General features: G+C 71.3%; 36 protein-coding genes (1 of these 36 running past the window's edge). 15 read left to right on the plus strand and 21 right to left on the minus strand.

Going from position 1 to position 42700, the window contains the following annotated elements; translation table 11 throughout:
* The 8 genes from siaD to CKO43_RS01690 form a co-directional block, all read right to left on the minus strand.
* Window positions 1-476, minus strand: the 5' portion of a protein-coding gene (gene siaD, locus CKO43_RS01655) for a biofilm regulation diguanylate cyclase SiaD (RefSeq protein WP_200226757.1). Its footprint begins 322 nt before the window's first position; only the first 476 of its 798 coding nucleotides appear in the window; the start codon lies at window positions 474-476; its stop codon lies beyond the left edge, outside the window.
* Window positions 463-846 carry a biofilm regulation phosphoprotein SiaC gene (gene siaC / locus CKO43_RS01660; protein ID WP_200226758.1) on the minus strand — a complete coding sequence of 128 codons (384 nt, stop codon included), beginning with the start codon at window positions 844-846 and terminating at the stop codon, window positions 463-465. Before siaC ends, siaD begins: the two co-directional genes overlap by 14 nt.
* 17 nt (window positions 847-863) lie before the next feature.
* Window positions 864-1406, minus strand: a complete 543-nt coding sequence (gene siaB / locus CKO43_RS01665) for a biofilm regulation protein kinase SiaB (protein WP_200226760.1) — start codon at window positions 1404-1406, stop codon at window positions 864-866.
* A 12-nt stretch (window positions 1407-1418) separates the two neighbouring features.
* Window positions 1419-3410, minus strand: coding sequence for a biofilm regulation protein phosphatase SiaA (gene siaA, locus CKO43_RS01670; RefSeq protein ID WP_200377673.1), 1992 nt, complete (start codon window positions 3408-3410; stop codon window positions 1419-1421).
* A gap of 269 nt (window positions 3411-3679) precedes the next feature.
* Window positions 3680-6106 (minus strand): TonB-dependent receptor, encoded by a 2427-nt coding sequence (locus tag CKO43_RS01675; protein ID WP_200377674.1) that lies wholly within the window; start codon window positions 6104-6106, stop codon window positions 3680-3682.
* Window positions 6107-6686: 580 nt separating this feature from the next.
* Window positions 6687-8645 (minus strand): alpha/beta hydrolase family protein, encoded by a 1959-nt coding sequence (locus tag CKO43_RS01680; RefSeq protein ID WP_242481024.1) that lies wholly within the window; start codon window positions 8643-8645, stop codon window positions 6687-6689.
* 111 nt (window positions 8646-8756) lie between these two features.
* Window positions 8757-9218: an SRPBCC domain-containing protein gene (locus tag CKO43_RS01685; protein ID WP_200377675.1), complete on the minus strand. Its 462-nt coding sequence runs from the start codon at window positions 9216-9218 to the stop codon at window positions 8757-8759.
* A gap of 10 nt (window positions 9219-9228) precedes the next feature.
* Window positions 9229-9657 (minus strand): CBS domain-containing protein, encoded by a 429-nt coding sequence (locus tag CKO43_RS01690; protein WP_200226764.1) that lies wholly within the window; start codon window positions 9655-9657, stop codon window positions 9229-9231.
* A gap of 130 nt (window positions 9658-9787) precedes the next feature.
* Between CKO43_RS01690 and CKO43_RS01695 the strand changes: the two genes are divergently transcribed.
* Genes CKO43_RS01695 through CKO43_RS01720 form a run of 6 tightly spaced genes read left to right on the plus strand, consistent with a single transcriptional unit; the run spans window position 9788 to window position 16962 of the window.
* Window positions 9788-10555: a pseudouridine synthase gene (locus tag CKO43_RS01695; protein WP_200226766.1), complete on the plus strand. Its 768-nt coding sequence runs from the start codon at window positions 9788-9790 to the stop codon at window positions 10553-10555.
* Window positions 10552-11781, plus strand: coding sequence for a multidrug effflux MFS transporter (locus tag CKO43_RS01700; protein ID WP_431191955.1), 1230 nt, complete (start codon window positions 10552-10554; stop codon window positions 11779-11781). Before CKO43_RS01695 ends, CKO43_RS01700 begins: the two co-directional genes overlap by 4 nt.
* On the plus strand, window positions 11778-12707 hold the full coding sequence (gene miaA / locus CKO43_RS01705; RefSeq protein ID WP_200377677.1) for a tRNA (adenosine(37)-N6)-dimethylallyltransferase MiaA: 930 nt from the start codon (window positions 11778-11780) through the stop codon (window positions 12705-12707). Before CKO43_RS01700 ends, miaA begins: the two co-directional genes overlap by 4 nt.
* Window positions 12708-12752: 45 nt before the next feature.
* Window positions 12753-13400, plus strand: a complete 648-nt coding sequence (locus CKO43_RS01710; protein WP_200226769.1) for an ABC transporter ATP-binding protein — start codon at window positions 12753-12755, stop codon at window positions 13398-13400.
* Entirely contained in the window at window positions 13397-15901 is a 2505-nt protein-coding gene (locus CKO43_RS01715) for an FtsX-like permease family protein (protein WP_200377678.1), read from the plus strand. The genes CKO43_RS01710 and CKO43_RS01715 overlap by 4 nt, the downstream gene beginning before the upstream one ends.
* Window positions 15898-16962 (plus strand): lipocalin-like domain-containing protein, encoded by a 1065-nt coding sequence (locus CKO43_RS01720; protein ID WP_200377679.1) that lies wholly within the window; start codon window positions 15898-15900, stop codon window positions 16960-16962. The genes CKO43_RS01715 and CKO43_RS01720 overlap by 4 nt, the downstream gene beginning before the upstream one ends.
* Here CKO43_RS01720 and CKO43_RS01725 read toward each other — a convergent pair whose 3' ends face one another.
* Window positions 16963-17766 carry a GGDEF domain-containing protein gene (locus CKO43_RS01725; protein WP_242481025.1) on the minus strand — a complete coding sequence of 268 codons (804 nt, stop codon included), beginning with the start codon at window positions 17764-17766 and terminating at the stop codon, window positions 16963-16965.
* Between the two features lie 153 nt (window positions 17767-17919).
* On the opposite strand from CKO43_RS01725, the gene CKO43_RS01730 reads away from it, so the two are divergent.
* The 6 genes from CKO43_RS01730 to CKO43_RS01755 all read left to right on the plus strand — a co-directional run bounded on the left by CKO43_RS01730 (window position 17920) and on the right by CKO43_RS01755 (window position 28456).
* Entirely contained in the window at window positions 17920-20040 is a 2121-nt protein-coding gene (locus tag CKO43_RS01730) for an acetyl-CoA hydrolase/transferase C-terminal domain-containing protein (RefSeq protein ID WP_200377680.1), read from the plus strand.
* Window positions 20041-20098: 58 nt separating this feature from the next.
* Complete coding sequence (locus tag CKO43_RS01735) at window positions 20099-21937, plus strand: ABC transporter transmembrane domain-containing protein (RefSeq protein ID WP_200377681.1); 1839 nt, start codon at window positions 20099-20101, stop codon at window positions 21935-21937.
* A 160-nt stretch (window positions 21938-22097) separates the two neighbouring features.
* Entirely contained in the window at window positions 22098-23282 is a 1185-nt protein-coding gene (locus CKO43_RS01740; protein WP_242477824.1) for a response regulator, read from the plus strand.
* Window positions 23272-26997, plus strand: a complete 3726-nt coding sequence (locus CKO43_RS01745; protein ID WP_346728193.1) for a PAS domain-containing hybrid sensor histidine kinase/response regulator — start codon at window positions 23272-23274, stop codon at window positions 26995-26997. Before CKO43_RS01740 ends, CKO43_RS01745 begins: the two co-directional genes overlap by 11 nt.
* 46 nt (window positions 26998-27043) lie before the next feature.
* Window positions 27044-27865, plus strand: coding sequence for a thymidylate synthase (locus CKO43_RS01750; protein ID WP_200226773.1), 822 nt, complete (start codon window positions 27044-27046; stop codon window positions 27863-27865).
* Window positions 27866-27952: 87 nt separating this feature from the next.
* A complete protein-coding gene (locus CKO43_RS01755) occupies window positions 27953-28456 on the plus strand; it encodes a dihydrofolate reductase (RefSeq protein ID WP_200377682.1) in 504 nt (167 codons plus the stop codon).
* A gap of 1 nt (window position 28457) precedes the next feature.
* On the opposite strand, the gene xth is transcribed toward CKO43_RS01755, so the two are convergent.
* Entirely contained in the window at window positions 28458-29234 is a 777-nt protein-coding gene (gene xth, locus CKO43_RS01760) for an exodeoxyribonuclease III (RefSeq protein ID WP_200377683.1), read from the minus strand.
* Window positions 29235-29468: 234 nt separating this feature from the next.
* Here xth and CKO43_RS01765 point away from each other — a divergent pair, with 234 nt between their 5' ends.
* Complete coding sequence (locus CKO43_RS01765; protein ID WP_200226776.1) at window positions 29469-29753, plus strand: hypothetical protein; 285 nt, start codon at window positions 29469-29471, stop codon at window positions 29751-29753.
* Window positions 29754-29904: 151 nt separating this feature from the next.
* Here CKO43_RS01765 and CKO43_RS01770 read toward each other — a convergent pair whose 3' ends face one another.
* From CKO43_RS01770 to CKO43_RS01810, 9 genes are all read right to left on the minus strand, one after another.
* A complete protein-coding gene (locus CKO43_RS01770; protein WP_200377684.1) occupies window positions 29905-31116 on the minus strand; it encodes a trans-sulfuration enzyme family protein in 1212 nt (403 codons plus the stop codon).
* Between the two features lie 70 nt (window positions 31117-31186).
* The gene (locus CKO43_RS01775; protein ID WP_200226779.1) at window positions 31187-31657 is read right to left on the minus strand and encodes a hypothetical protein; all 471 of its coding nucleotides are present in this window, start codon (window positions 31655-31657) and stop codon (window positions 31187-31189) included.
* 264 nt (window positions 31658-31921) lie between these two features.
* Window positions 31922-33403, minus strand: coding sequence for a nitrogen regulation protein NR(I) (gene ntrC / locus CKO43_RS01780; protein ID WP_200377685.1), 1482 nt, complete (start codon window positions 33401-33403; stop codon window positions 31922-31924).
* Window positions 33404-33502: 99 nt separating this feature from the next.
* Window positions 33503-34528 carry a nitrogen regulation protein NR(II) gene (gene glnL / locus CKO43_RS01785; RefSeq protein WP_200226836.1) on the minus strand — a complete coding sequence of 342 codons (1026 nt, stop codon included), beginning with the start codon at window positions 34526-34528 and terminating at the stop codon, window positions 33503-33505.
* 50 nt (window positions 34529-34578) lie between these two features.
* Window positions 34579-35073, minus strand: coding sequence for a hypothetical protein (locus tag CKO43_RS01790; RefSeq protein ID WP_200226781.1), 495 nt, complete (start codon window positions 35071-35073; stop codon window positions 34579-34581).
* A 97-nt stretch (window positions 35074-35170) separates the two neighbouring features.
* The gene (gene glnA, locus CKO43_RS01795; protein ID WP_200226782.1) at window positions 35171-36586 is read right to left on the minus strand and encodes a type I glutamate--ammonia ligase; all 1416 of its coding nucleotides are present in this window, start codon (window positions 36584-36586) and stop codon (window positions 35171-35173) included.
* A gap of 225 nt (window positions 36587-36811) precedes the next feature.
* Complete coding sequence (locus CKO43_RS01800) at window positions 36812-37606, minus strand: competence/damage-inducible protein A (RefSeq protein WP_200226783.1); 795 nt, start codon at window positions 37604-37606, stop codon at window positions 36812-36814.
* On the minus strand, window positions 37603-38490 hold the full coding sequence (locus tag CKO43_RS01805; protein WP_200377686.1) for an EI24 domain-containing protein: 888 nt from the start codon (window positions 38488-38490) through the stop codon (window positions 37603-37605). The genes CKO43_RS01800 and CKO43_RS01805 overlap by 4 nt, the downstream gene beginning before the upstream one ends.
* Before the next feature lie 64 nt (window positions 38491-38554).
* Window positions 38555-39370, minus strand: a complete 816-nt coding sequence (locus CKO43_RS01810; RefSeq protein ID WP_200226786.1) for a TIGR00266 family protein — start codon at window positions 39368-39370, stop codon at window positions 38555-38557.
* Window positions 39371-39525: 155 nt separating this feature from the next.
* Here CKO43_RS01810 and crcB point away from each other — a divergent pair, with 155 nt between their 5' ends.
* Window positions 39526-39909, plus strand: a complete 384-nt coding sequence (gene crcB, locus CKO43_RS01815) for a fluoride efflux transporter CrcB (protein ID WP_200377687.1) — start codon at window positions 39526-39528, stop codon at window positions 39907-39909.
* 9 nt (window positions 39910-39918) lie between these two features.
* Here the strand turns inward: crcB and gshA are convergent, their stop codons facing one another.
* Together gshA and aroQ are read right to left on the minus strand one after the other, a co-directional pair.
* Window positions 39919-41430 carry a glutamate--cysteine ligase gene (gene gshA / locus CKO43_RS01820; protein ID WP_200226788.1) on the minus strand — a complete coding sequence of 504 codons (1512 nt, stop codon included), beginning with the start codon at window positions 41428-41430 and terminating at the stop codon, window positions 39919-39921.
* A 121-nt stretch (window positions 41431-41551) separates the two neighbouring features.
* Complete coding sequence (aroQ, locus tag CKO43_RS01825) at window positions 41552-42004, minus strand: type II 3-dehydroquinate dehydratase (RefSeq protein ID WP_200226789.1); 453 nt, start codon at window positions 42002-42004, stop codon at window positions 41552-41554.
* A gap of 141 nt (window positions 42005-42145) precedes the next feature.
* Between aroQ and CKO43_RS01830 the strand changes: the two genes are divergently transcribed.
* Window positions 42146-42667 carry a hypothetical protein gene (locus CKO43_RS01830; RefSeq protein WP_200226791.1) on the plus strand — a complete coding sequence of 174 codons (522 nt, stop codon included), beginning with the start codon at window positions 42146-42148 and terminating at the stop codon, window positions 42665-42667.
* The last annotated feature ends 33 nt before the right edge of the window (window positions 42668-42700 follow it).

The raw sequence follows: 42700 nt of genomic DNA on the forward strand, positions 1-42700 counted from the left end.
ACCTCGTGCCCGTGTTCGTCGTTGACGAGCTTGAAGTGGTCGACGTCCATGATGGCGACGGCGAAACCGCGGCCCAGGCGCAGCGTGCGGTCGTTCTCCTCGCGCAGCCGCTCCATCAGGTAGCGGCGGTTGCCCAGGCCGGTCAGCGAGTCGTGCATCGCCGCGTCGCGCAGCGCCAGGCTCAGCTCGCGCAGACTGTTCTGGTAGCGGTCGGAGATGCGCACCAGCTTCTCCAGCCGGCGCACCTGCTTGTCGTACTGCTCCACCAGGCTCAGCCGCTGCTCGCGCGCGACGTGGTGGTAGCCGTCGGAGATGCGCACCAGGCGCTCGAGGCGCTCGCGCTGGCCCTGGAAGTGGCCCAGCAGCTGCTCCAGCGGCTCACGCAGCGGGCTGTCGCGCTGCGCCGGGTCGGCCAGCAGCGCCTGGATCGTGGCGACGAGCTCGAGGTCGTCGCCGTAGGTCTTAGGCGGCGCCATCGGCCAGGATCTCGAACGGGAAGCTGCAGTCTTCCTTGAACTCGCTGGCGAGGTCGAAGACGCGGTCGTTGCGCGGGTCGTAGTACCACTGCACCTCGAGCGCACGGCCTTTGGCGAAGGCCTCTTCGCAGATGTCGAAGATGTCCATCATCGCCTTGACCGAGCTGGTGTTCATGTAGACCAGGCGCAGCTCCAGCCGCAGCGGCCGGGTCTCGGTGCCGAGGAAGTCCTCGAGCCAGCGGATGACATCGCCGAAGAACTCGAAGGAGTTCTCCGGATACGAGTCGCCGCGCATCGCCAGCACGCCCTGCTGCCAGCTCGCCTGGATCTCGGGCGTCGACTGCCCGCCTTGGATTTGCAGATCGTTCATCGTGCCACCACCGTCGTTCAGATCACCGCCCGCAGGCTGAAGAAGGCCCGGCCGTCGCCGGCCGGCCGCAGGTCGGCGAGCAAGGGCGCCGCCGACTTGCGCGCCACGTCGATCAGCCCCAGCCCGGCCCCCGAGGCCGCGTCGCCGCTGCGCGGCCGGCGCAGCTGTTCCTTGTAGGCGGCCTTCAGCTGCGCCTTGTCCAGCCCCGCCAGCTCGCGCACACGCTCGAGCAGTGCGCGGCCGTCGTCCTGCTCGACCAGGTTGCCGGCCTGGACGATGTAGCTGCCGCTGTCGTCGCGCGCGACCACCACCGTCGCCGCGCCGTCGAGCTCGCCGTAGTTGCGGCTGACGGCGTAGTGGCGGATGTTCTGCGTCAGCTCGATGTAGACGCCGAACACGTCCATCGCCGACGACGGATGCGCGTGGTCGGCCTGCAGGTAGTTCTTCAGCGCGTTGCCGATCTCCTCGATCAGGCTGCGCGAGATCGGCCCGTTGAAACACAGCAGGATGCGCCCGCGATTGAAGTGCTCTCTCAGACCGAACAAATCGATGGTGTCCATGGATGCTCCGACTCAGTCAAAACGGAACGACAGGATCGTGATGTCGTCGCGCTGGGAACGTTCGCCCTGGTATGCGCGCAGGGCCTGGTCCAGTGCCTCGGCCTGCTCGCGCAGCGGCTTGCGGGCCACGGTGCGCAGCAGCTCGGCGAAGCGGCCGTTGCCGAAACCGTAACCCAGTTCGCCGCCGGCCTGGTCGAGAAAGCCGTCGGTGACGAGGTAGTAGGTCCGACCGGGCACGAGCTCGACGCCCTGGTCGGCGTACTCGCCCTGGCGCCGGTCGCCGATGGCGCGGCGGTCGCCCGGGGCGCTGCCGACGCTGTCGCCGTCGCTCCAGTACAGCGGGATCTTGGCGCCGGCGTAGACCATGCGCCGGTTCTCCAGGTCGACGTAGGCCAGGCCGGCGTCCATGTTGGTGGCCAGGGCACGCGGCATCTCGCGGTCTTGCAGCATCGCGCGCACCGCGGCGTCGGTCTGGCGCAGCACCTCGGCCGGCGAGGCGATGCCGGCCCGGTTCATCGCGTGGTCCAGCGCCGAGCGCGCCAGCATCGTCATCAGCGCACCGGGCACGCCGTGGCCGGCGCAGTCGACGACGCCGATCAGGTAGCGCGTGCCCTCGGCGCGGAAGACGTAGAAGTCGCCGCCGACGACGTCGCGCGGGCGCCAGAGCACGAAGTGGTGCTCGCCGAGCTGCTGCGTCAGCTGCTGGCTGGGCAGGATGGCGCGCTGGATCAGGCTGGCGTAGTCGATCGAGTCGCTGATCTTCTGGTGCGCCAGGCGCATGTCGCGGTTGGCCGCTTCCAGCGCTTCGGTGCGCTGACGCACCTCGGCTTCCAGGTTGCCGGTGTAGGCGCGCACCTTCTCCGCCATCGTCGCGAAGGCGCGGCCAAGGTCGGCGATCTCGTCACGGCCGTCGACCGGCACGCTGACCTGGAAGTCGCCGTGCGAGATCGCGGTGGCCGACTTGTGCAGCCGGCGCAGCGGCCTGATGACGAGCCGGTTGACCGCCAGCACGAAGGCGGCGAGCAGCAGCGCCAGCGTGCCGGCAGCCACCGCCGCGGCGGTGTTCAGCCAGTCGCCGTCGACGACATGCGCGGCCTGCAGATCGACCGCGGTGACGACGTGCCACTTCAGCTCGGGCACGTAGGACAGCGCGAGCAGCTGGCGGCGCCCGTCCAGCGTCGCCCAGAGCGTGGCCACCTGGCCCGGGCGCGCGACGGCGGCGTCCATCGCGCCGGCCAGCGCGGCACGTTCGGCCTCGGGCAGCTGGCCGGCAAGCGTCTGCTCGGCGCGCGCGCTGCTGCCGGCCTGGTTGGTCGAGATCAGGCTCGTGTCGCGGTGCGCCTGGATGGCGCCGTTGCGCGACAGGATGATCGGCGTGACGCCGGCCTCGGCGGTGTTGATGAACTCGGCCAGGAACTGCCGCAGGTCCAGCGCCGCGCCGGCCACGCCCAGGGTGCGGGCGCGGTCGCGGATCGCGACGTTGAACCAGACCATCGTGACCTGCAGCGGCACGTCGACGTTGACGTTGATGTTGTAGTCCTCGGGGCGGCGCAGCGTGGCGTAGAACCAGGAGTCGTCCGCCTTGGCCGCATCCAGCGTGTAGCGCGGCTCGGGGCTGAAGGGCTTGCTCTCGTCGTTGAAGTAGAAGTGGCCGCTGAAGGCGCTGGCGATGAAGTAGGCGTGGTCGCGCAGGTCCAGCCGAAAGGCCTCGGCCTCGCGCAGCGCCATCGCCTTCTTGGCCGGGTCGCCCTCGTCGAGCAGCCACTGGCGCGTGAGCTGCGAGCTGGCCAGGCGCCGCGCCAGCGCGAGTTCGCGGTTGAGCAGGCCCAGGACCTGCTCGCGCTTCAACTGCGTGTAGTTGCGCGCAAAAGCCTCGCCGAAGTGGTCGCGCACGCCCTCCACGAGCTGCCAGCCCAACAGCCCGGCCGGCAGCAGCGCCAGCAGGCAGGCTGCGATGAGGGCGAATATCGATTTGGCGCGCAGGCCGAAACCCCAGGTGGCCATCAGCGCGCTCGCTTTCCCGTCGTCTCTTCTTGATCTCTCACGTCTCACCCGGCGCCCGTGTCAGCGAGCCTGTCCGCGGCGCGGGGCTGCGCCTGCGGCGCCGATTGTCCAGGCAATCGAGGTCGGATCGGAACGTTGGGGCGTCTGGCGATGCGGGCGCGTGAGAGGAGCACGATGCGCGCGCATGAAAAAGCCCCGGGAAGCGGTGGCGTCCCGGGGGTAAAAGGGACGTCCGGACGCGGCGGCGACCGGGCGTCCCGTGCCTTCGGTCAGAAGCGCGTTTCCAGCGTCGCGAAGACGTTGCGGCCCTTGCCCACGCGGGTCGTCGTCTCGACGTCGCGCGCATTCAGGTAGGAGGCGTCGAACAGGTTGTCGACACCGACGCGCACGCTCAGGTCGCGGCCGAAGAAGCCGCTGCCCTGGGCGTTGGGACGCCAGCGGGCGTAAACGTTGGTGATGGTGTAGTCGTCGCGCACGTTCCAGTAGGTCTGGCCGCCGCTGACGAAGGAGGCGGGGTTCGGCGAGGGCTTGAACCAGTGGGTGACGCTGCCGCCCAGGCGCAGGCCCGGCGTCGCGTTGAAGAAGGCGCCGATGTTCAGCTTGTCGGCGAAGGCCTGGGGCGTGTCCTGGTCGTTCGCCTCGTTCTTCTGGCTCAGCGTCGAGTAGGCCAGCGAGAGACCCCCGAGCGCATGCTCGTAGCTGGCCTGCCATTCGACGCCGTGGCGTTTCACGCGGTCGACGTTGCGGTACATGCCATAGGGCGAGCCCTCGGGCGAGGCCTCGTCCGGGCGCACGAGCGCCAGCGCGATCATGTCCTGGATGCGGCCGTCGAAGTACATCAGCTTGGTGTCGAAGCTGTCGGACGCGGCGAACACGCCCTTCTTCTCGTAGGAGAAGCCCAGCTCGTACTCGCGGATGGTCTCCGGCTTCAGGTTGGGATTGGGCAGGTACCAGTAATGCGGGTTCAGCGGGCCTTCGGACGAGGTCTCGTGCGGCGTCGGCGCGCGGAAGGCTTCGGACCAGTTGGCCAGCATGTGCAGGCCGGTCGCGACCTGCAGGCTCGCACCCAGGCGCGGCGAGAAATGGTCGCCGTCGTAGCTGCCTTCGTTGGCGTCGACGCGGCGGTCGAAGCGGTCGTAGCGGCCACTGAGCTGGGTCACCAGCCTGCCGTCCCAGAAGGTCGACTCCAGGTGGCCGTAGGCGCCGGAGTCCTTGTAGGTGTTGGGCAGCGAGCCGAAGTCGCTGTAGACGCCGTTGAACAGGTAGGTCGCGTCCTCCTTGCGCTTCTCGTAGTCCACGCCGGCGACGAAGCGGTGCAGCACCGAGCCGGTCTCGAAGTGGGCCTCGTTGCTCAGGCGCATGCCGTAGCGCTTGTCGGCGTTTTCGTAGTCCAGGTCGTTCGTGGCGCCGGTGTTGATGTCGACGTAGGCGTAGCCGCGGTCGTAGCTGGCACGCGAGTGATAGACGGTGCCGGTGACGTTCAGCCAGGCCCGCACGGGGTCGATGTAGCGGTATTTGGCGACGATGTCGCGCTGCTGCAGCTCACCGATCACCGGCCCCGTCGTCGTCGAGTAGTTGGTGTGGTAGAGCGTCTGCCAGGTCGTCTCGTTGTCGATCTTGTAGTCGTAGTACGACAGCGACAAGCGGTGACCGGGCGCGAGCTTGATGCCGCCTTGCAGGTACAGCACGCGCAGGTCCTCGTCGTTGTCGACGGTGTCGACGCCCTTGCCCTGGGAGTCGACGCTGAACTGCCTCGACAGTTCCAGGTCGCCGGCCTGGCCCTTCTTGGCGTAGGCCAGCAGCTCGTAAGGCTTGTCCTCGGGCGCGTAGGCCGCCGCCACGTAGCCCTCGCGGTAGTTGTTCGACTCGTAGCGCGTCTTGACGGCGAACCCGGCGTCCTGGCCGGTCGGCACGAAGTCCTTGGCGTCCTTGGTCGTCATCGAGACGACGCCGCCGATCGCGCCGCCGCCGTTCTGCACCGACGAAGCGCCCTTGACCACCTCGACCTGCTTGAGCAGGTCGTTGTCGGAGCGGAAGCTCGAGATGTGGTTGGAATACAGCGACGCCGAGCGCCGCACACCGTCCTGCAGCACGATGACCCGATCCTCGGACTGATACCCGAAGCCGCGGATGTTGAACTGCTCGCCGGTCAGGCGGCCGCTGTCGCCGCCGGTGGTGACGCCGGGCAGCTCGCTCATCGCGGAAATGACGCTGCCGTGGTTCTCCAGCGCCTCGCGGCCGAGCAGGGAAACCGAGCCCGGGTAGACCCGGGAGTCGGTCTCCAGGCTCGTGCCGACGACGGTGATGGTGGGCAAGCTGCCGACCTGCCGCGGTGCGGCACCCGGCTGCAATGTCCAGCGGCCGTCGGCGCCGCGCGCGGCGGACAGGCCGGTGCCCTGCAGCAGGCCGGTCAGCGCCGCCTCGGCGCCGTATTCACCGCTCACGCCCGCGGACCGACGGCCCGCGAGCAGCGCAGGAGCTGCTTCGACCGTGATGCCGCTGACCACCTTGAACTGCTCGAGCGCTGCGGCCAGCGGCCCCGCATCGATCCGGTACTGGCGGACGGCCTCGACCGCCGCGACGGCGCCTTCCTGGGCATTTGCCGCGGTGGCCAGCGTCATGGCCGACAGCGCGGCGAAGACCGCGCGCGCCACCACCCGCTGGGCCGGCTGACGGGCCTTCTGAAGTCTGCTCATCTCTTTTTCCTCAAGTTTGTTGGAGTTGTCTACGGGGACGTGCCGGTTCCGCCGGCACCGCGGTCATGCGAGGGCTGGCGCGAGCGCTCGAGGCATGCCGGTACGGCAGCGCTGGCGCAGAGACGTCCCGCAGCCCGACCGCCGCCCTGGAACACGAGGGCGAGGCACTGCGGGGCGCTGGCCCGGCGGACGGGATTCCGAGCCGCAGGGCGAAGGACCGGTGGTCCGGGAGTCGAGACAGGGCAAAGCGAGAGAAGCCGCGGACTTCGCAAAATCAGTGCGAACTCCGCATTTGAATACGAATGATTCGCATTCTAGACACAGAAAAGGCGCATGGACGCCGCTTGCGCGTGGCACGTGGCCCCGCGAGCGCGGGTCATGTCGAGGATCAAGATCCCGCGGCGTGCAGCGCCGGGCCGGGTATTACGGAATCCGGCGCAAGAACTGCAGCTCGGAGGGGCGCGCGGGGCCTGGAGCCCGGTGTCGCGGGCAGCCGCCGACCTCCCGGCCGCGGCTGCCCGATGCCCTCGCAGCGGAGGGCGTGCGCCGCGTGCGCAGGCACGCGGCGCGTCGGATCACGTCACTTCAGGTGCTTGGCGAAGAACTTCTCCATCGCGCCGTAGAACTCGAACTTGTTCTCTTCGTTGGCAAAGCCGTGGCCTTCGTTGTCCTTGACGAGGTACTCGACCTCGACACCGCGCTTCTTCAGCGCCTCGACGATCTGGTCGCTCTCGGCCTTGTTGACGCGCGGGTCGCGTGCACCCTGAGCCACCAGCAGCGGCGTCTTGATGCGGTCGACGTGGAACACCGGCGAGGTCGCGGTCAGGCGTTCCTTGTCCTGGGCATCGTCCGGGTTGCCGACCATCACGTACATCTGCTGGCGCCACGGCTCCCAGTACGGCGGGATCGTCTTCATGAAGGTGAAGAGGTTGCTCACCCCCACGTAGTCGACCGCCGCCGCATACAGGTCGGGCGTGAAGGCGACGCCCGCCAGCGTCGCGTAGCCGCCGTAGCTGCCGCCGTACAGGCCGATGCGTTTCGGGTCGGCGATGCCCTGCGCCACCAGCCACTTGGCGCCGTCGCTGATGTCGTCCTGCATCTTCAGGCCCCACTGGCCGAAGCTCGCTTCCCAGAACTGGCGGCCGAAACCGGTGGAGCCGCGGAAGTTCATCTGCAGCACGCAGTAGCCGCGGTTGGCCAGGAACTGGACCTCGGGGTTGAAGCCCCAGCTGTCGCGCGCCCACGGGCCGCCGTGCGGGTTGACGACGCAGGGCAGGTTCTTGGCCTCGCGGCCGGCCGGCAGCGTCAGGTAGGCCGGGATCTGCAGGCCGTCGCGCGCGGTGTAGCTCACCGGCTTCATCTCGGCCATCTGCTCGGACTTGATCCAGGGCGCGGCGTCGGCGAGCTTGGTCAGCTTGCCGCTGCGCACGTCGAACAGGTGGCGCGCACCCAGCGTGCGGTCGCTCCAGTTGACGGCAATGTAGCGCTGCTCGTCCAGCGTCCAGGCCGACAGGTCGACCTGTTCACCCGGGAAACGCTGCTGCAGCTTGTCGAAAGCGGCCTGCATCGCCGGGTCGAAGAAATGCTTGCCGTGTTTGTCGGTCTCGTAGCTGGCCCACAGCACTTTCTTCTGCACGCGCGACCAGTGCGCACCCTCGACGTCGACCGCCGGGTGGGCGTAGACCAGTTGCTCGGCGTCGGGTTTGGCCGGGTCGATCAGCACCAGCGCGCTCTTGTCGCGGCCGCGGTTGCTGACGGCGTAGAACAGGCGGTTGTCGCCGTCGAAGAACAGCGGCTGCACGCCGGTGCGGAAGTCGGTCGTGAACAGCGGCTTGAAGTCGTCGCTGTCGCCGTCGCGGTAGAGCACGGTGTTGTTGACGCCGTCGCTGGCGATGGCCACGCGGATGCGGCCGCGGTGGTCGGTGACCCAGTTGACGATGTTGCCCGGGTTCGTCGCGACGACGGTCTCGGCACCGGTGCGCACGTTCAGGCGCACGACGTCGAAGGCCTTGCGGTCGCGGCGGTTGTGCATCACGAGCACGTGCTGCGGGTCTTCGGGCAGGTTCTCGATCAGTTCGGCACGCACGCCCTCCCAGGGCGTCAGGTCGCGCACCTTGCCGCTGGCGGCGTCGGCGGCGACGACGTGGAAGTTCTCGTCACCACCGAAGTCCTTCATGAAGAGCACGGTGTCGTCGCCCTTCCACGCGTACATGCGGATGTCGCGTGCGCTCTCGCGCGTCAGCTGGCGCGGCGCGCCGACGACACGGCCATCGACGAGCTTCTGCACGAAGACGTTGCGCCGCGGCGTCGCGCCGGCTTCAGCCGGCGCCGGCTGCAGGAAGGACACCCAGCGGCCCTTGTCGCTGATGTTGTAGCCCGAGCGCGCGGGGCTGCGGAAGAAGTCGCGCAGCGGCAGCTCGGGCGGCACGGCGGCACTGGCCGCGGGGGCCGACGCGGCGGTCTGGGCCGACGCGGGTGCGCCGATGAAAGGCAGCAGCAGCGCCGCCACGGCCACCGGAGCGAGAAGAGGCTTGGTCATGCAGGCTTGTCCTCAGGGTTGAGATAGCAGCGAGCATGCCACCGGCCCCGGCACGCGACAGCGCCCCTGCGACGAAACGACGCCAGCGGCCGACGATCGCCCGCCGGCCGGTCACGAGCGGCAGGAGGCCACCGCCGGCACGTGCAGCACCTCGACCGCCAGACGTTCGAGGTTCTGCTGGTTGGCGGTCGCGACGAAGGCCGCCAGGCTTTCGTAGTGTTCGCGCGTGTCGAAGCTCTGCTGCCACTCGACCCAGGTGCCGTCGCCCTCGGGCACGAGTTCCAGCGTCAGCACGAAGTGGTGCCCCGAGACATGCTCGATGACGACGCGGCGGTCGGCCTCGATCTCCAGGAAGCGGCTTTCGTTCGGGTAGTCGCGGCCGTCGGGCCCGTGCATCGTCAGCCGCCAGTGGCCGCCGGCGACGAAGTCGAAGCAGTGGATGGTGTTGCTGAAGCCCACCGGCCCCCACCAGCGCGCGACGCGCCCGGGGTCGCGGATCGCGGCGAAGACCTCGGCCGGGCTGGCGGCCAGCAGCAGGCAGCGCCGGTCGGAGCGGGATTCGAGACTCTGCACGCGCGCCGCCTCAGGAATGGATGTAGCTCTCGAGCTGCGCGATGGTCTGCTGCTGGTCGGCGATGACTTCGTCGAGGATGTCGCGGATCGAGATCATGCCCAGCACCGTGCCGCCGTCGACCACCGGCAGGTGGCGGATGCGGCGTGCGCTCATCAGCGCCATGCAGGTCAGCATCGAGGCGTCGGGGCCGATCGAGACGACCTCGCGCGTCATGATCTCGGCGACCGGGGTCTCGCGCGAGTTGCGGCCCTGCAGCGCCACCTTGCGCGTGTAGTCGCGCTCCGAGACGATGCCCACCAGCCGGCCGGCGTCCATCACGACGAGGGCGCCGACCTCGTGTTCGGCCAGCAGTTCGAGCACGGAATAGACCGGATCGTCGGGATGCACGTGCCAGATCGTGTCCTGGCGCTGCTTCAGCAGTTCGGAGACGGGATTCATCGCACAACTCCTGGCAGCCGGGACCTCCCCAGACTAGCGGATCACCGCCGGCAAGCGAAGAGGGCCGGTGTCGGTGCTTGCCCGTAGCTCGGACAGGCATGCCAAGTGCCGGCCGTGGTCCAATTCAGGCATGTCCGAGTCGAATTCCGGCGCCGCCGACGGCGTGCGCGTTTCCAAGCTGATCACAGAACGTGGCCTCGCCTCGCGCCGCGAGGCCGACGAGTGGATAGAGGCCGGCTGGGTGCGAGTCGACGGCCAGGTGGCCGTGCTCGGCCTGCGCGCCGCGCCCGACTGCCGCATCGAGGTCGACCCGCGCGCGCGCACCGAGCAGGCGCGCCGCGTCACGGTGCTGCTGCACAAACCGGTGGGTTTCGTCAGCGGCCAGGCCGAGGACGGCTACAAACCCGCGGTGACGCTGGTGCTGCCGGCCAACCGCTGGAAGGACGACCCGAACCGCATCGCCTTCCACCCCGGCCAGCTGCGCGGGCTGGCGCCGGCCGGCCGCCTGGACATCGATTCCACCGGCCTGCTCGTGCTGACCCAGGACGGCCGCATCGCCAAGCTGCTGATCGGCGACGAGACCAAGGTCGAGAAGGAATACCTGGTGCGCGTGCAGCACCTGAAGCCCGGGCGCCTGCCCGACAGCGAGCTCGAGCGCCTGCGCCACGGCCTGGAACTCGACGGCCGGCCGCTGCGCCCGGCACGCGTGAGCTGGCAGAACGAGGACCAGCTTCGTTTCGTGCTGCGCGAAGGCCGCAAGCGCCAGATCCGCCGCATGTGCGAGCAGGTCGGGCTGAAGGTCGTCGGCCTGAAGCGGGTGCGCATCGGCAGCGTCTCGCTGGGCCAGCTGCCGGTGGGCCAGTGGCGCTACCTGGGCGAGAACGAACGGTTCATCTGATGGCTGCGGCCGCACCGCCCGGCGCCGCGCCGCGCGTGTCGCACGCCCTCGCCGCGGTCGCGCTGGCGCTGCTGCTGGGGCTGCAGCCGGTGTCCACCGACGTCATGCTGCCGGCGCTGCCGCTGCTGGCGCGCGACCTGGCCGCGCCGATGGCGGCGGTGCAGCTGACGATGGCGGCGCTGATCCTGGCTTTCGGCGTCGCCCAGCTCGTCTGGGGGCCGGTGGCCGACCGCGTCGGCCGGCGCCCGGTGCTGATCGCCGGGCTCACGCTCTACACCGCGGCCAGCGTCGGCGCGGCGCTGGCCGGCGACATAGGCGCTTTGGTCGCCTGGCGCACGCTGCAGGGCGTGGCGCTGGCAGCGGCGGTGGTGGTCGCACGCGCGATGCTGCGCGATCTGTACGAACCGCACGAAGGTGCGCAGGTGATGGCGCTGGCGCTGTCGGGGCTGGGGCTGATCGCGATCGCCTCGCCGACGCTGGGCGGCCTGGTCACAGGCTGGGGCGGCTGGCGCGCGGCGCTGGTGGTCGTCGGCTGCGCCGGCGCGGCGACGCTGGCCTTCGTCGTGCTGCGCCTGCCCGAGACCATCGTCCAGAAGAACCCCCATGCGACCGCACCGGGGCCGCTGTTCGGCGCCTGGGCCGGCATCGCGCGCAACCGCACCTTCCTCGCCTGGACGCTGCTGACCTCCAGCACCTACGGCGGGCTGTTCACCATCCTCGCGGGTTCGTCCTTCGTCTACATGAACGGCTTCGGCCTGTCGGCCGGCGCCTACGGGCTGGCGATGGCGACCGGCTCGCTGGCCTACCTGGGCGGCACCGTGATCTGCCGGCGCTGGATCATGCGGCTGGGGATGGCGCCAGCGGTGCGGCGCGCGGCCGCGTTCACGCTCGCCGGCGGCGCCGGCACCGTGGCCGCGGCGCTGGCCGGGGCCGACAGCGTCTGGCCCTATCTCGTCGCGCAGTGGCTGTTCTGCTTCGGCCACGGCGTGCACCAGCCCTGCGGCCAGGCGGGTGCGGTCGGGCCCTTCCCGCGCCAGGCCGGCGTGGCCTCGGCGCTGGCGGGTTTCGTGCTCGCCTTCACCGCGTTCTGCATCGGCCGCTGGCTCGGGCTGGTGCACGGCGCCGACCCGCGGCCTTATGCGCTGACGCTGGGTTTCTGGGCCGCGGCCACGGCGACGATCGCCTGGACGCTGGTGCAGCGCCTGCCCGAGCCGGTGCGGCGATGAGGCCCGCCGCGATCTGCCTGGCCGGCCCCACCGCCAGCGGCAAGACCGCGGCGGCGCTGGCATTGGCCGCGCGCCGGCCGCTGGAGATCATCAGCGTCGACTCGGCGCTGGTCTATCGCGGCCTGGACATCGGCACGGCCAAACCCAGCGCCGCCGAACGCGCCGCGGTGCCGCACCACCTGATCGACATCGTCGACCCGGCCGACAGCTACTCGGCGGCACGCTTCGTCGCCGACGCCACCCGGCTGGTCGCCGAGATCGCGGCGCGCGGACGGCTGCCGCTGCTGGTCGGCGGCACGATGCTGTACTTCAAGGCGCTGCGCGACGGCCTGGACACGATGCCCGAGACCGACCCGGCGATCCGCGCCGAACTCGACGCGCGCGCTGCCGCGCTCGGCTGGCCGGAGCTGCATGCCGAACTGGCGCGCGTCGACCCGGTCACAGCCGCGCGGCTGGCGCCGAACGACGCCCAGCGCATCCAGCGTGCGCTCGAGGTCTTCCTCGGCAGCGGCCGGCCGATCTCAGCCTGGCAGCAAGGCGCACGCGCTCAGCGCCCGGCGGCCGCGGCCTGGCCGCTGGTGTCGCTGGAGCCGGCGTCGCGCGCCTGGCTGCATGGCCGCATCGCCGAACGGTTCGACGCCATGCTCGCCGCCGGCCTGGTCGACGAAGTGCGCGCCCTGCGGGCACGCGGCGACCTGCAGCCGGGGCTGCCTTCGATGCGCTGCGTCGGCTACCGCCAGGCCTGGGAGGCGCTGGACGCCGGCGACGTGGCGCCGCTGCGCGAACGCGGTGTCGCCGCGACGCGCCAGCTCGCCAAGCGCCAGCTGACCTGGCTGCGCGCGATGCCCGAGCGCATCGTCGTGCCCTGCGACGCGCCCGACGCGCCGGCGCAGGCACTGGCAGCGCTGGAAGCGGCCGCCGGCTGACCCCGCGCCGCGGCGGCCGGTGCCGCTCGGGCATCATGGCCGCCCATGCTGGTACTCGCGGGTCTTTCCAAATCCTACGGGGAGACCCGTGTCTTCCACGACGTCACGCTGGAACTCGGCGCCGGCGAGTTCGTCGCGCTGCTGGGTGAATCGGGCGTCGGCAAGTCGACGCTGCTGAACTGCATCGCCGGGCTGGACGTCGCCGACGCCGGCCGCATCACGGTTGCCGGCCACGACCTGGCGACGCTGGACGAAGCCGGGCGCGCGCGGCTGCGGCGCGCGCGCCTGGGTTTCGTCTTCCAGGCCTTCCACGTGCTGCCGCACCTGACGGTGGCCGAGAACGTCGCGCTGCCGCTGCTGCTGCTGAACCGCCCTGACGAGCGCCGCGTCGCCGCGCTGCTCGACGCCGTCGGCCTGGGCGCGCTCGGCGCGCGCTACCCGGCGCAGCTCTCGGGCGGGCAGCTGCAGCGGGTTGCGATCGCCCGCGCGGTGGTGCACGCGCCGGGGCTGATCCTGGCCGACGAACCCACCGGCAACCTCGACCCGCAGACGGCCGAACGGGTGCTCGGCGTGCTGCTGGCGCAGGTGCGTGAAGCCGGCGCCGCCTGCCTGCTGGTGACGCACTCCGAAGCCGCGGCGGCACGCGCCGACCGCGTGCTGCGGCTGACCGTCGACGGCATCGCGCCGCGATGAACCGTCACCTGCTGGCCAGCCTGCTGTGGCGCGAATGGCGCCACCACCCCTGGCGCCACGGCGTCGCGCTGCTGGCGGTGGCACTCGGCGTCGCGCTGGCGTATTCGGTGCACCTGATCAACAGCTCGGCGCTGTCGGAGTTTTCGGCCGCGGTGCGCGCGGCCAACGGCGAGCCCGACCTGACGATACGCGGCCAGCGCGAAGGTTTCGACGACGCGCTGTACGAGCGTGTCGCCATCGACGCCGCGGTCGACGTGGCGAGCCCGGTGGTCGAGTTCGACACCTACGCCGCCGCGGCCGACGGCCGGCGGATCGCGCTGCGGGTCGTCGGCATCGACGTGCTGCGCATCGCGCCGGTGGCGGCGACGCTGCTGCCGCGGCCGGCCGACGACACCCGCGCGATGGCCGGGCTGGACCCGCGGCTGGTCTTCCTCAACGCCGCGGCACGCGCCCAGACCGGCGCCGCCGACGGCAGCGTGCTGATGCTGCAGTCGGGGCTGGAGAAGCGGCGTTTCGAGGTCGCCGGCAGCGTCGCCGCGGGCGGCCAGGCGATGCTGGTGATGGACGTGGCCGCGGCGCAGACCGGTTTCGGCTACGACGGCCGGCTGACACGCATCGACCTGCGGCTGGCGCCGGGCGCCGACCGTGCCGCGCTGGTCGCACGGCTGGCGCTGCCGGCCGGTGTCGAGGCGGTGGCGCCGGGCGAGGCCGAGCAGCGCATCTCCAACCTGTCGCGCGCCTACCGCGTCAACCTGACGGTGCTGGCGCTGGTGGCGCTGTTCGTCGGCGCCTTCCTCGTGTTCTCGGTGGTGTCGCTGTCGGTGGCGCAGCGCACGCCGAGCTTCGCGCTGCTGGGCGTGCTCGGCCTGACCGCGCGCGAACGCCGCGCCATCGTGCTCGTCGAATGCGCGGCGCTCGGCGCCGCCGGCAGCCTGATCGGGCTGGCACTGGGCGCGGCCATGGCGGTGCTGGCGCTGCGCTGGATGGCGGGCGACCTGGGCGGCGGTTACTTCCCCGGCATCACGCCGACGGTGAGCTTCGGCCCGGTCGGCGCCCTGCTCTTCCTGGCGCTGGGCACGGCTTCGGCGCTGATCGGCGGCTGGTGGCCGGCGAAACAGGCCGAACGCCTGTCGCCGGCGATGGCGCTCAAAGGCCTGGGCACGCCGCAGCAGCCGGCGCCGCCGGCCGCACCCGGCCTGGCGCTGCTGGCGCTGGGCGCCGCGCTGGCTTTTGCGCCGCCGGTCTTCGGGCTGCCGCTGGCGGCTTATGCGGCGGTGGCGGCGCTGCTGTTCGGCGGCGTCGCCCTGGTGCCGGCGGTGGTGCATGCGCTGCTCGCCGGTGTCGCGGCGCCACGTTCGGCGCTGCCGCTGCTGGCGCTGCAGCGCGCACGTTTCCAGCGCGCGACGGCGACGGCGGCGGTCTCGGGCGTCGTCGCCAGCCTGGCGCTGTCGGTGGCGCTGACGGTGATGGTGGCGAGCTTTCGCGACGGTGTCTCGCACTGGCTCGATTCGATGCTGCCGGCCGACCTGTACGCGCGCAGCGCCGCCACCAGCGGCACCGCCGACCAGGCCTGGCTGCCGCCGGCCTTCGTGCAGGCGGCCGCCGGCGTGCCCGGCGTGCAACGCGTGCAGGCCACGCGCCAGCGCACGCTGCAGATGGCCGAAGGCCGCCCGGCGGTGGCGCTGATGGCGCGTCCGGTGGCCGACGCCGCGGCAGCGCTGCCGCTGGTCGGCAGCGCGCTGCCGCCGCGGCCCGGCGAAACCGGCGTCTGGGTCAGCGAGGCGATGGTCGACCTCTACGGCGCCCAGGTCGGCGCGACGCTGGAGCTGCCGCTGGCCGGCGGCACGACGGTGCGTGTGCTGGGCGTCTGGCGCGACTACGCGCGCCAGTTCGGCAGCATCGTGATGGACGCGGCCGACTACCGCCGCATCACCGGCGACGAACGCATCAACGACCTGGCGCTGTGGCTGGCCCCGGGCGCCGAACTGGCGGCGGTGCAGACGCGGCTGCGTGCGCTGCTGCCGGACGCGGCGATGCTGGAGTTCGCCGCCACCGGCGAGCTGCGTGTGCTGTCGCTGCGCATCTTCGACCGCAGCTTCGCCGTCACCTACTACCTGCAGGCGGTGGCCATCGCCATCGGTCTGGTCGGCATCGCCGCCAGCCTGTCGGCGCAGGTGCTGGCGCGGCGCAAGGAGTTCGGCCTGCTGGCGCACCTGGGGCTGACACGCGGCCAGGTGATCGTGCTCGTCGCCGGCGAAGCCGCGGCCTGGCTGGCGGCCGGCGTGCTGGTCGGGCTGGCGCTGGGGCTGGCGGTGAGCGCGGTGCTGGTCTTCGTCGTCAACCCGCAGAGTTTCCACTGGACCATGGACATCGTCGTGCCGGCCGGCCGGCTGGCGGCACTGGCCGCCGCGGTGCTGGCCGCCGGCGTCGCCACCGCGGCCTTCAGCGCGCGCAGCGCCGCCGGGCGTTCGGCGGTGCTGTCGGTGAAGGAGGACTGGTGAAGCGCCGCCATCTGCTCGCACTCGCCGGCGCCGCCGCGTTGCCGGCACAGGCCGACATCCGCCGCCGGCCGCTGGTCTTCCCGCGCGACCACGGCGCGCACCCGGACACCCGCACCGAGTGGTGGTACGCCACCGGCTGGGCTGGCACGCCCGAGGCGCCGCGCTGGGGTTTCCAGCTCACCTTCTTCCGCAGCCGCACGGGGCTGGCCGAAGACCTGAAAAGCCGCTTCGCGCCGCGCCAGATCCTGTTCGCGCACGCGGCGCTGACCGACCTGGACGCGCGCCGCCACCACCACGCGCAGCGCATCGCACGCTGGTCGGGTGATGCCGAGACCGGCCCGGCCTGGGCCGCCAGCGCCGACGTCGGCCTGCGCCTGGACGACTGGAGCCTGGTGCGCGACGGCAGCGGCTACCACGCCCGTTTGCCGGCGGCCGACTTCGGCCTGGACCTGCGCCTCGTGCCGACGCAGCCGCTGCTGCTGCAGGGCGACGCCGGCTTCTCGCGCAAAGGGCCCGAGGAGCGCCAGGCCAGCCACTACGTCAGCGAACCCCAGCTGGCGACCGCAGCGCTGCTCAGCGTCGACGGCCGCCGTGCCGAGGCCCGCGGCACGGCCTGGATGGACCACGAGTGGAGCGACGAGATCCTGCACCCCGAGGCCGTCGGCTGGGACTGGATCGGCATCAACCTGTTCGACGGCGGCGCGCTCACCGCCTTTCGCCTGCGCCGCGCCGACGGCAGCGCGCTCTGGGCCGGCGGCAGCTTCCGGCCGCGCGGCGGCAAGGCGACGGCCTTCGCGCCCGACGCGGTGGTCTTCACGCCCGGCCGGCGCTGGTCCAGCCCGGCGACACGCGCGGCCTACCCGGTCGACTGGCAGATCGACACCCCCGCCGGGCGTTTCGGCGTGCGCGCGCTGCTCGACGGCCAGGAACTGGACGGCCGCGGCGGCACCGGCGCGGTCTATTGGGAAGGGCTGTCGGAACTGCTCGACGCCGGCGGGCGCCGCGTCGGCCTGGGCTATCTGGAGATGACCGGCTACGCGGCGCGGCTGCGCCTGGGCTGATCAGGGCGGCGGCGCGTCGGCGCGGCGCCGGCGCTGCGGGTCGACCGGGGCCGAGCGCACGCAGTTGCCGCCGGCCTGCTGCGCCGCCAGCAGCGCGGCCTCGGTGTCGTCGACCAGCGCCGACAGGTTCTGGTGTGCCGGCCGCAGCGCGCCGACGCCGACGCTGACGGTGATGCGCAGCGGGTGCGCGCCGCAGGGGATCTCCATCTGCTCGGCACGTTCGCGGATGCGCTCGGCGACGTCGAGCGCGCCGGTCGGGTCGGCGTGCACCAGCCAGACCGCGAGCTGGGTATCGCCGAAACGCGCGATCAGGTCGCCGCCACGCAGCGTCTGCTCGGTGTCGAGCGCGAGCGCACGCAGCACGGTCTCGGCAGCGACCAGGCCGCGGCCCTCGATCAGCCGCGCCACCTGGTCGACCTCGGCGACCAGCAGTGCGGCGCCGGTGCCGTAGCGCCGCGCACGCGACCATTCACGTTCGGCGCAGGACAGGAAATGCGGACGCTTGGCGACGCCGGTGGCGGCGTCCAGCGTGTCCAGCCGCGCGAGCGCGGCGCGCGAGCCGTCGAGCTGGCGAATCAGATGCAGCAGCCACAGCACCAGCGGCACGCCGACGCCGGCTGCAGCCAGCGCCGCCGCCAGCGGCGGCGCGATGCGCCCCAGCCCTTCGAACAAGCTGGCCAGCCCCCAGCCGGCCGCCGCCATCGCGACGACCAGCAGCACGCCGGTGGCCGCGCCGGTGGCCAGGCGGCGGCGGCGCGAGCGCAGCGTCTCGTCAGGGGACGGGATGGTGGGCACGTTCAGCATGGGCGACCCGGAGTCCGTTATTCGACCACAACCGGCGCGGACTGAAACGATCCGTCGTGATCCGCTAGAAATTGGGGGTGCCGCTTGCCTTGAATCAAGCGTTGCCGGCTACCCGGCGCAGATGCTGGACAACACAAGTCAACGGAGACCGACATGGCTGCCCCGAGCTTCGTCACCTCGATCGAGGCCGCGGTCGACCGCGTGCTGGACAGCGTTCCCGGCGACATCGTGCTCGGCATCCCGCTGGGCGTCGGCAAGCCGAATGCCTTCGTCAACGCGCTGTACCGGCGCTTCCGTGCCGACCCCTCGCGCCGGCTGCGCATCGTCACCGCGCTGTCGCTGCACAAACCCGTTGGCAAGACCGACATCGAACGCCATTTCCTGGAGCCGCTGGTGCGGCGCGTGTTCGAGGATTACCCCGACCTGGACTACGTCATCGACCTGCGGGCCGGCCGGCTGCCGCCCAACGTCGAGGTGCACGAGTTCTTCATGAAGACCGGCGACTACCTGGGCAACGCCGCCGCGCAGCAGAACTACATCTCGACCAACTACACCTTCGTCGCGCGCGACATGGCGGTGCAGGGCATGAACGTCGTCGCGCAGGCGGTGGCGGCACGCGGCGAGGGCCGGGCGCTGCGGCTGTCGCTGTCGTCGAATCCCGACGTCAGCGCCGAGATCATCGAGCGTGTGCACGCCAGCGGCCGCCGGGTGATGACGGTGGCGGTGGTCAACGAGCGCATGCCGTTCATGCCCAACGGCGCCGAGGTCGAGCCCGGGCTCTTCGACCTCGTCGTCACCGACCCGGCGGGCACGCACGCGGTTTTCGCGCCGCCGAACAACAAGGTCTCGTTCGCCGACTACGCGATCGGGCTGCATGCCAGCAGCTTCGTCGTCGACGGCGGCACGCTGCAGATCGGCATCGGCTCGCTCGGCGACGCGATCGCGCAGGCGCTGATCGTGCGCGACCGCCACGGCAGCGAGTACCGCCGCATCCTCGAGTCGCTGGCGCACGGCGACCTGACGGGGCGCGAGACCGGGCGTTTCGACACCGGCCTGTACGGCTGCTCGGAGATGTTCGTCAACGGCTTCCTGAAGCTGATCGAAGCCGGCATCGTGCGCCGCGAGGTGTTCGCCGACGCGACGCTGCAGCGCCTGCTCAACGAAGGCCGGATCGCCGACACCGCGGTGACGCCGCAGACGCTGCGGGCCCTGCTCGACGCCGGCCGCGTGCGCGCGCCGCTGGACGCCGCCGACCTCGCGTTCCTGCAGCGTTTCGGCGTGCTGCGCGCCGATGTGCGGCTCGACGGCGGCCAGCTCGTCGCCGAGCGCGCCCGCTGCAGTGCCGACCTGCGCGACGAACGCGCGCTGGCCACCGTCTGCGAGACCATGCTCGGCACGCGCCTGGCCGGCGGCGTCTTCATGCACGGCGGCTTCTTCCTGGGCCCGCGCGACTTCTACCAGCGCCTGCGCACGATGCCGCCGCAGGAGCTGGCGAAGATCGACATGACGCGCATCGACTTCATCAACCAGCTCTACGGTGACGACGAGCTGAAGCGCCAGCAGCGCCGCAAGGCGCGCTTCATGAACACGACGATGGTCGTGACCCTGCTCGGCGCCGCGGCCAGCGACGCGCTCGACAACGGCCAGGTGGTCAGCGGCGTCGGCGGCCAGTACAACTTCGTCGCGATGTCGCACGCGCTGCCCGACGCGCGCCTGGTGATGATGCTGCGCGCGACGCACGACGGCCACGCCGGCCTCACCAGCAGCATCGTCTGGAACTACGGCAACGTGACGATCCCGCGCCACCTGCGCGACATCGTCGTCACCGAATACGGCGTCGCCGACCTGCGCGGCCAGGCCGACGGCGAGGTCGTCAAGCGCCTGATCGCGGTCGCCGACTCGCGCTTCCAGGACGAACTGGTGCACCAGGCCCAGGCGCACGGCAAGCTGGCGGCCGACTACCGTGTGCCCGAGCACCGGCGCCGCAACCTGCCGCAGGCGCTCGAGGACCGGCTGCAGCCCTGGGCCAGCGCCGGGCTGCTGCCCGAGTTCCCGTTCGGCACCGACCTGAGCGAGGACGAGATCCGCATCGTGCGCGCGCTGAAGAAGCTGCAGCACGCGAGCCAGCACCCGGCCGAGCTGCTGCAGATGACGGTGCGCAGCCTGTGGGACGGGCGCGAGGCGCCGCGCCCCTACCTGGAGCGCCTGGGGCTGGCCGAGGCCCGCAGCCTGCGCGACCTGCTCGTGCGCCGGCTGTTCGCCAACAATCTCTGAAAGCCGCGCCCGACCCGCGGCCAGCGCCGGTCATCGGCGCTGCCTACACTGCGCGGCGATGCCCCCCTCGACCGCCTCCACCGCCCCGCTGCCGCCCGCCGGCCGTGCCGCCGCCGAACCGCCGCCCGCCAAACGCGTGCGTTCGCTCTCCGGCCTGCTGCCTTTCGTGCGCCCCTACCGCGGCCGGGTCGCGCTGGCGGCGCTGTTCCTGGTGCTGGCGGCCGCGAGCACGCTCGTGTTCCCGGTGGCGCTGAAGTCGCTGATCGACCAGGGCCTGGTGGCCACCGACCCGGGCACACGCGTGATGGCGCTGCGCGGGCATTTCCTGGCGCTGTTCGCGGTCGGCGCCGCGCTCGGGCTGTTTTCGGCGCTGCGCTTCTACATGGTCTCCTGGCTCGGCGAGCGCATCACCGCCGACCTGCGCAACGCCGTCTACGCCCACGTCGTGCGCCAGAGCCCGCAGTTCTTCGAGACCACCCAGACCGGCGAGGTGCTGAGCCGTCTGACGACCGACACCACGCTGGTGCAGACGGTGGTCGGCTCCAGCCTCAGCCTGGGCCTGCGCAACGCGGTGATGGGCATGGGCGCGCTCGCGGCGCTGGTCGTCACCAACCCGTGGGTGATGACGCAGGTGCTGGGCATCCTGGTGCTGGTGGTGCTGCCGTCGATGTACTTCGGCCGGCGCGTGCGCAAGCTCAGCCGCGCCAGCCAGGACCGCGTCGCCGACTCCAGCGCCATCGCCGCCGAGGTGCTGAACTCGATTCCGGTGGTGCAGGGCTACGTGCAGGAGGCGCGCGAGTCGGCACGTTTCGACGCCGCCACCGAGAGCGCCTTCGACACCGCACGCCGGCGCACGCGGGTGCGCGCGCTGCTCGTCGGCTTCATGATCAGCGCCACCTTCGGCGCGCTGATCTGGGGCCTGTACCAGGGCACGCAGGCGGTGATCGAAGGCCGCATCAGTGCCGGCCACCTGGGGCAGACGGTGGTCTTCGTCATCATCTTCGTCGGCGCGGTGGCGGTGCTGTCCGAGGTCTGGGGCGACCTGCTGCGCGCCGCCGGCGCGACCGAGCGCCTGATGGAGCTGCTGGCGGCACAGTCGCCGGTGGCCGACCCGGCGCGGCCGGTGGCGCTGCCGCCGGCGCGCGGCGGCTCGGCGGTGCGGCTTCAAGACGTGAGCTTCTGCTACCCGTCGCGCCCAGGCCAGCCGTCGCTGGCGGAGTTCTCGCTCGAGGTCAGGCCAGGCGAGACCGTGGCCCTGGTCGGCCCCAGCGGCGCCGGCAAGAGCACGGTGCTGCAGCTGCTGCTGCGCTTCTTCGACGTGCAGCAGGGCAGCGTCAGCGTCGACGGCGTCGACGTGCGCGACGCCGCGCTGGCGGACCTGCGCGCGCGCATCGGCATCGTGCCGCAGGACAGCACGATCTTCTCGACCACGGCGCTGGAGAACATCCGCTACGGCCGCCCCGACGCCGGCGAAGCCGAGGTCGTGGCCGCCGCGCGTGCGGCACACGCACACGAGTTCATCGAGCGCCTGCCCGAGGGTTACGCCAGTTTCCTGGGCGAACGCGGCGTGCGCCTGTCGGGCGGCCAGCGCCAGCGCATCGCGATCGCACGCGCGATGCTGAAGAACCCGCCGCTGCTGCTGCTCGACGAAGCGACGAGCGCACTCGACGCCGAGAGCGAACGCATGGTGCAGGCGGCGCTGGAGACGGCGATGGCCGGGCGCACGACGGTCGTCATCGCCCACCGTCTGGCGACGGTGCTGCGCGCCACGCGCATCGTCGTGATGGACGGCGGGCGCATCGTCGACGTCGGCACCCACCACGAACTGGTGGCACGCGGCGGGCTGTACGCGCGGCTGGCGGCGATGCAGTTCGAACTCGAGCCGGTAGCCCCCTGAAGCACCGGCAACGCCCGGTTGCGGCGTACGCCGGCCGAAGGAAGAATCGGTAAACCGCCGCAAACGCAAGACTATTGTCGCGACCGGGCATCGTCGGTCAGGACTAAGCTGCGCCAGTGCCACGGGCCGCCAGCGCCGCCCGTCCTTCGCCCATCAAAGGATGCCCGACTTGTCCGCTACGCCTGCCTTGCCGATGGGTTCGACGACGATCCTGATCGTCGACGACGAGCCGGCCAACCTGAAGATCCTGGCCGCCACGCTGGGCGAGGAGGGCTACCGCGTGATCGCCGCCACCGACGGCCCGACCGCGCTGCGCCTGGCCGAGCGTGCGCCGGTGCCGGCGCTGATCCTGCTGGACCTGATGATGCCCGGCATGGACGGCTGGGAGGTGCTGCGGCACCTGCGCGAGAACCCGGTCACGGAACACATCCCGGTCGTGATGGTCACCGCGCTCAGCGACGAGAAGGACGAACGCGGCGGCTTCGAGGCCGGCGCGTCCGACTACATCACCAAGCCCTTCCGCGACCCGATCCTGCGCGCCCGCGTGCGCACCCAGCTCGAGGCCGCCGGCATGCGCGCGATGCTGCGCCACGACCTGGCGCGCGAGAAGCAGCTGCGCGACCTCGAAGGCGACCTGATGCAGACGGTCGTGATCCGCTCCCTCGCCCACCTGGCCGAGACGCGCGACCCCGAGACCGGCAACCACATCCTGCGCACCCAGAAGTACGTGCGCACGCTCGCCGAGGACCTGCGCCAGCACGGCTGGGAGATGAGCGACGACTACGTGCGGCTGCTGGAGCGCTCGGCGCCGCTGCACGACATCGGCAAGGTCGCGATCCACGACAGCATCCTGCGCAAGCCCGGGCCGCTGACGCCCGAGGAGTGGGTCAAGATGAAGACCCACGCGCCCGAAGGCGCCAAGGCGATCGAACGCGCCGAAGCCGACGTCTACAAGGAAGCCAGCGAGCGCTGGCGCGAGACCGAGCTCGACGACAAGACGCGCAACCTGCTCGACTGCCTGGGCATCGCCAAGGAGATCGCGATGCGCCACCACGAACGCTGGGACGGCAGCGGCTATCCCGACGGCCTGGCCGGCGAGCAGATCCCGCGCTCGGGGCGGCTGATGGCGCTGGCCGACGTCTTCGACGCGTTGATCAACAAGCGCTGCTACAAACAGGCCTGGAGCCACGAGGCGGCACGCGACGAGATCCTCAAGGGCCGCGGCAGCCACTTCGACCCCGAGGTCGTCGCCGCCTTCGAGCGCTGCTACGACGAGTTCTGCCGCATCGCGCAGACCTTCGCCGACGGCCCGACGGACGACGAGGCGGAGGATCGTGCCGCCTGAGATCGTGGTCGCGGACAGCGGCAGCGACGGCCCGCCCGGGCCCAGACCCGACGGCACCGCGCTGCGTGTGGCGCTGGCCTACGCGGCGCTGGCCTCGCTCTGGATCCTGCTGTCCGACCGCTGGGTCGAGGGCATGCTGCAGGACCCGGCGATGCGCGTGCTCGCGAGCATCGCCAAGGGCTGGGGCTTCGTCGCCGTCACGACGCTGCTGCTCTACCTGCTGGTGCGCCGGCTGGCGCCCGGCGGGCGCCTGCTGCCGGGCACGGCGGCCGACCGCACGCGCGTGGCGCTCGTCGCCGCGACCATCGCCGCACTGACCGCCGCCGGCGTCGCGCTCGCGCTGCACCAGCAGCGCCTGGCGGCCGAACTGACGCTGCGCTCGATCGCCGATCTGCGCGCCACGCAGGCCGCGGCCTGGGCGGCGGCGCGGCTGGCCGACGGCGCGCGCGTGCACGAGATGGACGGCACCCGGCTCAGGCAGCGGCTGGCGGCGCTGCGCGCCGAACGCGGCTACGAGTCGGCCTCGCTGCTGGACGCGCAGCAGCGTGTCGTCTGGAGCACCGGCCCCGTGCCCGACCCGCCCCAGGACCCGCTGCGCAACGCCGCCGGCGGCTCGCGCCTGCTCGGGCCGCAGCTCGACGCCAACGGCGTCGCCCACCTGGACCTGCTGGTGCCACTGGCGCCGGGCCAGGCACCGGCGGGCGGCTACGCGCTGCTGCGCCTGGCCGGCACCGACCTGCCGCCGCTGAACCTCGGCGTGACGGGCGCCTTTGATGCCGGCCTGGCGACGGTGCTGCTGCGCCGCGAAGGCGGCGACCCGCTGTATTTCGGCACTGCCGCCGGCAGCGGTTTCGCCGTCTGGCGCCGGCCGGCCGATGCCGGCGCGATCGTCGCCGCATCGGCTCGCGACGCAGGCCCGATCGAAGGCAGCGACGAACGCGGCCGCCCGGCGCTGGGCGTCGTGCAGCCGGTCGCCGGCACGCCCTGGTGGCTGCTGACCCGCATCGATCACGGCGCGCTGGAACACCAGCGCTGGCAGGCCGCCTCGGGCGTGCTGCTGGCCGGGGTGCTCACCGGTCTGGGCGCGGCCGGCCTGATGGCGCTGCGGCGCCAGCGCCAGGCGATCGACCGTCACGAAACCGAACGCCGCCGCCAGACCGCGCGCCTGGAAGCGGTGGCGCTGTTCGAGGCGATTGCCGACAGCTCGCCGGACATCATCGTCGCCAAGGACCTGCAGGGGCGCTACCTGCTGTTCAACCACAGCGCCGAACAGCTGGCCGGCAAGTCGCGCGACGAGGTGCTGGGGCGCGACGATACGGCGCTGTTCCCGCCCGAGGTCGCCGAACGCCTGCGCACCGACGATCGCAACGCCCTGTCCGGCTGCATCGAGGTCGAGGCCAGGCTGCCGACCGCCACCGGCACGCGCGAGATGACGGTGACCAAGGGCCCGCTGCGCGACCGCAGCGGCGAGATCATCGGCGTCTTCGGCATGTCGCGCGACATCAGCGAGCTGAAGAAGGAGCGCGCGCGGCTGGCCGAGACCAGCCGTATCGCACGCATCGGCGGCTGGAGCTACGACGCCGAGGGCCGCCGCATCGGCTGGACCGACGAACTGCGGCACCTGGCCGAGATCGACGGCGACATCGAGCCCGATCTGGAGCACGCGCTCGCCTTCTTCGGCCCCGAGGCGCAGCGCCTGCTGGAAGCGTCGCTGGCCGAGACACGCGAACACGGCACGCCCTTCGACCTCGAACTGCCGCTGCAGACCGCACGCGGCCGCCAGCGCTGGGTGCGGCTGGTCGGCCAGACCGAGTTCGACGGCACGCTGGTGCGCCGCGCCCACGGCTTCGTGCAGGACGTCACCGAGGCCAAGACGCTGCGCCTGGAGCTCGAGCGCCACCGCGCCGACCTCGAGCGTCAGGTGCGCGAGCGCACCGCCGACCTCGAACTCGCGCGTGCGCGCGCAGAGGCCGGCGTGCGCACCAAGGACGCCTTCATCCGCATCATCAGCCACGAGCTGCGCACGCCGCTGCACCAGATCCTGCACCTGGCACCGCGGCTGCGGCGCGCGGTCGACGCGCCCGACGAAACCTTCCTCGACGCCGCCGACCGGCTGGCCGAGATCCTGGAGGACGTGCTGACGCTGTCCGAGCTGGAGGCCGGCGGCATCGTGCCGCGCGCCGACGACTTCGAACTCGGCGCGCTGCTGCACCAGGTGCGCGAGCAGGTCGAGGCCGACGCGACGAAGAAGCACCTGGTGCTCACCGTCGACGCCGGCGCCGTGCCGCTGTGGCTGCGCGGCGACGCCGCGATGCTCGGGCGTGCGCTCGGCAACTACGCGCGCAACGCGGTCAAGTTCACGGCCGCCGGCAGCGTGCACATCGCCGCGCGCCGCATCGCCGAACACGCCGACGGGCTGACGCTGGTGCTCGAGGTGCGAGACACCGGCCCGGGCATCGATCCGGCGCTCAAGCCGCGGCTGTTCGGCGCCTTCGAACCCGGCGACGTGTCGATGACGCGGCGCCACGGCGGCGCCGGCCTCGGGCTGGCGCTGACGCGCCGCCTGGCCGAGCTGATGCAGGGACAGGTCGGCGTCGACAGCCGGCCCGGCCAGGGCAGCCGCTTCTGGCTGCGCCTGCGCCTGGCGCGCGGCCGCGACGCGGCGGCACGGCCGCAGGGGCCGCTGCCGGCTGAAGCCGTGCTGCGCGCGCGCCACGGCGGCGAGCGTGTGCTCGTCGTCGACGACGAGCCGGTGAACCGCGAATGCACCCAGGCGATGCTCGCCGCCGTCGGGCTGCGCACGCTGCTGGCCGAGAACGGGCGCGAGGGGGTCGAGCGTGCGCTCGCCGAGCCGCCGTCGCTGGTGCTGCTGGACCTGCAGATGCCCGAACTCGACGGCCTGGGCGCGGCGCGCGAGCTGCGGCGCCAGGGCGCGACGATGCCCATCCTCGCGATGACGGCGTCGATCGGCGAGGACACGCTGCGCGAATGCCTGGCCGCCGGCATGGAGCAGTGCGTGCAGAAGCCGATCGAGCCGCGCGAGCTCTACGCGACGCTGCTGCGCTGGCTGAAGCCGCCGGCCGCCGCGGCGGCGGCGCTGCTGCCGGGAGCGGCACCGGAGCCGGCCGACACCACGGCCATGCCCGAATTGCCGGGTGTCGACGGCCCCGACGCGCTCGAGCGCTCGGGCGGCAGCGCCGCGCGCGCGCTGTCGCTGCTGCGCCTGTTCGTGCGCAGCCACCAGGACGATCCGCCGCGGCTGGAAAGCCTGTGCGCCGAGGGCCGCTGGGCCGAACTGCGCCAGAGCGCGCACGCGCTGCGCGGCGCCGCGGGCAACGTCGGCGCGCGCGAGGTGCATCTGGCGGCCGCGCAGCTCGAACGCCAGATCGCCGAGCAGGCGCCCGTGGCCGCACGCCAGGACGCGGCGGGCCTGCTCGTCGCGGCGCTGGGCGTGCTGGTCGACGGCGTTCTGGCGCTGCCCGCCGAAGCCCAGGCCGCGCTCGCCCCGGGACGCCCGGTCGGCGACACCGCGGCCGCCGTCGCCGGCCTGGCGCTGCTGCTGGCCTCGGGCGATACCGCCAGTTCCGCCTTCATCGCCGAACATGGCCCCGAGTTGCGCCATTCGCTCGGGGCCGAGTTCGAGCCGCTGGTCGAACTCGTCGAGAGCTTCCGCTTCGACGAGGCGGCCTCGCTGCTGGCACGCCACGCGACCTGATCCCCGCACCGCTGGCGGCCGCGGCCGGCCGCGGATAATCCGCCCCATGACCGCCACGACCCCGCGCCCGGTGCGCTCGCAATACGAGGATTTCATGCGCCACGTCCACACGACGGGCGTCGAGAAGCGCGACCGCACCGGCACCGGCACGCGCAGCGTGTTCGGCCACCAGATGCGTTTCGACCTGGCCGAAGGCTTCCCGCTGGTGACGACGAAGAAGGTGCACCTGAAAAGCATCGTGCACGAACTGCTGTGGTTCCTGCGCGGCGACGGCAACGCGCGCTGGCTGCAGGAACGCGGCGTGACGATCTGGGACGAGTGGGCGCGCGAGGACGGCGACCTGGGCCCGGTCTACGGCGTGCAGTGGCGCAGCTGGCCGACGCCCGAGGGCGGCACGATCGACCAGATCGCCGAGGCCGTGCGGCTGCTCAAGACCGACCCCGACTCGCGCCGCATCGTCGTCAGCGCCTGGAACGTCGCCGAGCTGCCGAAGATGGCGCTGATGCCCTGCCACGCCTTCTTCCAGTTCTATGTCGCCGACGGCAGGCTCAGCTGCCAGCTCTACCAGCGCAGCGCCGACATCTTCCTCGGCGTGCCCTTCAACATCGCCAGCTACGCGCTGCTGACGATGATGATGGCGCAGCAGTGCGAGCTGGCGCTGGGCGACTTCATCTGGACCGGTGGCGACTGCCACCTCTACAACAACCACCACGAGCAGGTGGAGCTGCAGCTCTCGCGCACGCCCTTCCCCTACCCGACGATGGAGATCCGCCGCCGCCCGGCGTCGATCTTCGACTACGAGTACGAGGACTTCGTGCTGCACGACTACCAGCACCACCCCGCCATCAAAGCCCCGGTCGCGGTCTGACGTGGCCCCCCCCCGCAGCGCCTGCGGCGCGCGCTTGACGCGCCGTGACGGCTCGGCAGTCCGTTGATTTCTCGCCAAGTTGATGACATGACAGAACTGGTTCTGATCGCCGCCGTCGCGCGCAACGGCGTCATCGGCCGCGGCGGCGTGATGCCCTGGCATATGCCCGAGGATCTGGCGCACTTCCGCCGCACGACGCAGGGCCTGCCGGTGCTGATGGGCCGGCGCACCTGGGAGTCCTTGCCCGAGCGTTTTCGCCCGCTGCCCGGGCGGCGCAACATCGTCGTCACGCGCCAGGCCGGCTGGGCCGCGCCCGGTGCCGAGGTCGCGGCCTCGCCCGACGCGGCGCTGGCCCTGGTGGCCGACGCGCCGCGCGCCTGCATCATCGGCGGCGGCGAGCTCTATGCAACGCTGCTGCCGCGTGTCGACGAGCTTGTGCTGACCGAGATCGATGCCGACTTCGACGGCGACACGCGGCTGCCGGCGACGCTGCGCGACGGCTTCGCCGAGGTCGCGCGCGAATCGCACCGGGCGGCGGCGCCGAACGACTTCGGCTACGCCTTCGTCAGCTACCGGCGCCGCAGCGCCTGAATCAGCCGAGTTCGACCCAGACCGGAGCGTGGTCGCTGGGTTTTTCGCGCCCGCGGATGAAGCGGTCGACCTCGGCGGCTTTCAGCCGCGCCGCCGCCGGCGCGTTCAGCAGCAGGTGGTCGATGCGCAGCCCGGCGTTGCGCTCCCAGCGCTGGCGGAAGTAGTCCCAGTAGGTGTAGATCGCCGCGTCGCCGTGCAGCGCGGCGAGCGCGTCGGTGAAGCCCAGCCCCAGCAGGCGCGCGAAGGCCTCGCGCGACTCGGGCTGCAGCAGCGCGTCGTTCTGCCAGCCTTTGGTCGAATAGATGTCGCGCAGCGCGTCGGTCGGCACGACGTTGTAGTCGCCGGCCAGCACCACCGGAGCGTCCAGGTCCACGAGCGTCGTCGCGTGCTCGTACAGCCGCTCCATCCACTTCAGCTTGTAGTCGAACTTCGGGCCCGGCTGCGGGTTGCCGTTGGGCAGGTAGAGCGCGCCGACGATCACGTCGCCGACCTGGGCCTCGAGGTAGCGGCTGTGGCTGTCGTCGGGGTCGCCGGGCAGGCCGCGGCGACGCTCCAGCGGCTGCGTGCCGCGCGCCAGCACCGCGACGCCGTTGAAGCCCTTCTGGCCGTGCCAGATCGCACCGTAGCCGGCGTCGGCGAGCGCCTGCACCGGGAAGGTCTCGTCGGAGGTCTTCAGTTCCTGCAGGCAGGCGACGTCGGGCGCCGACTCGGCCAGCCATTCGAGCAGCCGCGGCAGGCGCGCCGTGATGCCGTTGACATTGAACGTGGCGATCTTCATGCGGGCGATCGTAGCGAGTCCGGCGCGGGCGCGCCGGCGCAAGCGGGCAAGGCCCGCACCCACGCCCCTCCCCCGCTGTTGACCCCTTGCAGCGCAGCCGTCAGCGCCTACGGTATTGGAAACGAATGAACGAACGAACGACCGAGACGCGTAATCGACACCCCGTTCCTCCGTGGTGACGGTAAGGCCGCCATGGCACCGCGGAGCCTTCTGATTGCGGCCTGGGAGTCGATCATGTCCAACGAAACCGTGAGCGTGGGCCAATGGTCCGAATACAACTTCGAGTTGAGCCCTGCCGACCGGAAGATCTTCGAGGCCGCCCTGCACGGCCTCACCGGCGTGCGCTACACCCCGGTGGCCAAGGCCACGCAGGTGGTGGCCGGCACCAACTACAGCTTCCTGAGCAGGGCGGTGACGGCGACGGCGACGCCGCAGGAGTTCGCCGCCAAGGTGCGCATCTTCCAGCCGCTGCACGACGGCCAGCCGTACCTGAGGGAGATCTCGCGCCTCGAACCCTGACGCCGAAGGCCCGGTGAAGGGCCGCGCCGCTGCCGGGGAAACCGGCAGCGGCGGCTTCCTGAACGCGCAGCCGCGCCGCGCCAACCATTCGGTGCTGCCGAGGTGGCCGCTTTCGGGCACCAAGGCGACGAGCAAGCACCTGGCGACAGGCTCAGGCGTCGAGCACGCGCGCCAGGTCGGCGATCAGATCCTCCGGGTCTTCGAGGCCGACCGAGAAGCGGAACAGGCCGTCACCGGCGTAGGCGTCCCAGGACGCACGCTGCGCCGGCGTGTCGAGCTGGAACGAGGTGCGCAGCAGGTCGGCGCTGGCGAGGTAGAAGAGCAGCGAGCGGTGGTGGCCCAGCGACACCGCGTAGTGGATGACACGCAGCTGCTCGGCGCAGCGCCGCGCCAGCGCGGCACCGTCTGCGACGCGGAAGGTCACCATGCCGGAGGCGTTGCGCATCTGGCGCTGCGCCAGTTCGTACTGCGGGTGCGACGGCAGGCCGGGGTAGATGACGCGTTCGACGCGCGGATGCGCTTCGAGGTACTTCGCGAGCGCCAGCGCGTTGTCGGCGTGGGCGCGCATGCGCAGCGGGAAGGTCGCCAGCCCGCGCAGGATCAGCCAAGCGTTGAACGGGCTCAGCACGCCGCCGAAGCGGATCGCCGTGCGCTGGCGCAGCGCGGCCATCGCGTCGGCTCGGCCCAGCACCGCGCCGCCGAGCGCATCGCCGTGGCCGCCCAGGTACTTGGTCAGCGAGTGCACGACGAAGTCGGCACCGAGCGAAAGCGGCCGCGTCGCCAGCGGCGTCGCGAAAGTGGAGTCGACGGCCAGCAGCGCGCCGCCGGCGTGGGCGATGTCGGCCACCGCAGCGATGTCGGTCAGCCGCAGCAGCGGGTTGCAGGGCGTCTCGGCGTAGACCAGGCGCGTGTTCGGCCGCATCGCCGCGGCGACCTGGGCGAGGTCGGAGGTGTCCACGCGCGTGATCGTTATGCCCAGCGAGGGCAGGATTTCGCGCGCCATCTCCGAGGCCGCAGCGTAGGTGACGTCGCTGACGACGGCGTGGTCGCCGGCCTTCAGCAGGTGCATGAACAGGCTGCTGACCGCGGCCATGCCGCTGCCGAAGGCGACCGCGGCCCCGGCGCCTTCGAGCGCGGCGAGCTTGGTCTCGAGCTGGTGCACGGTCGGGTTGCCCCAGCGCGTGTAGATCCACTTCGTCTCGTCGTCCATGTCCTCGACCGAGAAACCGGCGTCGGCGCCGGTGACGAAGGTCGTCGACATGACGATGTTGGGCGCCGAGGCGCCAGTGGCGGGGTCGGGGGTCTCGCCGGCGTGGATGGCCAGGGTCTGCAGGCCGACGGGGAAGTCGAGGGGATGCGACATGGAAGCGGCAGATCGGTACGGCAACGGCCTCATTGTGCTCGCGGCGGTCTCCCGGGCCGGGCGGAGGCGGTCAGCGTTGGCCGCGTTCGTCGGCTGTAGGCCTTCGCGCCCGATGCCGGGCCGAGATCGACTTCACCAGGGTGCTGAGCGGCGGAGCCATGTCCAGCGCGTCCAGCGCACGCGCCTTCGCCGCGGCGATCAGCGCCTGCACGCCGGGTTCGTACAGCCGCGCCAGCGGCTTCAGGCGCAGGCTGCGGATCGCGACGCCGGCGCCTTCGAGCAGGTGCTCCGGGTCCTCGAGGGCGCGGCCGTCGGCGAAGAACAGCGTCACCCAGCCGGGATAAGCGGCCAGTGACAGCACCGCGCCCGACGAGCGCTCGCTCGAGCCGAAGGCGAAGACCAGCGCGTTGTAGTTGTCGTAGACCAGCTCGAACCCGTGCGGGAAGTGGCCGGCGAGGTGCGAACGCGCCTCGCGCAGCTGGGCCGCGATCTCGGGGCTGTACTTGTCGAGGAAGGACTCGATCTCGGCGCTCTGGCTCACGGGCAGCACCCTAGGGCATACGGCCCGTCTCGCCAAGAGGGTACGGCTCTCGCAGTTGAAATCGTGCTCGGGCCTGAATGGGCGAAGCAGGCCTGACGGCCTCGTACGTCCGGGCTCAGCTATTGCGCGTGGAATCGCGCAATAGCCTGAAATGAGGCGTAGCAGGCCTTCCGGCCTGCTACGTCCTCATTCAGCCCGCGCGCGTGCAATCGCGCTCGGGCCTGAGCCAGGCGTGCAAGGCCTACCGGCCTCGCACGTCCGGGCTCAGTCCTCCAGCCCGAGTTCCTGGATCTTGCGCGTGATCGTGTTGCGGCCTATGCCCAGCTTCTGCGCCGCCTCGATTCGGCGCCCGCGCGTCAGTTCGAGCGCGGTGTGGATCAGCCGGCCTTCGAACTGGCGCGTCAGCGCGTCCCAGACATCGGGCTCGCCGGACTCGAGCCGGCGGCGCGCGTCGCGCTCCAGGTCGGCCAGCCAGCTCGGCGGCGGCGCGGCCTCGGGCACGGCGGCCGGCAGGGGCATCGTCGGCAAGGCCGCCGCCAGCGAGGCCGGCACGTCCGCGGTGACGGTGTAGTTGGCGCTCGGCCGCAGCTCGGGTGCGGCCAGCAGTTCCGGCGGCAGGTCCTTGGGTTCGACCACCTGCGCCGGCGCCATCACCGTCAGCCAGTGGCAGACGTTCTCGAGCTGGCGCACGTTGCCGGGGAAGTCGAAACCCTGCAGCCGCGCGACCGCGGCGTCGGTGATGCGCTTGGCTTCGACACCCAGTTCACGCGCGCTCTTCTGCAGGAAGAAGCGCGTGAGCATCGGGATGTCCTCGCGGCGCTCGCGCAGCGCCGGCAGGCGCAGCCGGATGACGTTCAGGCGGTGGTACAGGTCTTCGCGGAAAACGCCATCCTTGACGCGCTGCTCGAGGTTCTGGTGCGTCGCGGCGATCACGCGCACATTGGTCTTCAGCGGCTGGTGGCCGCCGACGCGGTAGAACTGGCCGTCCGACAGCACACGCAACAGCCGCGTCTGCAGGTCGAACGGCATGTCGCCGATCTCGTCGAGGAACAGCGTACCGCCGTCGGCCTGCTCGAAGCGGCCGCGGCGCATGGTCTGCGCGCCGGTGAAGGCGCCGCGCTCGTGGCCGAAGAGTTCGCTCTCCAGCAGGTCCTTCGGGATCGCCGCGGTGTTGATCGCGACGAACGGGCCCTGGCCGCGCGGGCTGTGCTTGTGCAGCGCACGCGCGACCAGCTCCTTGCCCGAGCCGCTCTCGCCGGTGATCATCACCGTGACGTTGCTCTGGCTGAGACGGCCGATGGCGCGGAACACGTCCTGCATCGCCGGCGCCTGGCCCAGCATCTCGGGCACGGCTTTGTCGACGATCTCGCGGACCTCGTCGCGCAGGCTCTCGTCGACGGCGCGGCGGATCAGCTCGACCGCCTTGTTCAGGTCGAAGGGCTTGGGCAGGTACTCGAAGGCGCCGCCCTGGAAGGCCGACACGGCGCTGTCCAGGTCGGAGTAGGCGGTCATGATGATGACCGGCAGCGCGGGCAGCCGCGCCTTCACCTTGGCCAGCAGGTCTATGCCCGAACCGCCGGGCATGCGGATGTCGCTGACGAGCACCTGGGGCTCGTCGTCATCCAACGCCGCAAGCACGTCGCGTGCGCCGGAGAAGCTGCGCACGGCGAACTGCTCGCGTACCAACGCCTTCTCCAGCACGAAGCGGATCGACTGGTCGTCGTCGACGATCCAAATAGGCTTCATCGGCCCCCCCGAAGTGCGTTCGGACCGGCGAAGCCGGTTCCGCGGTGGCCGCTGGGCGGCGTGGACTGCGTGAGACGGGCGAGGATCATTCGGTCGGATTCAGGGCAGAGGAATCAGCAGCTTGAAGACGGTCCGGCCCGGCACGCTGTCGCATTCGATCGTGCCCTGATGCTGCTGCACGAATGTCTGCGCCAGCGTGAGCCCGAGGCCGGAGCCGTTTTCGCGCCCTGACACCAGCGGGTGGAAGATGCGATCGCGGATGGCTTCGGGCACGCCCGGCCCGTTGTCCTGGATATGCAATTCGAGTGCCAGCCGAAAGCGCTTGCGCCCGAAGGTGACCTGGCGCGCGACACGCGTGCGCAGCACGATCTCGGCGTCGCCGGCAGCGATGCGTTCGGTCAGTGCCTGGGTCGCGTTGTGGGCGATGTTCAGCACCGCCTGGATCAGCTGCTCGCGGTCGCCGCGGAATTCGGGGATCGAGGTGTCGTAGTCGCGCTCGACGGTCAGCCCGCGCGGGAACTCGGCCTGAACCAGCGAACGCACGCGTTCGCAGATCTCGTGGATGTTGACGTCGCCGACGACGTGCGGCCGGCGGTGCGGCGCCAGCAGCCGGTCCACCAGCGCCTGCAGCCGGTCGGCCTCGTGGATGATGACCTGGGTGTACTCGGTCAGCTCGCGCGACTGCACGTCCATCGCCAGCAGCTGCGCCGCACCGCGGATGCCGCCCAGCGGGTTCTTGATCTCGTGCGCCAGGTTGCGCACCAGTTCCTTGTTCGCCTGCGCCAGGCCGTGGGCGCGCTCCTCGCGGTCCAGCCGGGTCTGCTGCTCGACCTCGATCAGCTCGATCAGCACACGCTCGGCGTGGTCCATCTGGCTGACGATGACGTGCACCGGCAGGTCGGCGGCCGGCCCGAACGAGGCCGGACGCTTCAGCGTGGCGTCGAAGCGGCCGCAGGCGACCTCGCCCTGGACCACGATCTCGAGCGTTTCGCGCAGCCGCGCCGGCTCGACCAGCCAGTCGAAGACACTGCCGCGGCGCAGCGTGCGCCGCGACTGGCCGATCAGGTTCTCGAGCGTCGAATTGGCGAACAGGCAGCGGCCGTCGGGGGCGCAGATGCCGACCATCGTCGCCAGGTAGTCGAAGGCGTCGAAACCTTGCAGTGCTTCGGCCTCGATCACGGTGCCACCTTCGCCAGTTCGCGCCGGATCGCCGCGACGTCATCTGCCTTGCGCTCGATCTGCGCCTTCAGCCCGGCGACGCGGTCCAGGTACTTCTGGTAGTTGCGTTCGTCGCCGCGGCGTTCGGGCTGGCCCTCGTTGAATTCCTTGCGTAGCTCGGCCAGGCGCTGTTCCTCGCGCTGCAGTTCGTCCTGCAGGATGCGGCGGGCGTCGTTGTCGCGCGCGCGCTGCTCGGACGGGTCGACGCGGCTGTCCGACGGGCGCGAAGCCGTCGCCGGCGCGGCAGGCGCCGGGCGGCGCGTCTGCACGATGGTGATCGGGGCGCCGTCTATCGTGCGGCAGCCTTTTTCCTTGGCCTGCTGCGCGGTCAGCATGTTGGTGTAGCTCTCCGGGTTGCCCGGACAGCGGTAGACGGGAGCGCCATCGGCCTGCGCGAACGCGGCACTCGACAGCAGCAGCATCGCAAGGCCGGCGCCGGGCCGACGGGACATGGGTATTACCTCCGTGAGAGGGATTGTCTCGCGCCCAAAGCAAGAAGGGACGGCAAGCCGTCCCTTCTTCAGTCCGAGGCGCGAACGCCGACCGACTTTAGAGGCTGTAGTACATCTCGAACTCGAGCGGATGGGTCGTCATGCGGAAGCGCGTGACTTCCTGCATCTTCAGCTCGATGTAGGCGTCCAGGTACGAATCGGTGAACACGCCGCCCTTGGTCAGGAAGGCGCGGTCCTTGTCGAGGTACTCGAGGGCCTGGTCCAGGCTGTGGCAGACGGTCGGGATCTTCGCGTCTTCTTCCGGCGGCAGGTGGTACAGATCCTTGGTGGCGGCTTCGCCCGGGTGGATCTTGTTCTCGACGCCGTCCAGGCCCGCCATCAGCAGGGCCGAGAAGCCCAGGTACGGGTTCATCAGCGGGTCCGGGAACCGCGACTCGATGCGGCGGCCCTTCGGGTTGCTGACGAACGGGATGCGGATCGAGGCCGAGCGGTTGCGCGCCGAGTAGGCCAGCTTGACCGGGGCTTCGAAGCCCGGGACCAGGCGCTTGTAGCTGTTGGTGCCGGGGTTCGTGATCGCGTTCAGCGCACGGGCGTGCTTGATGATGCCGCCGATGTAGTACAGCGCGAACTCGGACAGGCCACCGTAGCCGTCGCCGGCGAACAGGTTCTTGCCATCCTTCCAGACCGACTGGTGCACGTGCATGCCGGAGCCGTTGTCGCCGACGACGGGCTTGGGCATGAAGGTCGCGGTCTTGCCGTAGGCGTGCGCGACGTTGTGGATCACGTACTTCTGCAGTTGCAGCCAGTCGGCGCGCTGCACCAGCGTGCTGAACTTGGTGCCGATCTCGTTCTGGCCCTGGCCCGCGACCTCGTGGTGGTGCACTTCGACCGGGATGCCCAGCGATTCGAGGATCAGGCACATCTCCGAGCGCATGTCCTGGAAGCTGTCGACCGGCGGCACCGGGAAGTAGCCGCCCTTGACGCCCGGACGGTGGCCCATGTTGCCGCCCTCGATCTCCTTCGAGGCCGACCACGGCGCTTCTTCCGAGCTGATCTTCACGTGGCTGCCGTCCATGCCGACGTGCCAGTGGACCTGGTCGAAGATGAAGAACTCGGGCTCCGGACCGAAGAAGGCCGTGTCGCCCAGGCCGCTGCTCTTCAGATAGGCCTCGGCACGCTTGGCCAGCGAGCGCGGGTCACGCTCGTAGGGCTTGCCGTCGCCCGGCTCGAGCACGTCGCAGCTGAGGATCAGCGTCGGCTCTTCGTAGAACGGGTCGATGTTGGCGGTGGTCGGGTCCGGCATCAGCAGCATGTCGGACGCTTCGATGCCCTTCCAGCCGGCGATCGAGGAGCCGTCGAAGGCATGACCGGAGGTGAACTTGTCTTCGTCGAAAGCGGAAACGGGCACCGAGACGTGCTGTTCCTTGCCGCGGGTGTCGGTGAAGCGGAAGTCGACGAACTTGACTTCGTTCTCCTTCACCAGCTTCATCACGTCGGCAACGGTCTTTGCCATTCAGATCTCCTAGCGGGGGCTCGTGGGAAAGGGTTGGTCTGATCGGGGCAACCCCTCGGTATAAACCCCGAAAGGCGCGCACCAATGTAGCAGAAGGTGTGCCAATGGCCAGGGAGCCGGAGCAGCCGTGATGCACAACGCCGACGGCCCGCTACGCTGCTGCCGCGCAGCATCTTTCCAGCTTGGTGCGGGCAACAGCACCAGCTCGGTGCATGCGCCGGTGCATCAACGCACCAGTTCGTCGCCCAGCCGGCCACCGAGCGCGGCCGCGCCGTCGCGCAGTGCGACGAACGCGGCGTCGACCATCTCGCCCCGGCCTTTGACGCCGAGTTCGATGTGGCGCCCGAGTTGCGGGTGGTCGACGCTGGGCAGGCTGAAGACCTTGATCGGCGCGAAGCGCGCCTCGATCTCCTCCATCAACGGCGTCAGCGTCGATTCCATAGACCCGAAGACGAGCACCGAGCGTTCACGCGGCGCCGCATCCTGGTGCAGGTGGGCGTAGCGGCCATCGAGCACCGACTCGACCATGGGCCAGGCCATCACCGGGAAGCCGGGCACGAAGTGCACGTCGCCGACCGAAAAGCCCGGGATCTTGTTGTACGGGTTCGGGATGATGGCCGCGCCGGCCGGGAACACGCCCATGTGCAGCCGGCGTGCGTTGTCGGGTCTGTCGGGTTCGTAGGCCACACCCTGTTCGGCCGAGGTCTCGCGGATGCGCTCGAGGATCAGCTCGCGCGCCTGCGGGTGCAGCGCCAGCGGCACGCCGAGCGCGTCAGCCGCGGCCTGGCGTGTGTGGTCGTCGGGCGTGGCGCCGATGCCGCCGAAGGAGAACACGATGTCGCGGCTGGCGAAGGCGTGCGCCAGCGCCTCGGAAATGCGCGCGCGCTCGTCGCCGACGTAGCGCGCCCAGGCGAGCGTGAGGCCGCGCGCGGCGAGCAGCTCGATCAGCTTGGCCAGGTGCTGGTCGCGGCGTTTTCCCGACAGGATCTCGTCGCCGATGATGATGGTGCCGATGTTCATGGCGGTGGCAGCGGGTCGAGGGTGACGGGAGGAGGAGGAGGAGGAGGCGGCGACGGCTCGGCCGGCAGCGGTTGGGCCGGCGCCGCGCCGGTTTCGCGCCGCAGCCGGTCGAGCGCGTCGAGCGCGAAATGCGCGAACCAGGCCGACGCGAAGGCGAAGACCAGCGTGTACAGCCAGACCGAGGCGACGATCAGCACCGGCGCCAGGATCAGCGTCGCCGCGCTCACCGCCCACAGCAGCGTCGGTGCCGCGCCCAGGTAGCCGCAGACCACGCCCATCGCCATCAGCGGCCAGCGCTGCTCGGCGAGGATGCGGCGGCGCTCGTCGGCGTCAGCATGGGCGGCAAGCACGTCGAAGGCGTAGACGCGGTAGGTCAGCCAACCCCAGATCAGCGGCGGCAGCAGCAGCGCCAGCGGCGGCACGAACCACAGCGGGATGCTCGCCACCAGCGCCAGCAGCGCCACCAGCGTGCACCACAGCGACCAGGCCAGGCCCTGCCACCAGCGCCCGCCGCGGCGCCGCTCGAGCAGCGGGAAGCGGCGCCCGGCGACGAGGTCGACGACCGCCGGCGTGACCAGCAGCGCGACCAGCAGCAGCGTCGCGACGATCAGCACCGGCACCGCGAGCGCGACGACGACCAGCGGCGCCAGCAGCGCGTGCAGGCCGTCGGCGCCGATCGAATCGAGCCAGCGCAGCGCCATAGCCACCAGCGCCCACTGCTCCATCGTCGCGCGCACCGCGGCGACGCCGCTTTCCCAGAACATCCAGCCGGCGAGGCCGGCCGCGCCACCGGCCACCAGCAGCGGCAGCAGCGACCAGAGGATGACGCGCGGATGCAGGCAGTACGCCGCCGCGCGCCAGAAGGCGTCGAGCAGCCGCGTCATGCCGCCGGGACCGGCGTGCGCCGGCTGGCAGGCGTGCGGAAGAGACGGCGCGGCTGCACGGTGCTCACTCGTCGTCGCCGCCGAAGATGCCGCCCAGCAGGCCGCCGGCAGCCACCATCGGCAGCACCGAGCCTTCTTCGCGCGAGCCGCCGCGCTGCGGGGCGGCGGCGAAGATGCGCGAGGCCAGGCGCGAGAACGGCAGGCTCTGCAGCCAGACCTGGCCCGGGCCGGTCATCTTGGCCAGGAACAGGCCCTCGCCGCCGAAGAGCGCGGTCTTGATCTTGCCGACGTACTGGATCTCGAAGTCGACGCTGGGCGTGTAGGCGACGACGCAGCCGGTGTCCACGAGCAGCGTCTGCCCGGCCTGCAGCTCGCGCCGCACGACGGTGCCGCCGGCGTGCACGAAGGCCAGGCCGTCGCCGTCCAGGCGCTGCATGATGAAGCCTTCGCCGCCGAAGAAGCCGGTGGACAGCTTCTGCTGCAGCGCGATGCCCAGCGAGACGCCGCGCGCGGCGCAGAGGAAGGCGTCCTTCTGGCAGATCAGCGTGCCGCCCATCTTCGACAGGTCCATCGGCAGGATCTTGCCCGGGTAGGGCGCAGCGAACGCGACGCGCTGCTTGCCCGCGGCCTGGTTGGTGTAGACCGTCGTGAACAGCGACTCGCCGGTGACCAGGCGCTTGCCCGCCGACAGCAGCTTGCCGAACAGGCCGCCACCGGCGTTCTGGCGGCCGTCGCCGAACACCGTGTCCATCGTGATGCCGGGGTCCATGAACATCATGCTGCCGGCCTCGCCGACGGCGGCTTCGCCGGGGTCGAGCTCGACCTCGACGAACTGCATCTCCGAGCCCTTGATCTCGTAGTCGACGACGTCCATCGCCATGGTGCAAACCTCCTCGGGGGAATATCGGGTTGTGATCGGCGGCGATGGTACAGAACGGGCCGCGACGCCGCCTTGACCGGCTGCCGCCGCGATAATCCCGGCGCCATGCCCCTGCCCTGTCCGCCAAGCCCGCCGCCGCCGCGGCGCACCTGCCGATGATCGGCTCGGTGTTCGCGATCGCCTTCGGCGCCGCGCTCGGCGCGCTGATGCGCTGGCTGCTCGGCCTCGCACTCAACGGCCTGTTCCCGACGCTGCCGCCGGGCACGCTGGCGGCCAACCTGATCGGCGGCTACCTGATCGGCGTCGCGATGGCGCTGTTCGCGCACCAGGTCGATCTGCCGCCGGAATGGCGGCTGTTCGCCGTCACCGGCTTCCTGGGTGGCCTCACGACCTTCTCGACCTTCTCGGCCGAGGTCGTCACGCTGCTGCAGCAGGGCCGGCTGGCCTGGGCCGCGGCGACCATCGGCGTGCACGTCGGCGGCTCGGTGCTGATGACGATCGCCGGCATCGCCAGCTACGAGGCGCTGCGCCGCGGCTGACGGCGCGTTTCAGCGCGCCAGCGTCAGGCGCTCGGGCGAGAGGTAGTCGACGCGGTAGGCCTCGAAGGACATCGTGTCGGCGGCCTCGATGCGGCGCTGCTGGTCCAGCGAGGCCCGCGCCTCGGCGCGCATCTCGGCCTCGGTCTCCGCAGGAAACGGCAGCGCGCGCAGCGCGCCCTTGGTCTGTTCGGCCTGCGCGAGCACGAAGTCGCAGAACGAACCGCCGAAATCGGACTTCACCGCCGCCAGCACACGCGCCGAGGGTGTCGTCTGCAGCCAGCGCAGGCGCTCGTCGGCCTGGGCGACGGCGCGTGCATAGGCGTCGCCGCCCAGCACCGCGTCGACTTCACGCGCCAGCGGCAGGCAGCCGGCGACGACTTCGGCCGCCCAGTCGGCGGCGGCGACCGAACGCCCGCCGCGCTCCAGCCTCAGCCCCGGCTCGCGGCCGCAGGTCGCGACCTGCAGCAGGTTGTGCGAGAGCTCGGCCAGTTCGGCCGGCGTGTCCGGCGGGCTGGCGCTCGTCAGACAGTGCAGCAGGAAGACGTCGAGAAAACGCATCGTCGACGCCGCGATGCCCAGCGGCTCGAAGGGGTCGAGGTCCATGCAGCGCACTTCGACGTACTCGACGCCGCGCGCACGCAGCGCGTGCAGCGGGCGCTCGCCCGGCAGGATGGTGCGCTTGGGGCGCACGGTGCCGTAGAACTCGTTTTCGATCTGCAGCAGCGTGGTCGCGAGCTGGTTGTATTCGCCGCCGGGGTTGCGCACGCCGACCGCCTCGTAAGGCGGATAGGGCCGCGTCAGCGCCTCGTGCAGCGAGGCGGCGTAGCTCTCCAGGCTGTTGAAGCTGGCCGAGATGGTGGCCTGGGCCTCGCTCTGGTAACCCAGCCGGCCCATGCGCAGCGAAGTCGCGTGCGGCAGGTGCAGCGAGCCCGGCCCCAGCGGCTGCAGGCCGTGTTCGCGCCCTTCGACGAAACACGCGCCCAGCGCCGGCGAGGCGCCGAACAGCAGCAGCAGCAGGAAGGAATGGCGGCGGAAGTTGCGGATCAGCGCGAAATAGTCTTCGTCGCCCAGACCGGGCAGCGACCAGTTGTAGTGGATGCCCGAAATCGTCTGCATGCGCCGGCCGTAGCGGTGGCCCAGGCCCATGCGGTAGACGCTCTTGGCGCGGCCGACGTTGGAAGAGCCGTAGCGGCCGATCGGGATGTTCTCGTCGGCCGGCAGCCGGCACGGCATGCTCGCCACCCAGAGCACGTCGTCGCCGAGCTCGCGGTAGACGAACTGGTGCACGCGCCGCAGTTCCTCCAGGCAATCCTCGACGCCGGTGTGGGCAGCGGTGATCAGCTCGAGCTGCGACTCGCTGAAGTCGGTCGTGATGTGCGGATGCGTCAGCGCCGAACCCAGCGCTTGCGGGTGCGGCGTCATCGCCAGCGCGCCGTGGCGATCCGCGCGCAGGCTTTCCTTCTCGATGCCACGGCGCATGCCACGCAGGCGCTCGGGCGTCAGGGAAATCGGTCGGGGCATCGGCTGTCCAGTGTTCTGTCGGGGTGGGATTGTCGGCCAAGGGTTTGATCCCTGCTGGCCGCGGGAAAGCCGGCCGCCGCCCGCGGCGACCGGCCCGGGCGCTGCACGCGCGAGCCCGGTTTCAGCCGCGGCGCTGTCGCACCAGGCCTTCGATCGCGAGGCGGTAGCCGTCGACGCCGAAGCCGACGACGATGCCCGCGGCCGCAGCCGAGACGTAGCTGTGGTGGCGGAAGGCCTCGCGCGCGTGCACGTTCGAGATGTGGACTTCGATCACAGGCACTTCGGCGCCCTTGATCGCGTCGAACAGCGCCACCGAGCTGTGGCTGTAGGCGGCGGGGTTGAAGACCACGCCCAGCAGCGTGCCCGCCTTCACCGCACGCCCGGCTTCGTGCAGCGCGTCGATCAGCACGCCTTCGTGGTTGCTCTGGCGGCACTCGACCTCGACGCCCAGGCGTGCGCCGGCGTCGCGGCAGAGTTGTTCGAGGTCGGCCAGCGTGGTGCTGCCGTAGACCGCCGGCTCGCGCTGGCCGAGCAGGTTCAGGTTCGGGCCGTTGAGGACGAGGATCTTGGACATGGGCGCTCCGCGGATGGCGGCGATCATCGCGCAACGTGGATGGCGCCGCCGTGACACGGTCCGGGGATTGCCGGCCGTCTCGGGGGGCGCGATGCTAACCGTTCCCGCCACCCCGGCCCGATCCTTGCCTCAAAGCGCCGCGTGACCGCCGCCTCCACCCCGAAACCCGCTGCCGAGCTGCCCTGCGTGCTCGACCTCGAGGCCTCGGGCTTCGGCCGCAGCAGCTACCCGATCGAAGTCGGCTACGTGCTGCCCGACGGCCGCGCGCGCTGCACGCTGATCCGCCCGGCCGCCGCCTGGACCCACTGGGACGACAGCGCCGAAGGCGTGCACGGCATCGCCCGCGAGACGCTGGAGCGCTGCGGCCGGCCGGCGGCCGAGGTCGCGGCCATGCTCAACGGCGACCTCGCCGGCCGCACCGTCTACTGCGACGGCTGGGCCCACGACTACGCCTGGCTGGGCGCGCTGTTCGAGGAGGCCGGCATGCGGCCGCACTTCCGCCTCGAGACCGTGGCGCGGCTGCTCGACGAGGCGGCACTGTCGCGCCTGGGCGAGGCGCGCCGCGGCGCACTCGGCGAGCTCGGCCTGGCGCGCCACCGCGCCAGCAGCGACGCACGCGCGCTGCAGATCGCGCTCGGCCGGCTCGGCGCCGGCAGCGCCTGAGCGCGGGCCCGGGTCGGCGCCGCGGTGCTAAGG

It is taken from the genome of Rubrivivax gelatinosus, assembly GCF_016583785.1.
GTDB lineage: Bacteria > Pseudomonadota > Gammaproteobacteria > Burkholderiales > Burkholderiaceae_C > Rubrivivax > Rubrivivax gelatinosus_B.

Excerpts from the sequence above, each read along its gene's own strand:
- siaC (WP_200226758.1), bottom strand. The coding sequence starts at position 846 with ATGAACGATCTGCAAATCCAAGGCGGGCAGTCGACGCCCGAGATCCAG.
- siaB (WP_200226760.1), bottom strand. The coding sequence starts at position 1,406 with ATGGACACCATCGATTTGTTCGGTCTGAGAGAGCACTTCAATCGCGGG.
- siaA (WP_200377673.1), bottom strand. The coding sequence starts at position 3,410 with ATGGCCACCTGGGGTTTCGGCCTGCGCGCCAAATCGATATTCGCCCTC.
- CKO43_RS01675 (WP_200377674.1), bottom strand. The coding sequence starts at position 6,106 with ATGAGCAGACTTCAGAAGGCCCGTCAGCCGGCCCAGCGGGTGGTGGCG.
- CKO43_RS01680 (WP_242481024.1), bottom strand. The coding sequence starts at position 8,645 with ATGACCAAGCCTCTTCTCGCTCCGGTGGCCGTGGCGGCGCTGCTGCTG.
- CKO43_RS01690 (WP_200226764.1), bottom strand. The coding sequence starts at position 9,657 with ATGAATCCCGTCTCCGAACTGCTGAAGCAGCGCCAGGACACGATCTGG.
- CKO43_RS01695 (WP_200226766.1), top strand. The coding sequence starts at position 9,788 with ATGTCCGAGTCGAATTCCGGCGCCGCCGACGGCGTGCGCGTTTCCAAG.
- miaA (WP_200377677.1), top strand. The coding sequence starts at position 11,778 with ATGAGGCCCGCCGCGATCTGCCTGGCCGGCCCCACCGCCAGCGGCAAG.
- CKO43_RS01710 (WP_200226769.1), top strand. The coding sequence starts at position 12,753 with ATGCTGGTACTCGCGGGTCTTTCCAAATCCTACGGGGAGACCCGTGTC.
- CKO43_RS01715 (WP_200377678.1), top strand. The coding sequence starts at position 13,397 with ATGAACCGTCACCTGCTGGCCAGCCTGCTGTGGCGCGAATGGCGCCAC.
- CKO43_RS01725 (WP_242481025.1), bottom strand. The coding sequence starts at position 17,766 with ATGCTGAACGTGCCCACCATCCCGTCCCCTGACGAGACGCTGCGCTCG.
- CKO43_RS01730 (WP_200377680.1), top strand. The coding sequence starts at position 17,920 with ATGGCTGCCCCGAGCTTCGTCACCTCGATCGAGGCCGCGGTCGACCGC.
- CKO43_RS01735 (WP_200377681.1), top strand. The coding sequence starts at position 20,099 with ATGCCCCCCTCGACCGCCTCCACCGCCCCGCTGCCGCCCGCCGGCCGT.
- CKO43_RS01740 (WP_242477824.1), top strand. The coding sequence starts at position 22,098 with ATGCCCGACTTGTCCGCTACGCCTGCCTTGCCGATGGGTTCGACGACG.
- CKO43_RS01750 (WP_200226773.1), top strand. The coding sequence starts at position 27,044 with ATGACCGCCACGACCCCGCGCCCGGTGCGCTCGCAATACGAGGATTTC.
- CKO43_RS01755 (WP_200377682.1), top strand. The coding sequence starts at position 27,953 with ATGACAGAACTGGTTCTGATCGCCGCCGTCGCGCGCAACGGCGTCATC.
- xth (WP_200377683.1), bottom strand. The coding sequence starts at position 29,234 with ATGAAGATCGCCACGTTCAATGTCAACGGCATCACGGCGCGCCTGCCG.
- CKO43_RS01765 (WP_200226776.1), top strand. The coding sequence starts at position 29,469 with ATGTCCAACGAAACCGTGAGCGTGGGCCAATGGTCCGAATACAACTTC.
- CKO43_RS01770 (WP_200377684.1), bottom strand. The coding sequence starts at position 31,116 with ATGTCGCATCCCCTCGACTTCCCCGTCGGCCTGCAGACCCTGGCCATC.
- ntrC (WP_200377685.1), bottom strand. The coding sequence starts at position 33,403 with ATGAAGCCTATTTGGATCGTCGACGACGACCAGTCGATCCGCTTCGTG.
- glnL (WP_200226836.1), bottom strand. The coding sequence starts at position 34,528 with ATGGTCGGCATCTGCGCCCCCGACGGCCGCTGCCTGTTCGCCAATTCG.
- CKO43_RS01790 (WP_200226781.1), bottom strand. The coding sequence starts at position 35,073 with ATGTCCCGTCGGCCCGGCGCCGGCCTTGCGATGCTGCTGCTGTCGAGT.
- glnA (WP_200226782.1), bottom strand. The coding sequence starts at position 36,586 with ATGGCAAAGACCGTTGCCGACGTGATGAAGCTGGTGAAGGAGAACGAA.
- CKO43_RS01800 (WP_200226783.1), bottom strand. The coding sequence starts at position 37,606 with ATGAACATCGGCACCATCATCATCGGCGACGAGATCCTGTCGGGAAAA.
- CKO43_RS01805 (WP_200377686.1), bottom strand. The coding sequence starts at position 38,490 with ATGACGCGGCTGCTCGACGCCTTCTGGCGCGCGGCGGCGTACTGCCTG.
- CKO43_RS01810 (WP_200226786.1), bottom strand. The coding sequence starts at position 39,370 with ATGGCGATGGACGTCGTCGACTACGAGATCAAGGGCTCGGAGATGCAG.
- crcB (WP_200377687.1), top strand. The coding sequence starts at position 39,526 with ATGATCGGCTCGGTGTTCGCGATCGCCTTCGGCGCCGCGCTCGGCGCG.
- gshA (WP_200226788.1), bottom strand. The coding sequence starts at position 41,430 with ATGCCCCGACCGATTTCCCTGACGCCCGAGCGCCTGCGTGGCATGCGC.
- aroQ (WP_200226789.1), bottom strand. The coding sequence starts at position 42,004 with ATGTCCAAGATCCTCGTCCTCAACGGCCCGAACCTGAACCTGCTCGGC.